Annotated in this window: 43 protein-coding genes and 1 tRNA gene (1 of these 44 running past the window's edge); 30 read left to right on the forward strand and 14 right to left on the reverse strand. The window is 59.6% G+C overall.

The window, feature by feature from the left end; translation table 11 throughout:
• The first annotated feature begins 291 nt into the window (after positions 1-291).
• The 4 genes from JNK74_15915 to JNK74_15930 all read left to right on the forward strand — a co-directional run bounded on the left by JNK74_15915 (position 292) and on the right by JNK74_15930 (position 5,094).
• A complete protein-coding gene (locus JNK74_15915; protein ID MBL7647672.1) occupies positions 292-933 on the forward strand; it encodes a hypothetical protein in 642 nt (213 codons plus the stop codon).
• A gap of 206 nt (positions 934-1,139) precedes the next feature.
• Positions 1,140-1,952, forward strand: coding sequence for a hypothetical protein (locus tag JNK74_15920; GenBank protein ID MBL7647673.1), 813 nt, complete (start codon positions 1,140-1,142; stop codon positions 1,950-1,952).
• Between the two features lie 67 nt (positions 1,953-2,019).
• On the forward strand, positions 2,020-2,823 hold the full coding sequence (locus tag JNK74_15925; protein MBL7647674.1) for a hypothetical protein: 804 nt from the start codon (positions 2,020-2,022) through the stop codon (positions 2,821-2,823).
• A 48-nt stretch (positions 2,824-2,871) separates the two neighbouring features.
• On the forward strand, positions 2,872-5,094 hold the full coding sequence (locus JNK74_15930) for a hypothetical protein (GenBank protein ID MBL7647675.1): 2,223 nt from the start codon (positions 2,872-2,874) through the stop codon (positions 5,092-5,094).
• 20 nt (positions 5,095-5,114) lie between these two features.
• Here JNK74_15930 and JNK74_15935 read toward each other — a convergent pair whose 3' ends face one another.
• Positions 5,115-5,303: a transposase gene (locus JNK74_15935; protein ID MBL7647676.1), complete on the reverse strand. Its 189-nt coding sequence runs from the start codon at positions 5,301-5,303 to the stop codon at positions 5,115-5,117.
• Positions 5,304-6,411: 1,108 nt separating this feature from the next.
• Between JNK74_15935 and JNK74_15940 the strand changes: the two genes are divergently transcribed.
• The 13 genes from JNK74_15940 (at position 6,412) to JNK74_16000 (ending at position 22,780) form a co-directional block, all read left to right on the forward strand.
• Positions 6,412-7,116 carry an RluA family pseudouridine synthase gene (locus tag JNK74_15940; GenBank protein ID MBL7647677.1) on the forward strand — a complete coding sequence of 235 codons (705 nt, stop codon included), beginning with the start codon at positions 6,412-6,414 and terminating at the stop codon, positions 7,114-7,116.
• A 240-nt stretch (positions 7,117-7,356) separates the two neighbouring features.
• Positions 7,357-9,390: a PDZ domain-containing protein gene (locus JNK74_15945; protein ID MBL7647678.1), complete on the forward strand. Its 2,034-nt coding sequence runs from the start codon at positions 7,357-7,359 to the stop codon at positions 9,388-9,390.
• Positions 9,391-9,464: 74 nt separating this feature from the next.
• Positions 9,465-10,259: a trypsin-like peptidase domain-containing protein gene (locus JNK74_15950; GenBank protein ID MBL7647679.1), complete on the forward strand. Its 795-nt coding sequence runs from the start codon at positions 9,465-9,467 to the stop codon at positions 10,257-10,259.
• Between the two features lie 54 nt (positions 10,260-10,313).
• Positions 10,314-11,063, forward strand: a complete 750-nt coding sequence (locus JNK74_15955; GenBank protein ID MBL7647680.1) for an SDR family oxidoreductase — start codon at positions 10,314-10,316, stop codon at positions 11,061-11,063.
• Positions 11,064-11,067: 4 nt separating this feature from the next.
• Positions 11,068-11,433 (forward strand): dihydroneopterin aldolase, encoded by a 366-nt coding sequence (folB, locus tag JNK74_15960; GenBank protein ID MBL7647681.1) that lies wholly within the window; start codon positions 11,068-11,070, stop codon positions 11,431-11,433.
• Positions 11,426-11,962 carry a 2-amino-4-hydroxy-6-hydroxymethyldihydropteridine diphosphokinase gene (gene folK, locus JNK74_15965; GenBank protein ID MBL7647682.1) on the forward strand — a complete coding sequence of 179 codons (537 nt, stop codon included), beginning with the start codon at positions 11,426-11,428 and terminating at the stop codon, positions 11,960-11,962. The genes folB and folK overlap by 8 nt, the downstream gene beginning before the upstream one ends.
• Positions 11,952-12,524 carry a GTP cyclohydrolase I FolE gene (gene folE / locus JNK74_15970; GenBank protein ID MBL7647683.1) on the forward strand — a complete coding sequence of 191 codons (573 nt, stop codon included), beginning with the start codon at positions 11,952-11,954 and terminating at the stop codon, positions 12,522-12,524. The genes folK and folE overlap by 11 nt, the downstream gene beginning before the upstream one ends.
• Before the next feature lie 66 nt (positions 12,525-12,590).
• Positions 12,591-12,666 (forward strand) — tRNA-Ala (locus JNK74_15975).
• A gap of 108 nt (positions 12,667-12,774) precedes the next feature.
• The gene (locus JNK74_15980) at positions 12,775-14,946 is read left to right on the forward strand and encodes a hypothetical protein (GenBank protein ID MBL7647684.1); all 2,172 of its coding nucleotides are present in this window, start codon (positions 12,775-12,777) and stop codon (positions 14,944-14,946) included.
• A 65-nt stretch (positions 14,947-15,011) separates the two neighbouring features.
• Positions 15,012-15,620, forward strand: coding sequence for a hypothetical protein (locus JNK74_15985; protein MBL7647685.1), 609 nt, complete (start codon positions 15,012-15,014; stop codon positions 15,618-15,620).
• A gap of 253 nt (positions 15,621-15,873) precedes the next feature.
• Positions 15,874-18,291: a protein kinase gene (locus JNK74_15990; protein ID MBL7647686.1), complete on the forward strand. Its 2,418-nt coding sequence runs from the start codon at positions 15,874-15,876 to the stop codon at positions 18,289-18,291.
• Between the two features lie 110 nt (positions 18,292-18,401).
• Positions 18,402-19,322 (forward strand): hypothetical protein, encoded by a 921-nt coding sequence (locus tag JNK74_15995; protein MBL7647687.1) that lies wholly within the window; start codon positions 18,402-18,404, stop codon positions 19,320-19,322.
• A 254-nt stretch (positions 19,323-19,576) separates the two neighbouring features.
• Positions 19,577-22,780: a family 78 glycoside hydrolase catalytic domain gene (locus JNK74_16000; protein MBL7647688.1), complete on the forward strand. Its 3,204-nt coding sequence runs from the start codon at positions 19,577-19,579 to the stop codon at positions 22,778-22,780.
• Between the two features lie 48 nt (positions 22,781-22,828).
• Here the strand turns inward: JNK74_16000 and JNK74_16005 are convergent, their stop codons facing one another.
• Both JNK74_16005 and JNK74_16010 read right to left on the reverse strand, forming a co-directional pair.
• Positions 22,829-23,587, reverse strand: a complete 759-nt coding sequence (locus JNK74_16005; protein ID MBL7647689.1) for a class I SAM-dependent methyltransferase — start codon at positions 23,585-23,587, stop codon at positions 22,829-22,831.
• Positions 23,584-24,780: a BtaA family protein gene (locus JNK74_16010; protein MBL7647690.1), complete on the reverse strand. Its 1,197-nt coding sequence runs from the start codon at positions 24,778-24,780 to the stop codon at positions 23,584-23,586. The genes JNK74_16005 and JNK74_16010 overlap by 4 nt, the downstream gene beginning before the upstream one ends.
• A 176-nt stretch (positions 24,781-24,956) precedes the next feature.
• On the opposite strand from JNK74_16010, the gene JNK74_16015 reads away from it, so the two are divergent.
• Positions 24,957-27,308 carry a sigma-70 family RNA polymerase sigma factor gene (locus JNK74_16015; GenBank protein MBL7647691.1) on the forward strand — a complete coding sequence of 784 codons (2,352 nt, stop codon included), beginning with the start codon at positions 24,957-24,959 and terminating at the stop codon, positions 27,306-27,308.
• Between the two features lie 196 nt (positions 27,309-27,504).
• Here the strand turns inward: JNK74_16015 and JNK74_16020 are convergent, their stop codons facing one another.
• From JNK74_16020 to JNK74_16045, 6 genes are all read right to left on the reverse strand, one after another.
• Complete coding sequence (locus JNK74_16020; protein ID MBL7647692.1) at positions 27,505-28,050, reverse strand: nuclear transport factor 2 family protein; 546 nt, start codon at positions 28,048-28,050, stop codon at positions 27,505-27,507.
• Positions 28,047-28,652, reverse strand: coding sequence for a chalcone isomerase family protein (locus JNK74_16025; GenBank protein MBL7647693.1), 606 nt, complete (start codon positions 28,650-28,652; stop codon positions 28,047-28,049). Before JNK74_16025 ends, JNK74_16020 begins: the two co-directional genes overlap by 4 nt.
• Complete coding sequence (locus JNK74_16030) at positions 28,652-29,701, reverse strand: class I SAM-dependent methyltransferase (GenBank protein MBL7647694.1); 1,050 nt, start codon at positions 29,699-29,701, stop codon at positions 28,652-28,654. The genes JNK74_16025 and JNK74_16030 overlap by 1 nt, the downstream gene beginning before the upstream one ends.
• Positions 29,702-29,804: 103 nt before the next feature.
• Positions 29,805-31,067, reverse strand: coding sequence for a class I SAM-dependent methyltransferase (locus tag JNK74_16035; GenBank protein MBL7647695.1), 1,263 nt, complete (start codon positions 31,065-31,067; stop codon positions 29,805-29,807).
• Positions 31,064-31,837, reverse strand: a complete 774-nt coding sequence (locus JNK74_16040; GenBank protein MBL7647696.1) for a DUF1365 domain-containing protein — start codon at positions 31,835-31,837, stop codon at positions 31,064-31,066. Before JNK74_16040 ends, JNK74_16035 begins: the two co-directional genes overlap by 4 nt.
• Positions 31,834-33,084: an FAD-dependent oxidoreductase gene (locus JNK74_16045; protein ID MBL7647697.1), complete on the reverse strand. Its 1,251-nt coding sequence runs from the start codon at positions 33,082-33,084 to the stop codon at positions 31,834-31,836. The genes JNK74_16040 and JNK74_16045 overlap by 4 nt, the downstream gene beginning before the upstream one ends.
• Before the next feature lie 254 nt (positions 33,085-33,338).
• Between JNK74_16045 and JNK74_16050 the strand changes: the two genes are divergently transcribed.
• The gene (locus JNK74_16050) at positions 33,339-33,851 is read left to right on the forward strand and encodes a CIA30 family protein (GenBank protein ID MBL7647698.1); all 513 of its coding nucleotides are present in this window, start codon (positions 33,339-33,341) and stop codon (positions 33,849-33,851) included.
• Positions 33,852-33,936: 85 nt separating this feature from the next.
• Here JNK74_16050 and JNK74_16055 read toward each other — a convergent pair whose 3' ends face one another.
• From JNK74_16055 to JNK74_16065, 3 genes are all read right to left on the reverse strand, one after another.
• Positions 33,937-35,379, reverse strand: a complete 1,443-nt coding sequence (locus JNK74_16055; GenBank protein ID MBL7647699.1) for a DUF1501 domain-containing protein — start codon at positions 35,377-35,379, stop codon at positions 33,937-33,939.
• Between the two features lie 5 nt (positions 35,380-35,384).
• Positions 35,385-39,011, reverse strand: a complete 3,627-nt coding sequence (locus tag JNK74_16060; GenBank protein MBL7647700.1) for a PSD1 domain-containing protein — start codon at positions 39,009-39,011, stop codon at positions 35,385-35,387.
• Between the two features lie 410 nt (positions 39,012-39,421).
• Positions 39,422-39,589 (reverse strand): YqaE/Pmp3 family membrane protein, encoded by a 168-nt coding sequence (locus JNK74_16065; protein MBL7647701.1) that lies wholly within the window; start codon positions 39,587-39,589, stop codon positions 39,422-39,424.
• 162 nt (positions 39,590-39,751) lie between these two features.
• Between JNK74_16065 and JNK74_16070 the strand changes: the two genes are divergently transcribed.
• The 5 genes from JNK74_16070 (at position 39,752) to JNK74_16090 (ending at position 46,943) form a co-directional block, all read left to right on the forward strand.
• The gene (locus JNK74_16070) at positions 39,752-41,080 is read left to right on the forward strand and encodes a glycosyltransferase family 2 protein (protein MBL7647702.1); all 1,329 of its coding nucleotides are present in this window, start codon (positions 39,752-39,754) and stop codon (positions 41,078-41,080) included.
• A 243-nt stretch (positions 41,081-41,323) separates the two neighbouring features.
• Entirely contained in the window at positions 41,324-43,681 is a 2,358-nt protein-coding gene (locus tag JNK74_16075; protein MBL7647703.1) for a hypothetical protein, read from the forward strand.
• Positions 43,682-43,744: 63 nt separating this feature from the next.
• Positions 43,745-45,028, forward strand: a complete 1,284-nt coding sequence (locus tag JNK74_16080; protein ID MBL7647704.1) for an anaerobic sulfatase maturase — start codon at positions 43,745-43,747, stop codon at positions 45,026-45,028.
• 358 nt (positions 45,029-45,386) lie between these two features.
• Positions 45,387-46,004, forward strand: a complete 618-nt coding sequence (locus tag JNK74_16085; GenBank protein MBL7647705.1) for a DUF4126 domain-containing protein — start codon at positions 45,387-45,389, stop codon at positions 46,002-46,004.
• Between the two features lie 39 nt (positions 46,005-46,043).
• The gene (locus JNK74_16090; protein MBL7647706.1) at positions 46,044-46,943 is read left to right on the forward strand and encodes an SRPBCC domain-containing protein; all 900 of its coding nucleotides are present in this window, start codon (positions 46,044-46,046) and stop codon (positions 46,941-46,943) included.
• A 92-nt stretch (positions 46,944-47,035) separates the two neighbouring features.
• Here the strand turns inward: JNK74_16090 and JNK74_16095 are convergent, their stop codons facing one another.
• On the reverse strand, positions 47,036-49,084 hold the full coding sequence (locus JNK74_16095) for an SDR family NAD(P)-dependent oxidoreductase (GenBank protein MBL7647707.1): 2,049 nt from the start codon (positions 49,082-49,084) through the stop codon (positions 47,036-47,038).
• A 182-nt stretch (positions 49,085-49,266) separates the two neighbouring features.
• Positions 49,267-50,535 carry a zinc-binding dehydrogenase gene (locus JNK74_16100; GenBank protein ID MBL7647708.1) on the reverse strand — a complete coding sequence of 423 codons (1,269 nt, stop codon included), beginning with the start codon at positions 50,533-50,535 and terminating at the stop codon, positions 49,267-49,269.
• A 110-nt stretch (positions 50,536-50,645) separates the two neighbouring features.
• On the opposite strand from JNK74_16100, the gene JNK74_16105 reads away from it, so the two are divergent.
• The 6 genes from JNK74_16105 to JNK74_16130 form a co-directional block, all read left to right on the forward strand.
• On the forward strand, positions 50,646-51,440 hold the full coding sequence (locus tag JNK74_16105; GenBank protein ID MBL7647709.1) for a DeoR/GlpR transcriptional regulator: 795 nt from the start codon (positions 50,646-50,648) through the stop codon (positions 51,438-51,440).
• A gap of 129 nt (positions 51,441-51,569) precedes the next feature.
• Positions 51,570-52,907: a 2-oxo acid dehydrogenase subunit E2 gene (locus JNK74_16110; GenBank protein ID MBL7647710.1), complete on the forward strand. Its 1,338-nt coding sequence runs from the start codon at positions 51,570-51,572 to the stop codon at positions 52,905-52,907.
• 227 nt (positions 52,908-53,134) lie between these two features.
• Positions 53,135-55,666, forward strand: a complete 2,532-nt coding sequence (locus JNK74_16115; protein MBL7647711.1) for a dehydrogenase — start codon at positions 53,135-53,137, stop codon at positions 55,664-55,666.
• 706 nt (positions 55,667-56,372) lie between these two features.
• Complete coding sequence (locus JNK74_16120; GenBank protein ID MBL7647712.1) at positions 56,373-56,582, forward strand: type II toxin-antitoxin system VapB family antitoxin; 210 nt, start codon at positions 56,373-56,375, stop codon at positions 56,580-56,582.
• Entirely contained in the window at positions 56,579-57,157 is a 579-nt protein-coding gene (locus tag JNK74_16125; protein MBL7647713.1) for a hypothetical protein, read from the forward strand. The genes JNK74_16120 and JNK74_16125 overlap by 4 nt, the downstream gene beginning before the upstream one ends.
• A 112-nt stretch (positions 57,158-57,269) precedes the next feature.
• A protein-coding gene (locus JNK74_16130) for a DUF4838 domain-containing protein (protein MBL7647714.1) crosses the window boundary here: on the forward strand, positions 57,270-57,671 show its 5' end (the start). 2,160 nt of this gene lie beyond the right edge of the window; the window shows 402 of its 2,562 coding nt (coding positions 1-402); the start codon lies at positions 57,270-57,272; its stop codon lies off the right edge, out of view.

Raw genomic sequence — 57,671 nt, forward strand, 5'->3', positions numbered from 1 at the left:
GCCCACGTGGTTCTGAACTTCTTCCTCCATCAACTCGCGAAGGAACACCTCCGCCAGGGCGTGAAGAAAATCTCCGTCCTCGGAAAGTTGATTCTTAAACTGAGATACGAGAGACTGGGGGTGCGCGGCCATGTTGTTCGAGTCCTATCTTGTTCTTGGTTAGCTACCCAAGATTGGAACGAATGCGTGGTCGCATTTTCAATTTACAGAACATATGCTACGTCATCCGCTATAGTCGAAGCCCTTCAACGTCACCTACCGGATGGACTGTCCGCAGGTCAGAAGTCCGGATTGCTCGCTTCTGTGGGGCTGATGGCCACCGACATTTCCAGGGCCGACTTTCGGCAAGAGGTCGGTTTGTTAGGCATTACCCATAAGGCCGAGTTGTCCGGGGCGGTATTCGCCACCTTGTGTGACCAGGGGCTGGTCGATTCCACGCCGGCTGAAACCAACATGGAAGTCTATAAATCGACACTAGATGAGGCACTTATAGGATTGTATGGTTCTCTTGACAACCTTCCAGCAGAAGTAGCCGAGAATATGGATCCGGATGTACATGCGGAAAGTATCAATTACTTTGAGCCCATGTTCCAGTTTCCGTTGAGTGAAGAGGCCCAATCACGATTGAGTGCAAACCTCCAAACGGTGTTAACGTCCGCACAACAGGAAATCCAACACTACTTGGACTCCCCGGAACTCGCAGATATGACAGCCGACGAGCAGAGCGAGCGGATTTCGCGCCTCTATTCCCGACACGCGCAGCAAATTAGAAATCTGGTGTACGCCGCGTTTCGGGATTCGGTGCCAACCGAATTCTGGGAGCAGGTAGGTTCCAGTCTGTCAGCGGATTTTCATCGCGACAGCGTGAGACTGCAGGAGCTTCGTATGCTTCAGATGCAAGAAATGCGTCCAATTCACGACGCATCGGAATAGGACGCCAACTCATGCGGATTCAAATGGAAGAACTCACAACGTGTAATAAGTGTTTGGATAAGAAACGTCTGAATGTCATGACTGGCCGGATATTATCAGCGTCACTACTCGTATTGATGTTCTGTAGCCATCCTCTGGTAAGCGCCGACCATGAGGGAACGCTTGGCCCAGCGGGACTCGAACCTATACTGGAGGCGAAGTGGCTCTTGTCGAAATCCGATGCTACCTCAGTTGTGCAGTCAATCGAGAGGCAGCTTGATCGCTATTTAACCTCGGGGGATCACACAGAACGGTTGGCTGCGTTAGTTGAAGGGCTTCCTGCTTTGATAAACATGATGCCGCGAATGCCGCTTGACCAGCCCGAACTTGATGCGAGGCGTGAAGTTCTTCATCAATGCGTGAACGCTTTCATGACTGATACTTCGTCGACAAGCGGACAAGCACCCAACCGACGACGTATCTTGGAAGCCGCCGTTAACGGAAAAGTAGATGCGCTCCTATCTTGGAACTCTACCATCAATGTTAACGCCGCCGAATCAGCACGCTCTAGGCTGCTTGGAGAAGTCACGCAGATATCTAAGAACGAGTTTTTGCTTTCGAGTTTAACTTATCGACTTGATAAGGCAGACATAGGTTCCCATGTCGGTGACACTGCGGATCAGGCTAAAGAGTGGGTTTGTACACTCTGGAACGAAGTTTGTGTGAAGTCTAGAACCGGAGATGAACCGATCACGGACATGCTAAGTTTTGAGTTTGTTCACAAAACTACGCAGATCCTCGTGCAAGCAGACGCAGGCTTGGGCACCGTGCTTTCGGCAGCACTGCGGGATTCCATTGTTAAATCATTGAATTCGGACAAACTCGCCTTTTATGAGATCCGAGCCAATCAAACCTCCGAGAGCAAGATTCTCGATTTTTTCGGGCCCCATCTGGAAGAGGCCGAACAATGGAACCTCATCTTGTCTATCATAAATGCGGAATTGAATACCAATCTGCAGAAAGGAGGTCGTCCAGAATAGTAGCTTTGTTGAGTCCAAATTATGATCCGATGACAATCTAACCCATATCTACGTAGGAGGTTCCCTCATGAATAAGTTGCCATTTCGGAGAACAAGAACCGTGACGAAGCTTTACCTCTGCACCCTTGCCATAAGTAGTATTCTTTCGTTCCAGCAGGCAAACGCGTGGATTGTATGGGAGGAGGGCGAACCTGGTACCAACACGGATGCTCCGCCCGAGGATGGTTACGCCGCATATAGTTTCGCTAGCACTATGATCAGCGCATCGTATGCGACCGCGAACGATGGCTATACTTGGTCCGAGGCAGGCGGCACTGAAACGCAGGCGACGACGGGTTATTCAAAGTTATATGTGAAGACCTATAATCCCACGCCTGCCCCAACCTGCTCCGCGCCTGATACAATTTGGGCCGAGGCTGAGGGAGGAGCAGGTGCCTACGTATATTTGGACTCCGAGAGCACAACTTGGTTTACTTACGGAAGCACCTACGGATATGGCTGGGCCACTGTTTCAGTTGATATAGACGACAACTGCTCGGAGAGCACGTCCAGTTACCACTCGGGTTCGCATCCAGCGGAAGCCGAGGGTAACGGTCACGAGAGCAGTGGGTGGAGTGTGAGTGGCGGAATCTCTATCAACGGAGCATCCGTCAGCATCGGAGATAGCGGTGAAGGTACCGTCGGCGGGGATGGCGGAAACAGTTCCGCAACTTGGTCTGGATATCTACGTGCACTTGGTGCGTTCGTGAAGGTTTCCCACTCATCCAAGTCAAAGGCTTGGATAGCGGATGACGCTCTTGATGCTTATGGAAACTCCGGGTCTGGCGTAACTTCTTACGCGCTACACGATTGGGAGTATCCCGAGGACTAGTAGCAGAGTTGAAAGTATAAGCACGACGATAAAAGGAGTTTTGAACTCATGGTAGCATTGCGAAATAGCCTCTGGATCCTTCTGTTATTCTCCGCACGTATGAGTTTTGGAGAGCAGATTAATAACCGAGATGCGCGCGCATGCTACTTTGAGGCGGAACTGCATTCGACTGTCTATGGAAAACGCATCATTGAAGGTGTGGCATATGCGGGCCAAGACGGCTTGACCCGCATATGCAACTATTGGATGGAACCCAGTGGTCAGTACATTCAAATGACTGACGCACTGGCCTATTGCGATATATTGATGGAGGAGAAATCGATCCAAATCTGGCTTCATCACGAACCGCCTCCCGCCGAGGCCAGCTCTGACCGCATGATTCGTCGATTGGATGTCGATACGAGGTACATTGCTCCTTCGAGACCAGACGCTTGGGCATTCTCAGACCAGTTGCGCTTATGTTTTCTTGGTTTAGATTTCGGAGGCAGAGACCGCGACGCGTTACCGCACGGTTGGCCTTCCTCTTTGCTCGCATCTGAGAAGTGGGAAAAGAGTGCTTCGTTAAAGGTCTCGCCAATCTGGGACCATTCATTCTTCAATCCTACGGGCGGAAATCATGAAAGGCCCGCCGTATTAGTTGAAAGGTATCCTCCCTTTGGACGAATAATCAATCCTACAGAGGCGTCCTCGAACATGACGATCTATACCATGACCCGTCTGCTCGACCGTTTGCCCTTGGTAAAGGTAAAGATTACGTTGGTACTGCCGGAAAGGAAAGCTCTTGGTGAGGCTTTCTCTAGCGAGTCCCTAGGAAATTGGGTGGCGGTTCCGATCGAGTATCGAAAATATTGGAATTGCCTGTCCAGATACCGTAGTCTTTGCGCCGACCCAGATTCTGACGATCCCTTATCGCTTTTCGTCGACCTCCAAGCGTTGGGCGATAATATCGAAGAATGGCGTGTTAAAGGCGCGTCCGCTCAGCTAACTATGTTCGTAGCATGCCTTACTAAAGATTCCGATCTGGTGGCAGAAGCAGTCACGGCGTATGCCGAGGTGTTTGCGTCGTTCGCAGAGCGAGAAGATTCGGTGCTTTTCAGCATAGCGGAGTTGGATACAGAATTGAGTAAGATGGGGCTTGAGCCGCCAGCGCTCAAAGAATTCTATGCACGGGCGGCGCAAACGCTTTACAAACTCGACTATTTTGAAAACCGTGAATTCGCAATTAACTGCATTCAAACATTGCGGCGATCCGGCAAGATTTTTTTTGCGGAAGAATTGGCGCGGCTGCCATTGGCAGGTGCCAGCGATAGCGCGATGAGGCACTCTGCCGATAAAATGTCTCAGGGGGAGGCGAGTGTCGCCGCAACGGAAGGAGGCTCGGCAACTGGAAGACTAGATGCGAGTTTTGAGTCGGTCAAGCCCATAGAAATACAACGATTTATTGACTTGCTCGACGGTGCCATTAAACGGGCGTGCGCAGAGGGGGACGGATCTCACTTAGCAGCAAATGTCGTAGCTAGTAATGTCACTAGGGCGTTGGGGAGCGCACCTGGCAATTCCTACGGCGAGGCTATAGCGGTCGCTACGCATGACTTCATACATCGCACGGGTTGCACTGCTACTGTTTCGAATTCGCGATTGCTGGACGATCTCTCGTGGTTAATAGTTTTGATTTCGCACGATCCGTCCCGTAAAGATGATCATGTTCGCTTGCAACAACAGCTTGAAGAATTGATGGGCAAATGGCTTCAAGATTTCTGTAAGAGTCAGGCTACCGAACTGGAAATAAATGAAGTTGAACTCAATTCGTATCTAGAAACAATTTGCAGGAATCAGATCGAGGATACGATTCCGAGGCATGTGGACTCTCCGTTGTATCCCATGCTCAAGCTGCCTTTGAACGACTTCGAGCTGAAGAAAGTTCGGAGCGCACTGTGGAAGCCCAATTTGATATTGCGACAAATGCGGGAGAATGAAAAATTATCTGATGCCAGAGGCGAGAGAGAAGACGGAGCCAGGATCGCAAATAGGACGAAGGCGGTCTGGATGGATGACTTACTGCCTAAAGAGGTGAAGAGGAAATGCCAGATGCTACTATTTGAGGTGGTGTCTGTTCGTCTCCAGTCGGAACCGCTTGATGTGGGAGTAACTTTTGACAGTTCGGGTGAGATCGCAATTGGTCCTATAGGACCCAGTTTTCCAAACGACGAGACGCAAGCGAAGGAGATTGCCCGACAGATGTGTTCATGGTATCAGGCAACGCCAAAGTGATTTATAGAATTGGATCTTCGTCATTTTCCGGGAAGGGCCTGACGTATTCTTAGGAAGAAATACTCGTCATCCCTGAATCCGTAGGCCATCCTCTTGATAATTTTGATTTTGTTGTTGATGCCTTCAAGAATGCTTGTATTGAACGGGTATTGAGAGTGGGAGAATATTCCGTGTAGCCGTTCCTTGAGCTTCCTTGCGAATTTCTTCAAAGGTTCTATTCGGCTGCCTATCCCTCAGACGAACTGGGCGAACTGGGAACAGCCACCGACTAAAGCGCCCAATTCCAACGTGTGAAGAAAACGGGGATAGCCACCTATAAAAGAGGACTTCCTGCCCGCCGCTACGGGCACTCCCTGGAAACCATTTCTAAGGTCGCCCTTTTGAAACTTGCAGTCCACTTTCGGTCGCCTTTCAATTGCGGGGAGCATGTGTGGCGAGGGGGCTGCAGTACATGGCTTCGGCTTCTCGAGTAGCTGGTTCCCACCACCTGCCCGAACCCCATACCCCCCAATCCCTTCCCCTCCCGACACGTCAACGCCCGATCCTAATCTATAGGGTAGGTAGGTCAACCTCCACACAACGGACTCATTTCAGGCAGGGAAAACCCCATGCAGGTGACCCGACGCTACGACCCCGCCAAAGACGCCAGGTTTCACGTTTCCATCGCGACGACCGATGAAGTACGCCGGATATGGGCTGAAAGTCCGCCGCAGGAGGACCACGCCCCTGTCCGAGTGGACGGGGCCCAATGGGACTGTTCCGCCACGGCGCATCGCCGACCAACCTGCAAGCGCGCCCGACGGTAGCATCGCAGCCGAGACGGTAGCGTCAACCCAGGCGCACGCAGCGACTATAGGACTGTCCCCCGCTTTTGAAATCGCGGGACAGTCCCGAACGCGTAGCGTGCCTCGTCTTGTCGTGGATGCGTGCTTGGTGGGAGCGGTGTTTGGTGTCGTGGGGCCTCTGCGTTCAGGACAGTCCCGTCGCCCTGCCCCAAGGGGACGGTTCCGCCACGGCGCATCGATGACAGGAACGCCTGGCGATGATGTCTCTGTCATTCCCGCGAAGGCGGGAATCCAGAGGGGGGCGGCGTAAACTGCGCGAAAGTACTGGATCCCCGCATGCGCGTGGATGGCAATTTCTCGGAATGTCTTAAAATCCAATCGTTATTTGGTGATCCCGCTGCGCGATCAGCAACGCCTTCCGGGGGCAGGACGGTGCCGTCGGCGGGCAAAAATGCCAACGAAGCGGCTCGTCGTGCTACACTATGTCCGTTGAGGGGCAGACCCGCCACAGATCCATCGCCAGGAAGCAATCATGGAAGAACCCAAAAAGAAAAAGAAGGGTGGAAAGCACCAGCCGAAAGGTTTGCTGATCCTCCATGAGGACCGGGATATCCTGGTGGTGGACAAGGCACCGGGCCTTCTGACGATGGGTACGGACCGGGAGAAGGAGGATACGGCGTATTTCCGGATTACGGACTATGTAAAAAAGGGCAACCCGAAGGCGCCCCAGCGGGTCTATATTGTGCACCGGCTGGATCGCGAGGTTTCGGGTATTCTGGTATTTGCCAAGACGCCGGAGGCGAAGAACGCCTTGCAGTCGGATTGGGAAAACTCGGAGAAGCGCTACTACGCCCTGGTCCATGGGATTCCCCGTGAGCCGGAGGGGACTTTCAGCTCCTACCTCATCGAGAATGGCGTCCACAGTGTGCATGCGACGGCGGATACGAAGAAGGGGAAGCTCTCCTACACGGCCTACACGCTTCTGGGCTCCGCCCACGGCGTTTCCCTGCTGGAGATCAACCTGTTGACGGGCCGGAAGCACCAGATCCGCGTTCACCTGGCCGATAATGGCCTCCCGATCGTGGGCGACAAAAAGTATGGCAAGCAGAAATCACCGGCGAAGCGCCTGGCGCTCCACGCGAAGTCGATCCGCTTCAACCACCCCTACACCGGGAAGCCCTGCTTCTTCGAGACGCGCATTCCCCACATGTTTTCCCACTACCTTAAGAAGGAATGACCCGGCGTTTGTGGGCGGATTGCGGGTATGGTAGTATGCGGGGCAGGCTGGCGGTGAGCTTGAGATCAGATCCCCGCCTCGACGGGCTTCGCGCCCGATTTTACACCGAAATTTAGATTGCAGGAATAGAGCACAGGGGGAGACCCCCGTGCCCGCGATAGTGAGCACCATTGCGCCGGCAGGTTGCGCAAGGCAGGGCCCGAATCATCGGATGTGGCAGAGCCACGCTAGGGAAAAGGCATGAGACTTTCCAGAAAACTCTTCGCGATGGCCGCTTTGGGCGCGTCGCTTCTCCTGAGCAACGCCGGATTTGCCGAGACGCCCGCGACCTCCCTTCGCGAGGTGGTGGACCAGGCCCTTTCGGTGGTGAAACCCGCGCTCGTCCAGATCCATGTGGTGGAGTCCTATTTCCGCGACGGTCGCGAGACGAAATACCAGATTTCGGGCAGCGGCGCGGTGATTACGCCCGAGGGCCACGTCATCACGAACCACCACGTGGCGGGTCACGCCACGCGCATCAAATGCATCTTTTCCGACAAGGAAGAGATGGAGGCGGTGCTGGTGGGCAAGGATCCCCTGACCGATCTGGCCATTATCAAGCTCCAGCCGACCGAGCCCCGGACCTTCCCGACGGTTTCCTTCGGCGATTCCAGCGCGGTGCGCGTGGGTGATCAGGTTCTGGCCATGGGCAGCCCCCTGGCCCTGTCCCAGTCGGTGACCCTGGGCATCATCAGCAACACGGAAATGATCATGCCCGAATCCATGCGTCGCTTTGGCGGCATGGAAATGGACGGGGAAGACGTGGGCGCGCTGGTGCGCTGGCTGGGCCACGATGCGGCGATTTACCCCGGCAATTCCGGCGGTCCGCTGGTGAACCTGAAGGGCGAAATCATCGGCATCAACGAGATCGGCATGGGCCTGGGCGGTGCGATTCCGGCCAACCTGGCGAAGCTGGTGGGCGAGGAACTGATCAAGACCGGCAAAATGCAGCGGGCCTGGCTGGGCATTGAAGTGCAGCCCCGGCTGAAGCATGGTGCCCAGGAAAAGGGCGTGCTTGTCAGCGGCGTCCTCGGTGGTTCCCCCGGCGCGCTGGCCGAGGTAAAGTCGGGCGACGTTATCCTGTCGCTCAACGGCGCCCCCGTGGATGTGCAGTTCGCCGAGCAACTTCCGGACTACAACCTTCAGGTGGCGGAGCTTCCCATCGGGCAGCCGGTGGCGCTGGAGGTCCTTCGCGACGGCGCAACGGTGGCCCTGACGGTTACCCCGACCGAGCGGGAAGTACTCCTGCCGGACGAAGAAGAATTGAAAGAGTGGGGGCTCACGGTGCGCAATATCTCCCTGGGTATCGCCAAGGAATTGAAGCGCGAAACGACCGACGGCGTGCTGGTGACCTCGGTGCGCCCTGGTGGCCCGGCGGGCGCGTCCAAGCCCCAGATACAGCGCAACGACGTGCTGGTCTCCGTGGGCGGCGAACCGATCAAGAATATCGAAGCACTGCGCGCGGCCACGGCAAAGACGCTGGGCGAATCCAAGAGCCCCGTGCCCGCATTGACTGGCTTCGAGCGCAAGACCGGCCAGTACCTGACGGTGATCGAAATCGGCTCCAATGAGCTGCAAGATCCCGGCCTGGAAGTGAAGAAAGCCTGGCTCCCGGTGGAGGCCCAGGTCATCACGCGCGACATCGCGAAGCTGCTGGGCGACGAGAACCTGAAGGGTTTCCGCGTGACCCACGTCTATAAGGGTAGCACCGCCGAGACGGCGGGTGTTGTGGTGGGCGACCTCATTTTCGCTGTGGATGAACAGCCGCTTACGGCGACCGCATTGGAGCACTACGAAGAGTTGCCCACCCTGATCCGGCAGTACCGCAGCGGCGCCAGCGTCACCCTCAGCGTCGGCCGCGCCGGGGCGGTGCAGAAGATCCCGGTGGAACTGGTGATGGCGCCGAAGCTGGACCGGGAGATGAAGAAGTACCGGAACGACGATTTCGAATTCACCGTGCGCGATATCACCTTCTTCGACAAAGCGCAGGAAAGCTGGAAGACCGATCAGGCCGGTGTGCTGGTGGACGAGGTCAAGTCCGGCGGCTGGGCGGCCCTGGGCCAGCTTGCCGTGGGCGATTTGCTCCTGTCCATCGATGGGCAACCCGCGGGCGATGTGGAAACGGTGGAGAAGCTGCTCACCGATATCGTGAACGCGAAACCGCGCACCGTGGTGTTCCGGGTGCTGCGCGGTATCCATACCTTCTTCATCGAAATTGAACCCCAGTGGTCCTGAGCCGCGGGCGGGATTAAATTGTGATCTGACGCTGTTCAACGGGTTCCGAAGGAGCCTTAGACGAGGATAATTTCATGAGCATCACAGGCCGTTTCACTTCCCTTGCCGCCGCCTTTTGTCTGATACCCGCGCTGTTTGCGGGCGCGGACGAGGATGCCGCAGCCGGTCGCGAGATCTTGAAGAACAATATGGCGGCTGTGGTTACCGTGCAGATGGTGGTCAAAGTTTCCTCCTCCTTTGGCGGCGGCAATACCCAGGAACAGGAGAGCAAGGAAGAGGCGACAGGAACGATCATCCGGCCCGACGGCCTGACGGTGCTCTCTCTGTCCTCCACGGATCCGAGCAGCATTTTCAAGACCATGTCCGGTGGCGACGCCAACTTCAAGATGGATGCCCAGCTCAGCGACATCAAGCTGCTGCTGCACGACAACACCGAGATTCCGGCCGAAGTGGTCATCCGCGATATCGAGCTGGACCTGGCCTTCCTGCGCCCGCTGACGAAGCCCGCCGCGCCGCTGGCCTTTGTGGACCTCCAGGCCAACCAGGGCACGGTGGAGTTGCTGGATCGCGTGGTCACCTTGAACCGCCTCGGTCGCGTGGCGAATCGCGTGTTCTCGGCGTCCTTCGAGTATATCGACGCGGTGGTGGAAAAGCCCCGCACGTACTATATCCCCGGGAACGATCCCACGAGCACAAGCCAGGGCAGCCCGGTCTTCCGCCTCGACGGCAAGATCGTGGGCGTCTTCGTACTGCGCGCCATCAGCGCCGAAGCCGGTCAGGGCGGCCGCCGCAACAGCGTGATCCCCATCATTCTGCCGGCGGCGGATATTGCCGAGGGCCTCGCACAGATCCCCCCGCAGGAAGGGTGACGCGCTCATGAAGCATTGCCCGCGCGCTGCCGGCGTTACAATGGACATGGCCGCATGACGGGGCTGCTCGAACTCGCGGGGAAGACCGCGCTTATAACCGGAGGCGCAAAGCGCCTGGGCGCCTGCACGGCCCTCGAACTCGCGCGCCGCGGCGTGCACTGTGTCATCCACTATCGGGCTTCCGAGGAAGAGGCGCGGGCGACTGCGGATCAAATCGAAGCGCTCGGCGTCAAAGTCTGGCTTGTGCAGGGCGATCTTTCCGTCGCGGGCACGCCCGATGCCGTGTGGGACCAGGCGGAAAAGGTCAGTGGCGGCATCGATTTCCTCATCAACAGCGCCTCGATCTTTCCCGAAGAGGCACTGGACGAGCTATCCGAAACCACCCTTGAACCGAACATCAACGTGAACACCCTGGCGCCCTTCCGCCTGGCCCGTCGCCTCGCGGCAACCGGACGGGAAGGGGTGGTGGTCAATTTCTTGGATACGATGGTCCGGGACTATGACCGGAAGCACGTACCCTATCACTTGAGTAAGAAAATGCTCCACCACCTCACGCGCATGATGGCGGTGGAATATGCCCCCCGGCTCCGTGTCAATGGCGTGGCGCCGGGCCTCGTATTGCCGCCCGAAGGTAAGGACCTCGCCTACCTGGAGTCCCTGAAGCATTCCAACCCGCTGCAGACGTACGGATGCGGTGAGCAGGTTGCCCACGCTGTAATCTTCCTTCTCGTGAATACATTCGTCACGGGGCAGGTTATCTACATTGACGGGGGACGGAATCTGCGAGGAAATATGTATGAATGACGTGATGGACAAAATCTATATTCGCGATCTGCTGTGCCGCTGCATTGTGGGGATCTACCCCGACGAGCGGGAAAACAAGCAGGACGTAATCATCAACATTGAGATGGCCTGCGACTTGAGTCGGGCCGCGGCTTCGGACAATATCGAAGATACGGTCAACTATAAGTCGGTTAAGAAAGAGATCATCGCTCTGGTGGAGAATTCCGGTTTTCTCCTGATCGAGCGCATGGCCGGCGAAATAGCGTCGCTGTGCCTGGCCCACTCGGGCGTTCAAAAGGTACGCGTTACCGTGGACAAACCGGGCGCCTTGCGCTTCGCGCGCAGTGTCGCGGTGGAAATTGTCCGCTTCCGACCGACCGGGCATGGTTGACGGTATCGCGGAGCGGGCCTATGTGTCCGTTGGAGCGAATATTGAGCCCGAGCGCAATATCATTGCCGGTCTCCGGCTGCTGTCGCGCCGCGTGCCCATCGTGGCCCTGTCCAGCTTTTACAGGACGGCGGCGATTGGTCGGCCGGAGCAGAGCGACTACCTGAATGGTGTGATCGCACTGGATACCGCCCTCGAGCCGATGGTGCTGAAAGAAGAGGTGCTCCGTGAGGTGGAGCATGCCCTGGGCCGGGTCCGATCCGAAGACGCTTATGCCCCGCGACCGCTGGATCTGGATATCCTTCTCCATGGAAACCGGGTCTTTCATGGCAGCGGAATGACAATTCCCGACCCGGATATCGCCGTGCGACCCTTCCTGGCTGCCGGCCTGCTTGAACTGAACCCTTCCCTGGTGCTTCCCGGCGATGGCCGGCGCCTCGCGGATTGTATTGAACCCGGCGTAATTGCCGCCCTCAAGAGGGAGGAGGCATTTACCCGAGCATTGAAGGAGAGCCTGAATCATGAATCATGAACGTATAGCCGAACTCGTCCGCGAGTTGTTGATTGAACTGGGCGAGGATCCGGATCGCGAAGGGTTGCTGAAGACGCCCGAGCGCGTGGCCCGCGCCTGGGATTTTCTTACCTGCGGCTACCGGCAAGATATTGATACGATCATCAACGATGCGGTGTTCGAGGCGGAATCGAATAACATGATCATCAGCCGCGACATCGAGATCTACAGCATGTGCGAGCACCACATGCTGCCCTTCTTCGGCCGTTGCCATGTGGGCTACATCGCCGAGAAGAAAGTGCTGGGCCTGAGCAAACTCGCCCGCATCGTGGATTACTACGGCCGCCGGTTGCAGATTCAGGAACGGCTCACGGCGCAGATAGCCGAAGAGATCATGACCCATACCGGCGCCGAGGGCGTCGGTGTGGTGGTGGAGTGCCAGCACCTGTGCAGCATGATGCGCGGTGTGGAGAAACAAAGCTCCGTAATGACCACCTCTTCGGTGCTCGGAAGTTTTCGGGACGATGCCGCCACCCGGCACGAGTTCTTGACCCTGATCGGGCGGAAAATTCCGGCGCTTTGATGCGCATTGCCGTCGTGAAATGCTTGATTCCCGCCCCGGGCATTTGCTATTCTTTGCGCCACCCATGGGGCTGTAGCTCAGTTGGTAGAGCGCCGCGTTCGCAATGCGGAGGCCAGGGGTTCGATCCCCCTCAGCTCCACCATGATAAAAACCCCGCCGCCCGAGAGCCCAGACCCGCTCTTCGGGCGGTTTTCTGTTTTGGGCACACACCCGGGCCTCTGGCATGGCCACACCTTGAATCGAGGCAAGTATGAAATCGACCCATGTGAAGTCTGCGGCGCTATTCTTTTTCCTCGGGGCGCTGGCGCCGATGGGCGGGGCCCAATCCACGTTTCTCATCGAGGTGGGGACCTTTGAACAGCAGATTCATACCCCTTACACGGTGGCAGAAGGCCTGCCGTCCAATGATGTGCTTCGTATCGCCTGGGTTGGGGGCGAGGTCCAGCAGTTGTCCGTGAGGACCTCGGGCGGCGAGGCGGTGCTGGCGGAAGGCGTCTGGACCTCGGCGGCTGAGCCCGATTCCGATGCCGTAGCGCAAGAGGCGCCACTCTGGCGGGATGCCTGGTCGGCGGTGTTGTCCCAGGGGGCCATTCGTGACACGGCGGATTTGAATGGCGAAGTCGCCGTCGCGGCGGCGGACGGGCTCTACATCGATGGTGGCACGGGCCTCGAGATGGTGCTGCCCCGGGATGGCGCGACGCGCTGGGCCCCGGTGGATGTGCGCGCGGTCGTTTACGATGGCGAGGGGCGCCTGTGGTTTGCGAGTCCCCAGGGCGTGGGGTGCCGGTTGGAATTGGAGAACTGGAAGCTCTACACCGGCAAAGAGGGGCTGCCATTCAACGATTTCACGTGTCTGGCGGCGGGTTCGTCGGGCGTGTGGTTCGGCACAACCAACGGCGCTATTCAGTTTGTGAATGGTGAGTGGCGTTTCCGACAGGGGCGACGCTGGCTGCTGAACAACCAGGTGAATGATATTGCGGTGGGTTCCGACGGCGCGGCGTGGTTTGCCACACCGGGCGGGGTTTCGAAGATTGGGAGCGTGCCCGCGACCCTGGCGGCGAAAGCGGCCCATTTCGAGGAGGAGATCGACCGCTATCACCGCCGCACCGAGTTTGAGTATGTGGCCGACGCTACCCTGCCGACGCCCGGAAAGAAAGAGGGCGGCGCCGCGCGGGACACGGACAACGATGGGCACTTCACGGGGCTCTACCTCGGCTCGGCGAGTCTGGGCTATGCCGCGACGAAGGACCCCGAGCAGAAGCGCAAGGCGCATCGGGCCTTCGAGGCGCTGGCGTTTTTGAGCAAGGTTACAGAGGGTGGGAGTAACCCCGCGCCGAAGGGATTCATCGCCCGGGCGATTCGCTCTACGGACGGCCCCGATCCGAACCTGATCCTCAATCCGGAAACCGACCGCGCGCGCCGCGAGGAGCGGGACAAGCTCTGGAAGATTATGGACCCGCGCTGGCCCGTGGATGAATCGGGCGCGTGGTATTGGAAGTGCGACTCCAGTTCCGATGAACTCGATGGTTACTACTTTGGCTTCGGTCTCTACTACGACCATGTATGCGAAACCGAAGCCGAGCGCGAGGCGCTTCGGGTCGTGGTTCGGCGCATGACGGACCACCTGATGAAGCATGATTTCAGCATGGTGGATCACGATGGCCAGCCCACGCGCTGGGGCCATTTCTCGCCGAAAGACCTGAATCAGAATGAAGACTGGTGGTTCGAGCGGGGCCTGAACTCGCAGAGTATCTTGACCTTCTTGCAGGTGGCCCACCACATCACGGGCGATGACGGCTATCGAAAGGCCTACCGGAAGCTGATCGATGACCATGGTTATGGACTCAACGTGATGACCTCGCCCAAGATCCAGTTCGGGCCGGGGTCGCATGGCCAGGCCGACGACAACATGGCGATCATGAATTACTACCACCTGATTCGCTATGAGACCGATCCCGAGCTGCTCAGCATGTACTACAACTCCTTTTACTGGTACTGGAACATCGAGAAGTACGAGCGGAACCCCTTCTTCAACTTCGTCTACGCCGCCTGCTGCAACGGAAAAGAGTGCACCGACCACTGGGGCACGCGCGATTTGTCGCCGGGCGTGCCGTGGATGGCGATGGCGGTGGACACCTTGAAGCGCTATCCCATGGATTTGATCGTCTGGCCCATGTCCAACGCCCACCGTATCGATCTGGAGTTCCTCGGCGATCACACCCGGAGTCCCGGCGCACCGCTCACGGGCGCGGGGCACCGCAACGATGGTCTCGTCTATCCTATCGATGAGAACCACGCGGTCTACTGGGGTGACGACCCCTGGACCTTGACCAGCGGTGGTGATGGCACGAAACTACGGGACCCGGTTTCCTACTTGTTGGCCTATTACCTGGGCGTGGTGCATGGATTTATCGCGCCGTAGGAGCGATTGACAGATTCCGTCGAAAGGTATAGGCTGGAGGCAGGTCCAACAGAGGGAGTCGAATCATGGCGGCAAGAATGACGGCGGAAATGTGGAAGATCGGGGCGCGAAACGCCCTGATTGCCGGACTGACAATTCTGGTACTGTTGTGGGGCGGAACCCTGGTGGTCTCGCTCCTGTCCGACCAGTCCTTTATGCATACGTTGGGTGTGGTGTTCGATCTCTTCTGGATTGCCGTGTTCACAAACTTCTTCATTTCCTGGTTATGGGGCCGATCCGTCTACGGTACGCTCGTACTTGACTGTGGCCCCGGTCCCAGCCGGGCACTCTACATTTTCAATGCGGCGATGTTTGTAGTGACTGGACTGATCTTTTTAGAGCAATCGAGTGGCGCGCCGCTGGGATACCGTTTCTCTTTTTCCGCCGCGCTGCTCTACACAATTGCGGGGCTCAGCCGCGTGCAGATTCGCGAGAACGGTATCTGGCAAGGCGCCACTCTCATGAAATGGGAGAAGATTCTGGCTTTCGAATGGAACGGCCAGGTTCAGGGGGCGATCAAGGTCCAACTGCGGTCCAAATTCTCCTTCACCGGGCGGGGCGTGCTGCTCATTCCCGATGAGCACAAAGAGGCGTGCTGTCGCGCGCTTGAAGCGCACGGCGTCGCTCGGGTTTGAGCCGGCACCGTTCAGAAACTCCCTGCGCCCTTGGAGTATTGTTCTGGGGCGGTGTGATGGTTCTGTGGTTGTTTGCGCGGCGCGCGTGGGTTTTGATCGGTTTTCTGTTGGTCGGGGGGCTTTGAGCGGACAGCGGGTTTGGGGGTTGGGGCTTGTACTCGCAGTCTATTTTTGTATCAGGCATTCGCATACATTATACTTCAGTGCATGACTGGGTGGTGGGCAATGGGAAGGAAGTTGGAGTTCCGTTCAAATGGAAGTGCCCTCGGGGGGGGAGAAGTACCGCCTTGTTCGAGAAATCGGGAAAGGCGGCATGGGCGTAGTGTACGAGGCTTGGGATCTGCGTCTTGATCGCCGTGTGGCGGTCAAGTATCTGAATCCCAGGTTCACGGCCGACGCGGAGAGTCTTGCCCGCGTGGAGCGGGAAGCGCGGAACGCCGCCCGCGTGGAGCACCCGAATGTGGTCCGGGTGTACGGTATGACTTCCGTCGAGGGCCAGCTTGTTATTGAGATGCAGTACATCGAGGGGGCGCCACTCCATACAATTCTTGCGGCGGGCAAGCTTGCGCCCGCAGTGGCGGCGGATCTGCTGCGCCAGTTTCTGGAAGCGCTGGAAGCCTGCCACGGTCACGGCGTCATTCATTGCGATCTGAAACCCGGCAACTTGCTTGTGACGCCCCAGGGGCAACTTTACCTGACCGATTTCGGCATCTCCCAATCGATTCGATCGGAAGGGGACTGGAGAAGTGCCGAGCGCGGGCCGCTGTGGGGCACACCGCGCTACAGCCCGCCGGAAGCCTGGCGCGGGGAGAAGCCCGATCCTCGATGGGATCTTTATTCGGCCGGCGCGGTGATCCATGAAGTTCTTTCCGGCAAATCTTTTCAGGATACGTGTACGCCGGGCATGACCACCAAGTCCCTTCCGGAGAGTACGTCGCCTTCCCTCGCCGAATTGGCTCCGGATCTTTCGCCGGGGCTCTCAGACCTCATTGCCGACCTGACCGCGCGTGATCCGCAGGAGCGACCCGGAAGTGCCCGGGCGGCGCTGGACCGACTGATCGAGATACCGGAACTGAAGCAGCGCGAGAGCGGCAAGGATACCTTCGCAAAGTTGTTCCTGCGGCTGGATGCCGCGGAGGAAACGACCAAGGTGGTGAGCCAGTCGCAGGTGATGGTTCATCCATTTTGGCGGCGTCTGCGGGTGGCTTTGGTGCTTCTGATGGTTGGCGGTGTACTGGGGGTGGGCTTCTACACGCGCAACGGACGAAGCCCACGCGAGGAGGAAGCGAACCCACGACCGGCGACGAGCTCCACAGCACCGGGAGCGGCGCGGGTGGCCCCGGTCACAACGGCGGGAGCCAAGACGATCAACTCACGTCTGGTGAGCACCAGCGCGGGGGTATGCTTCGCCTATGATGACGGGGTTCACGGGAACGAGCTCTGGTTCTGTGGATTTGGCAACCTTCACATGACCCTGCTGAAGGACATCGTTCCCGGGCCGGGATCCAGTAATCCACGCAACTTCTTGAGTCGCGAGTCGGCCAACTTTCTCTTTGCGGCGAGCACGCCCGAGACCGGCGAAGAATTGTGGTCCGCTCTCCTGGAGTATGACGGTAGCGCCCGTGATATCCGTCAGGTGATGGATATACTTCCGGGCCCCATGGGCAGCGAGCCCCTTCCTCAGGTTTCTCTACAGTCGACAGTGCTCTTCGAGGCCAAGACACTCGCCTTCGGTCACGAACTCTGGTGTACCAACACGAGGCCGGGCCAGACCGCGATTACGGCGGATCTGGCGGAAGGTCCCAGCAACTCGGTTCCGATGCAATCGCGGCTTGCCACGGACGACAGCGGCGCTTATATGATCGCTTACAATCTTGATGGGATGCGACTGTGGCGGTATGACATTGCGAGCAACACGGTGCGCGAGATCGCGCCGGTAGATTTGGATTCAAATATAGCGGCCGTGGATGGGCACCGCGCCATCATTTCGAACCGGGACGCCGAGCACGGCATGGAGCTATGGTACTACGAGCCCGGAAAAGCCGGGTTCCACTTGCTTGGAGACCTCTGGCCCGGTGCGGAGTCGTCGGGTCCAGGCTACTTTTACAGTTGGAAGAAAGGGGTCATTTTCCGGGCGAAGACGCAAGCGCACGGTACGGAGCTCTGGTGCACGGACGGCACGGAGGAAGGTACTCGGGAGCTCTCGGACATCAATCCGGGGGAGGCCGATGGCGAGCCCTACGGTTATGTCGCTGCTGGGGAGTATCTATTCTTCCGCGCCCACGACAGCGAGCACGGTCACGAACTCTGGATGACGGATGGGACACCCGAGGGGACGCGTCTCGCTGCGGATATCTGGAAGGGGCCCGAGTCATCGGACCCATACAATATCGTTGCACATGGGAGAAATCTCTACTTCAGTGCGCGCGACGGTGTGCACGGCGAGGAACTGTGGATGCTCAGCATCGATGACCCAGCCAATACGGTGCATCTCCTTGGAGACCTCTGGCCCGGTCCGACCGGGTCTGAACCAATCAGTCTGAACTGGTCCACCGGTCGATTTGGAATCTTCGTGGCGAAAACCGGCCCGGAAGTGTCCCAGCTTATCCAGATCGAGCCGTTGGACGCCGAGGGACAAAAGGTGCAACTCACGCCTGTGCCGCTGCCCTAGTCGTTCATTCGATTGGGGGACATTTCTCGGGCGCGGAGTTTTTCAGTGCCGCCGCCGCGTGTTACACTCTTCCGATTAGCGTCCCCCCAGTCAATCGGAGAGCACTCAGCATGGAAATTGGAAGCGGAAGCCATCGTTACAGCGTCATTGATCGGTGGGGCAACTTCCCCGATTCTCTGGTAATTGGCACGACCCACGGCGTGGTGGAAGATCGGTCGGGGCGCATTTTCATACATCACACCGGGCCGGTGTGCACGGTGATCTGCGATCCCGAGGGGAATGTGCTGGGTTCCTGGGGGGCACCGTGGCACGAGGGCGCTCACGGCATGATTCTCAATGAAGAAGCGGATGGAGAATATCTCTATTGCTCCGCCACCTCCGAGGGCATTGTGGTCAAGATGACGCTCGACGGCGAAGAGGTACTGCGCATTGCCACGCCTCCCCGCAAGGATATCTACGACGAGGAAAAGCGCTTTGTTCCCACGGAGAGCGCCGTCGCGTCCAACGGCGACATCTACATCGCCGACGGGTATGGCCAGAGCTGGATTCATCGCTACTCGAAGGGGGGCAAGTACATCGATTCCTTTGGCGGGCCGGGCAAGGCGCTGGGGCAACTGGATGGTCCCCACGGCATCAAAGTCGACCGTCGGAGCGGCGTGGAGCGGCTGCTCGTGGCGGATCGGCGCAACGTCCGGTTGGAGTACTTCACCCTCGACGGCGCCTGCCTTTCCGAATTGACGGCGGAACTGCGCTTTCCCTGCACAGTGAATCCGTGGAACGACGAAAACTACATCCCCGATCTCCATTCCCGGATTTCCATCTTTGATAAAGACGACAAGCTCATCCTGCACCTCGGGGATCGTCCCGATTGCTGGAAAAAAGAAGGCTGGCCCAACCTTCCAGAATCGGACTGGGTGGAAGGGGCCTTCTCTTCACCCCATGACCTGCACGTGGATAAAGCAGGCAACATCTACGTGGTGGAATGGCTCTCGAATGGGACAGGGAAGATTACGAAGCTGGTGAGGCTGTAGGCTGTAGGCTGTAGGCTGTAGGCTGTAGGCTGTAGGCTGTAGGCTGTAGGCTGTAGGCTGTAGGCTGTAGGCTTCAGGCTTCAGGCTTCAGGCTTCAGGCTTCAGGCTTCAGGATGCTCCAGGCCATCAGGTAAATCGTGAGTTGTCAACTATCAACTATCAACTATCAACTCATAAGACTCATAAGACCCATAAGACCCATGCGCCCTGTCCGACGGCAAGGCGCTTAGCATAGACCATAAAGGACTACCCCAATGCCACTCAGACTGGCCACCTTGCTATTGACAGGATTACTCGGAACGATGAACGCCATGGCCGCCATTCAGCCCACCAATCTTCGCTGCGAATACAAAACCAATCCCCTGGGACTCGACTTGACCGCGCCCCGACTGGGCTGGACGCTGGCGTCGGAGTCCTCCGCGCAGGTGCAGTCGGGTTATCAGATCCTGGTGGCGAGTTCGCTCAAGGTGCTTCAGGCGGATCAGGGGGACCTGTGGGATTCGGGCAAGGTGGCCTCCGATGACACCACGTTTATTGCGTACGCGGGCAAGGCCCTCACGTCGCGACAGATGAGCTATTGGAAGGTGCGGGTTTGGGATGGGGCGGACACGCCCTCGCCGTGGAGCGCGCCCGCCTTGTGGAGCATGGGGCTGCTGAAGCCGGACGACTGGACGGCGGCGTGGATCGGCTATGACGCCGTCGTGGAAGCGCCCGCTGCGGAAGAGGCCCCCGTGCTCGACATGGGTGGCGCCAACTGGATTTGGTTTGGCGAGGGAAAACCGGGCGAGTCCGCTCCGCTGGGCGATGTGTATTTCCGCAAGGCCTTCACCGTGGCGCCTGATCGCCTGCTGGACTCGGCGAAGATCTATATCACGGCGGATAATGCCGCCCGGGCCTTTGTGAATGGGGTGGAGCTTCAGGCGACCATCACGACCTTCAATCAGATCTACGAAATAGACATGACCCCGCTGGTCAAGGACGGTGAGAACATCATCGGCGTCATCGGTAAGAACGCGGGAGATGCGCCGAACCCGGCGGGCATGGTCGCGCGGATCGTGCTGGACTATGGCGAAGGGCCTTCGACCTTTATTGAAAGCGGGGCCGACTGGAAAGCCGTGCGCGACGCGGCACCCGATGGCTGGGACAAAGCGAGCTTCGACGACAGTGCGTGGCCCGGCGCGGGCGTCATCGGCACCGTGGGCACGCCGCCCTGGCCGGTGCCCGCGTTCCCCAAGGCGCTTGAACTGCCGCCGCCGCCGCAGCTCCGCAAGGACTTTTCGGCCGGAGAGGGGATCAAGCGTGCCACGCTTTACGCAACGGCCCTGGGTGTATATGACGCCTTCATCAACGGCGAACGGGTGGGTGATTTCATCTTCGCGCCCGGGTTTACGGACTACAACAAGCGCGTCTATTACCAGACTTACGATGTGACCCGGATGCTCAAGCCCGGCGCGGAGAATACCTTCGCCGCGCTGCTGGGCGATGGCTGGTATGCGGGCTACCTCGGCTTCCTGCCGCAATTGCCCGTGGACAGCCCGCGGGATCACTATGGCAAGGAACCGCGTTTCCGGGGTCAGCTCGAAATTGAGTACGCCGACGGACGCAAAGAGACGATCGCCACGGACGCTTCGTGGAAGGCGAGCTACGGCCACATTCGCGAGTCCGACATGCTCATGGGCGAGACCCACGACTATGCCCACGCGACTCCGGGATGGCTGCAGCCGGGCTTTGACGACAGCGCGTGGGATGGGGTGGCCACCGGCACGACCAGCACGGCCCCGGTGCAGGCCCACCCTGGTACACCGGTGACGCGTCACGAACGCATCGTCGCCGAATCGGTGACGGCGGTGGAGCCGGGCGTGCACATTTACAACCTGGGTCAGAACCTGGCGGGCTGGGCGGCCATTACCCTCGACGGCAAGGCCGGTCAGCGGGTCCGCGTGCGCTTTGGCGAGCGCCTGGATGCCGAGGGCAAGCTCTACACCACCAACCTGCGCAAGGCGCGCTGCATCGACACCTTCACGCTTTCGGCGGACGGCCCGATTACGCTGGAGCCCCACTTCACCTTTCACGGCTTCCAGTATGTGGAGATCGCGGGTGTGGACGAGGCCCTGCCGCTGGAGAACGTGGTCGGAGTGGTGCTTCAATCGGTCATCGAGCCTTCCGGGCATTTCGAATGTTCCGAGCCGCTGTTGAATCAGCTTTTCCACAACATCACCTGGGGCCAGAAAGGTAACTACCTCGAAATTCCCACGGACTGCCCGCAGCGCGACGAACGCATGGGATGGACGGGCGATGCCCAGTTTTTCATCCCCACCGCGCTGTACAATGCGGACGCGGGCGCCTTCTTCACGAAGTGGCTCGTGGATCTTGTGCAGGACTCCCAGGCGGAAGACGGATCCTTCGGCGATGTGGCGCCCCGCGTGGCACTGGGCAGCGGCGCCGTGGCCTGGGGCGATGCGGCCATGATCTGCACCTACCAGATTTATCGCTATTACGGCGACACGGCCATCATCGCGCGACACTTCCCCAACCTCGTGCGCGGGATGGAGTTTCTCGAGAAGACCAGCGAGAACGGCATCCGCAAGAAAATGGGGTACGGCGACTGGCTCAACAAGGGCGGCGGCGCGAAGGATGAGGTTATCTGCACGGCCTATTTCGCCTACCTCGCCGGCTTGATGCGCGAAATGGCCGAGGTCATCGGGGAGACGGAGAAGGCCCAGCACTATGCGTCGCTGGAAAATACGGTGAAGAATGCCTTCGTGAAAAACTTCCTCGCGGAGGACGGCAAGATCTTGGAGAGCAGCCAGACGGGCTATGCCCTCGCCTTCACCATGGATCTCGTGCCGGCGGAATTGAAGGAGAAGGCCGCCGCGCAGTTCGAGGCCGAAGTCGCGCGCTTCGACAACCACCTTGCCACCGGGTTCATCGGCACGCCGCGCCTCCTGCCTGGTCTGGCGGAAGCCGGGAAGATCGATCTGGCCTATCAGCTTCTCATGAACAAGGATTACCCCTCCTGGCTCTTCCAGGTAACCCAGGGCGCCACGACGATGTGGGAACGCTGGGACGGTTGGACCCCGGACAAAGGCTTCCAGGATCCGGGGATGAACTCCTTCAACCACTACGCCTTCGGCGCCGTGGGTGAATGGCTCTACAGCACGGTGGGCGGCATCGCGCCGCTGACGCCTGGCTTCAAGACCTTCGAAATCGCCCCGAAGCCCGGCGGCGGACTGACCTGGGCCACGACGCACTATCGCTCAATTCATGGGTTGATTCGCTCGGAGTGGGAGATTGTCGGCGTCGAGTTCAAACTCGAGGTGGAGGTGCCCGTGAATACGAAAGCGAGCGTGGTGCTGCCTGAGGCCTATCGAGGCAAGGTGCTGTTGAATGGCGAGCCCGCCGACGGGACGCTGGAGTTGGCTTCGGGGATTTATGTGATCTCGGGTAGCCGCGGCTGAGATTTTTTGGACGGAATGGACCGAGTGGACGGAGTGGACCTGAATCTATCAGGCCACTGAGTTCACTTGGTCCATTCTCCTTTTGCGCCCCACGAATCCGTAGTGTGGCACCTTCGCCAGCGGCACAAAGGGCAATCCGCCCCGACATTCCGCGAGGTGAATGGTCTCAAAGGCATGCGCCAGCCAAGGCAGGTGATCAGCATTCAGAAAGACGTTGTCGTTGGCGAACCAGGCGGGCCAGAAGTGGCGCGTAAATGCGCTGTGGCGGCGATGGCCTTCCGCGACATACTTGCGCGATACGTAGAAGTCCACCACGCCGATGTGGCCGCCCGGCTTGAGGAGGCGCAGGGCGTGCTCCAGTGCGGCGAACCAATTGGGGATCATGGTGAGCGAGTAGCTGAAGGTTACCAGGTCGACCGGGCCGCCGTCGGGCACAAAGGTGGTAACGTCGGCCTCGTGCAGGGCGACGTTGGTGAGACCGAGGGTGCTGACGCGTTTTCGCGCAATGTTCAACAGGCTGGGGGACAGGTCCACGATGTGGATGCGCTCAAGGGCGGCGGCGCGTTCGCCCATGAAGCCGATGGAGGCGCCGGTCGCGCCGCCCATGTCGATCCAGGTCTGTCCCGCTTCGAGTGGAAGCGATCTGAAAAGGGCTTCGCGCCCGTGCAGCAGGCGCTGGCGGAAGTCGTCGTAGCCTTCGGCCTGGGGGCCGTAGAACGACTCCAGCCGCTGGGCGTGGGTGCCGCCGCGGACCGGCCGGACCATCAAATGGTATAGCGTCGCGAGGTCGCGCATCGCGGCGTTCATGCGGGCAGTAGATCGGCGATATAAAAGCTGCCGTAGGTGTGCACCCGGTCGCGCTCGTGCAGTGCGGCCGCCTTGTTCCGGTCGTATTGGAGTGCTTCCGCCAGCCGGATCGCGCGTCCTCCGCGGACGACTTCAACGTCGTCAACAAAGGTGGTGTTCAGACCGCCGCTCCGCCAGATGATACGGGCATCCTCGGAGGCGCGATTGACGATGGCCTGCCATTCTTTCGTAAGCTCGCGGTTGGGGTCCTGGCAGAGCCAGTCCATGTGGTCGAGGAGCACGAAGCGGGAGATGGTTCCCTCGTAGCCTTCCAGGAATTGCCTTACCGTGCCCGTGTTCACGGAGACGGCCTCCGCCGCGCCCGCTTTCAGGCGCTGGAAACCTTCGGGCTTGAGATACTCGGGACAACAATCGGGGGTGTAGGCTCCGGTTAGATAAACGCGCCAGAAGTAGTTGTCGTGCAGGGGCAGGTGGCCGAAGACGGCGTCGACGCAGTCTTCCACGAAACCCACAACCCCACCGGGATGGAAGCGCTCCACGGTCTCGCGCTGTCGCAGCGGGACGCCGAGCATGCTGAGGGTCATGTCGCGATCCATGAGCCAGCGGACGTATCGCGTCCAGAAGGCTTCCCGAATTTCGGCATAGTACAGGGCGCGCTGCGATTCAAGGTCGGGCGCGGAAAGCAGTGCGTCCACGCCCTCACGCAGGGCCGGTCGGCAGCCGAGGTAGGCATTGATAAGCCACGCGAAAGCGCCGGAGGTGCCCCGAAAATAGAAGCTTCGCCGGGATTGCGCCGGGTCAAAGAAGTCGGCGTTGCGGTCCCAGTAGGCCCGGGCGCTTTCGCCCAGCCGAGGCCGCAGGGCGCTGCGATAGATGCGATGAAACTCCGGCAGGCGGCCTCTGCCGAAAAGTGCGAAGAAGTCCTCGTAGTCCAGTTCGTGGAGGCCGGCCAACTTGAGCTCTAAAAGGGCATTCTGCCGGTGATTCATATCCACCGTGTGGACCTGGCCCGCGCCCGCCAGCGCGTAGTCCAACGCGTTGCACCCGGCCGACGTGATGACGAGAACCGCGTCGCGCGGCGTAAGCTCCAGCGCCTCCCGGTCGATTCGGGGGTCCTCCCAGCAGGTGTTGTAGACCAGGTTGCGGGAGTGAACAAGGCGGAATCCAGCCTGACTGAGGAAATTGCCTATCATGGTGTCGCGCGGTCCTGTGTTTCGGGTAAAGTGCTTAGCGATACGGCAGAGTACTGCAGGTTTGTATGGCAAAAATGAGGCCGAGGTTATGGCCGCGTGAAAAACGATAGTCCCCACTTGGTCCCGTGCGGGTACAGAATAGGCAAATCGTTATACTACACAACGAGGAGCCAGCGATGTTTAATCTATTGAAGCGGTCCGACACGCGGCAAGTGCGTCAGGTTTTGTCGGGGCAATCGGAGGCCTTCGGGCCGCTGGTGGATCGCTATTTGCCCGCGGTGTATGCCGTGTCCTACGCGTATCTCGGCAATCATGCCGACGCGGAGGACGTCACGCAGGAGGCTTTTGTCTCCGCCTATACGAGTCTGCACACGCTGAAAGAACCGAAGAAGTTTGAGGGATGGGTAGTCAGCATCGCACGGCAGACGGCCTCCAAGCTGCGACGCAAGCAGCGACGGGAGGAGACTGTCTCCGCCGCGCTCCCAACCGATGCAATCCATCAGCCCGATCCGGCGCGCGAGGAATTGCGCCGCCTCTTGCGCGCCGAGATCGAGCGCATGGACGACGAGCCGCGTGAGGTGTTGCTGTTGCATTACCACGCGGGAATGAACGCCCGGGAGATCGCGGCGGCACTCGACATCAACCGGGAGGCGGTGAAGAAGCGCCTGCAGCGGGCGCGGCAGACGTTGAGCGAGAACCTGCTCGCGGTGATCGGCGAGGAGTCGAGGCCGAAGACCGACTACGTGCGGCAACGAAGTGCGATCATGGGGCTTGTGGCTGCGGCGGGCATTGGGTGGACGGCAAGTGCGGTGGCCGGTGCAGGGGACTTAGGCCGAGCGTCATCCATGGCGCTGCCAATGAAACTTGGCGGAGCTGCGCTTGCTATCGTGGTGATACTCGGAGCGACCTATGTGGCGACGAGGAACATGCCGCCTCGCGTGCCTACGGAAGGGGTGTTGGCTAATGCTCTGAATACCGTCGATGTGCGACCAGTTCATGCGGAAATCGTTGCTGTCCCCAGTGAGGTGAGCGTAGAGGAAGACGCAGTAGAGCCTGGGGAGTCCCTGGAAGAAGGCACCGCGGCGGGCTCCCTGACCGGCTATTGGAGGGCCTGCAATCTGGTCACAAATACGGGATTCTTTTCGAGTTGGAATGGGAAAAGCGACATTGTCTTCCTGGAGCAAGTCAACGACGATGTAACCCTCTATGCGATGTCGAGTGGCGAAACGAAGTTTGTAGCCGGGCATGGCGCTATAGAAGGCAATCAACTTCGCATCGCGCTTCCCATGTCCGATGGTCCGATGATTGGCAAACAGGCGAGCATAAAATCGGACTCATCGACTCCAACGGCGGATGAATCAGTACCTGCCAAGCCCGATATCACGTTTGCCCAAGTGCCCGGCTCGCAGATCATAGAGGTTTATGATACGACAGTCAGGGAGGAGGCGAGAGATGATGATGCTCCCCGTTCGACGCAGGAATTGGTGTGTACGGGGACTCTCTCGGATGGCAACTCCATGATGCTGAGCTGTATAGTAGAGGGAGGTAGCAAGCAGACTCCATTCACTCAGGACGCCGAATTTACCCGTCTTGCAGAGCGGGATGTGGCGGAACTGAAAATAATGGGTCAGCGAATTCACGAGATGGAAATCTTGGCGACTGCGTTGAAGGCGTTCCACACGGCTTACCCATCAACTTTTCCCGAGGAACTAAGTGGGTTGAGCGATGGCTTTCTTGATTCGCCTCAACTTGTCGTATCTAGCGGAAGTCGAATATTGGAATACTCGCCCAATGCACCTTGGAATCAGGGCTATTCCGAGAGACCCGAGGAAATGACAAGCCAAAACTATCTGCTGCAACGTGAAAAAGATGCCTTGGCTCCCTGGCCGGACTTTCCCAACGCGCCTCCACTGTTACGCGCCCGGTATTCTACGCCACCCATGATTCTAGAAATTCGAGAGGCAAATCCGTCCAGCGTAGAGCGAGTAGATCCGGGGAACCGGTTGCGCTGTTTCAGTTTCGGCACGTCCCCCTGGACGCCTGAAATCCAGGAAAGATGCATAGAATCGTGCCAGAAAAATATGAAGCAACTTGGCCTGGTGCTCAAAATGTTCGCCAATGAGGCTGAAGAGGGTCGATTTCCCGCAGGCTGGGCGACGACCGTTCCCGAATACTTGGCCAATACGAATGTGCTCACCTGTCCCAGCGTCAGCGGGGAGGAGGGCTCCACCCGCTCGGTAAGCTACGAATTGCTATTTCCCGCCATCAATGAGGAAGAACTCGTTATCCTTGCGGAAGAAATGGGATTGGATACTGGCGATATAAAAGCGCTGAAACACAAGGTTCCTGTGATCATCGAAAACCACCCCTGCGCCGATGGGAAGTCTCGGAATGTTGTCTTTTTGGACGGTGATGCCGAGCGAATCGAGGACAGTGATTGGGCAAGGGTTGTGGCTCCGTTCATCGCGGCTTCGGAAGCGTATCGGACGGATGTCTTTTCAAACGGGGAGGCTGTAATGGGTGGGTAGCCTTCCAGACTGATCTGTCGTGATGTAGCTACCCGCAGCGTTCGTCTGATAGACGGGAAGCCCAGGAACCCTTATCCTGAATCGGGAGATCTGTCCAGGGCAAGGGGCTTTTCCGGCCACCGCATACCTTTGCCTCAGCCTGGAAGGCCAAGCCACGTTGGCTGCCTCTGATTGCGTTGAGTGATTCGGTTAAGGCTCAGGGTTTATTCTTCCGTTCCTTCTCGATCTTCTCACGCGCTTCTTCCACGGCCTCGTGGAGCCGCTTCTTGACCTTGTTCACGAACCATTTCACCACGGGCACGCGCTCGTAGATGTACTCGCCCATGTCGAAGTAGTCGCGGTGGTAGATGATCTTGTTGCTCTCGCCGAATTTGAGGTGAGAGACGCCGTCGATGCTGAAGGGTTGGCCCTTGTTCAGGCCCTTGGTGGTTAGCGTCATGGTCCAGACCAGCACGTGGGTGTCGCCGTCGATGACTTCGTCGTGGTAGGTCCACTTTATGTCGGTAACGTATTGATACATGGCCTCCATGTAGATCTTGAACTCGCCGAGGCCCTCGGTGCGGTCGAGGGGATCCTGAAAGACCATGTTCTCGTCGTAGAGTTCGTCGAGAAGGTAGAGGTTGTGCACGCGGACGTCGTCGTAGGCGCTGCGGATGCGGGCGGAACGTTCTTCGGACAGGGTAAGGGGCATGCTGTTCTCCGCGGCCATCAGGAGGCCCAGGGTGAGTGCGATGGTGGTCATGGGCGTTGGGTTTCCTTCTCGGTTTCGCGCGCCGCGATTTCTTCGGTTGCCGGGTTCAGCGAGGCGAGCTTAGTACGGTCCACGATTTCGGTGGTGGGGCCGAGGCACATGGCCCAGAGGGCGCGCACGAGGGCGGGGTCTTCCCACTGACCGATTATGGTGTCGTCGTGGCGCACTTGCAGGCGTCCATCCGGGCTTGCGATGAAGAACAGGCGCTCTCCGCGGGCGAACGGCGCCTGAAAGGCGTCAACGAAATCCTCGCGCGGTTTCATATCGAGATCCTTGAAGTGCTTCTTCCAGGAATGGCGGATGCCATGGGCCGGCACGCTCTTGTAGACCCCATGGAAGATGAGCACCTTGTGCGCGGGGGTGTCGATGTACTGGCTAAGTCGCGCGTCGGGGTGCTGAGCCTCCTCGGGCATGCCGGCAATGTAATGGGCCACGGCATAGGCATCGCGACCGAGGGCTCTGCGCCGATCCACGCCGGTGAGTTGCAGGGTCTGATCCCCTATCATCATCGTGGCGTCGAAGGTTACTTGCGTATTCGGCTCGATCACGGTGGCCGCCGAGGCGAGGACTATCGAGAGCAGCGCGTGGAGCATCAGGTGGCTACCGCCATTGCGGGAAGGGGTTCTTCTATGGCAGACGTCGTGGGCGCCATCAGGTAATGCCCCACGTACCATTCCTTGCCACCGTTCCAGGCGAAAAGCTCTTCACAGGCCATGAAGAAAATGCGCCAGCGCTGGGCCTGGAGGGCGGCCTCCACAGGGGAGAGATCCTTGCGCAGCACGGCCTCGACCGAACCGCGCCGCTCGTCGAGGCGGCGGAGCCAGTCCCGGCAGGTGCGGGCGTAGTGTGTGCCGTTCACGGGCCAGGCCTGCTCCACGGTGAAGGGAACGGGCAGTGATTTGAAGTAGTTGAAGGAGGGCATCATGCCGCCGCTGAAGAAGTGGCGGGTCATCCAGTCGCTTTCGCCCTGATCTTCATAGGTGTAGGTATATTGATTGTGACAGAAGATGTGCACGAAGAGCTTTCCCTCGGGCTTGAGCCACTGGGCGATGCGCTCCAGGAGGACCACATGATTGCGGACGTGCTCGAACATCTCCACAGACACGACGCGGTCGAAACGGTTGTCAGGACGGAATCGGTTGATGTCGGCGGTTTTCACGGTGACGTTGGTCAGTCCCCGTTCGCGCGCGAGGGCCTCGATCGTTTCGCGCTGAGGTTTGGAGTTCGAAATGGCGGTGATGTGGCTGCCGGGGTAGCGCTCCGCCATCCACAGGGTGAGGGAACCCCAACCGCAGCCGAGTTCCAGAATGTCCATCCCGTCTTCCAGGCCCGCATGCTCACAGGTCTGGCGCAGCATGGCTTCTTCGGCGACCCCAAGGGGCGTCTCGGGCGTGGTGTACCAGCAACAACTGTATTTGCGTCGCGGTCCCAGCACGAGCTCAAAAAAAGCGGGATCGACTTCGTAATGCTGCTCGTTGGCCTGGTCCGTGGCCACGGCAATGGGCCTCTGGTGGTCCGTCAACAGGGGCTGGGGCGCGCGGCGGCACTGTTTGAGCCGCTGGGCGAGAAGGCGGCGAATGCCGAAGCGGATTACGCTGTCGGGGAGGCAGCCCCGCTCGGCAAGTCGGATGGGGAGTGACATGATTTGAAATTCCTTATGTCGGAAAGCTTGGACGGACAAAGAAGTCAAAGTTCACAAAGGTTTATGTTTTGAATTCTTCGTGGCTGACCAATCCTTAAATGGCTCACATCGGTGCGCGATAGCCGGGACGGGCGTAGACCAGCTGGGAGACGCCGGTGAGGTGCTCTTCGAATCCGGACTGGCAATAGCACAAGTAAAAGCACCACATGCGCCGGAATGATTCGGAGTAGCCCAGAGCCGCGATACTCGCTTCATTCTCCAGGAAGCGTTCGCGCCATTTCGCGAGGGTTTTCGCGTAGTGGGGGGTCATGTCATCCAGGCAGACCAGTGCCAGGTCGGTGTGTTTCGTGGCGACATTGCACAGGGTCGTGTGGGAGGGCAGGCAACCACCGGGGAAGATGTAGCGCTTGATAAAGTCCACATTGCGCCGGGCGAGGTTGTACTGCTGGTCGCGAATGGTGATGGCTTGCAGCCCCAGAAGTCCGTCCCGGGTGAGCAAACGCATGCATTGCTTGAAGAAAGTGGGGTAATACTGGTGGCCCACCGCCTCGATCATTTCTATGGAGGCGATCTTCGTGTAGGTGCCCGTGATATCGCGGTAATCGGAGAACTTCGCGGTCACCCGATCCTCCAGGCCTTCTTCACGGATGCGATCCCGCGTGATTGCCAATTGCTCCTTGCTGATGGTAATGGTGGTTACCTTGCATCCGTAGGTCGTCGCGGCGTGACACGCGAAGCCGCCCCAGCCGCTTCCGATTTCCAGCAGGTGGTCGTTCTCATTGAGATTCAACTTGCGGCAGAGGCGGTCGAACTTATTGGTGCTCGCCTGGGCCAGCGAATCATGTTCGCTTTCGAAGTAAGCGCTGGAATAGGCCATGGTCTCGTCGAGAAAGGTCTTGAAGAAGTCATTGCCCAGATCATAGTGGGCGGCAATGTTCTTGCGGCTGCCGCTGCGGCTGTTCTTGTTGAACCAGTGATAGGCCTTCAAGAAGGGGGCCTGAATGTCGCTGAGACGACGATCCATCGCGTCCAGTGTGGCGCTGTTGCGCGCGAGAATGCGGCAAAGGCTCGGCAGGTCGTCGGTGGCCCAGTCGCCGTCCATGTAGGACTCCGCCGCGCCGATGGAGCCGCCCAGGGCGATGCGCGAGTAGAAGCGCGGCTGGTACACGCGTACGGATGCCGTCACGGGAAAGGCGTCGGAATAGGAGCCGAAGGTGTGCTTCTCTCTCGGGTCGCTGAGGTGGAGCACACCTTCTTCGAGACCGGTGAGGCGCTTCAAGACCATGCGCCGACAGAGGGAATCGCACTTCGCGGGCTCTGCGGAAAGGCCCTCAAGCCGGGTGGTGTCAAAGGCGGAGTGTTTCATGGGGCTTTGCTCTCCTCCAGAGGGTCAATTCGCTTTGGGTACGGTTGAAAAGGCACGCCCTTGAGCCAAAGGCGCAATGCCTGCCAATAGATTGCGATAAAAATCCGCAGGGTCATGAATGGGTAGCCCACCAGGGTCCATGCCAGGCGGGGCGTGGACCAGGACCGGCGGAACATGGTCATTCCGGCCTCGAAGATCTCCGCGCCGTTCTGAATATTCTGAAGTTGGACGTCCAGAATATCGCCGGGCTCGTTCAGGCGACATCGGTACTCATGGTTCATTTCCATGAAGGGCGACACGTGAAAGGCCTTTGCGCAGCGGTAGGGGCTTTGAGGATCGCGACATACCTCGCCGGGCCAGATGTAGAGATGGCGTTCATTCCAGGGGGTGTTGTGTACTTCGGCGACGACGGTTTCCACCCGTGAATCGCTTTCGTCATAGCAATAGTAGAGGGATATGGGATTCATGTAGAACCCGAAGTAGCGAAGCTGGGTCAACAGTCGTACGGGGCCGGCCGGGCGTGTGCCGGTGGCTTCGGCCACCGCGCCGCGGATGGTTTCCCCCAGCGGCACGGCCGGTGCGCCCACGTGGTCTTTTCGCCGAAACCACGCCAGCGTAGGGAATCGGTGGGACCAGCAGAGGCGTCCGGAGAAGGCCTCATCGAGGTGATCCAAGTCCAGCCAGGTCATAAAGAGACGGTAGCGGAAGGCGTGGGACTTTGGTGCGTGGCGCGCGTGCCAGACGGTACCGGTGTAGAGCGCGGCGTTCACTGGATTTGCCCCGCGCCGAAGAATTCACAGGCTTTCAGGGCGCTCTTCACGCCGTCTTCGTGGAAACCATAGCCCCAGTATGCACCGCAATAGTGGGTCCGGTTTGCGCCACTGATTTCGCCATGACGCGCTTGAGCCGTAACGGAGTTCCGACTGTAGGATGGATGGCTGTAGTTATAGCGTCCGAGTTGCTTTGCGATGTAGAGCTCGCTGGTTTGATTCAGGGACACAAGATAGTCGGTCCTGGAGTCCAGCGACTGAAGGCGATTCATGTGGTAGGTCAGGTGCGCGCGATTTCCAGCGCCGGGCGCCATCCGGTAATTCCAACTCGCCCAGGCGTCCCGGTTTTTCGGGAGGATGGCCGTGTCCGTGTGGAGCACGACATCGTTGTCCTGATACGGTATCGCGCCGAGAATCTCCCGTTCGGCATCGGTGGGCTGGGCCAGCATGCGCAGGGCCTGGTTGCTGTGAACGGCGAGTACCACATGGTCGAAGTGGAGCTGCTCCGCGTTGGGCATTTCCAGCGACACCCCCTCGGCGTTGCGGGTGATCCTGCTTACGGGCGAGAGGGTGTGGACCCGATCCTTGAAGCCCCGAATCAACGGGGGGATGTAGTTGCGGGAGCCTCCGGCAATAACGCGCCATTGGGGCCGCACTTTGAGGTTCATCAGCCCGTGATTCTCGAAAAAGTGCAGGAAATAGCTCGCGGGGAGATCCGCGACCGAATCGCAACCCGCCGACCAGATGGCGGAAATCATGGGAACGAGATAGTGATCCAGGAAGGCCCTGGAGTAGCGCCCATGGGCAAAGAACTCGGACAGTGGAGCGTCTCCCCGACAGGTCTTGAGAAATGCGGGGCCGTGTTTGCTGAAGCGCGCGATGTCCCAGAGCATCCGGTAAAACGACGGACTGATCAGATTGGCCTTGTGAGCAAAGAGTCCGCGCAATTCCGGCGCCGCGTAGGCAAAGCCGCTTCTGGGATCGGAAAGAGCGAAGGACATGTCGCTCGCCTGGGTGGCCACCTTGAGCTTGTCGAGCAGTCGTATGAAATTGGGGTAGGTCCAATCGTTGTACACGATAAACCCCGTATCCACCGCATGGGTCCGGTCACCATCCTTCACGTCCACAGTATGGGTATGCCCGCCGATGTAGTCGTTGGCCTCGAAAAGCGACACTTCAGCTACATGTTGAAGCTGGTAGGCCGCTACCAGACCCGATATCCCCCCGCCTACGACGGCAATCCGCATGCTGACTTCCTTTTGCAATGTAATGAACTTGAATCCGACTAGAGGGTACCATTTTGTCTAGCTTTTGTCAATCTAGAGATAAACAAAAATAAACGCCCTGTGATACAATAAGCACAACCTCCAGAACGCCCACGGGCGGAAGACAGGGCTCGAACATGAATACGTTGTCCAAAATCAGACGAAACGCCTGGGTGATACTGGCGTTCGGACTTTTGCAAACGGTCCGCGCGACCCCGCCGGAGGAGACCCCTCAGATGCAAATACTCTTTGGATTTGACGAGCCGACCAGGGCTTGGGATGTCATCGACGATGGCGTGATGGGGGGCCTTTCCCGGGGGAGTTGGAAGGTGGAAGAGGGTAAAGGCATCTTTCAGGGGCAACTGTCCCTGGAAAACAACGGAGGTTTCTCTTCGGTGCGTTCTGCTCCGCTGGATAGTGCCCCATCCGGCGCGACGGCCTTTCGCCTTCGTGTAAAAGGAGACGGCCGCCGCTATCAGTTCCGGGTTCGCACGGACGGGAATTTTGATGGTGTCAGTTATCGCGCGGAGTTTGAGACAACGAAGGATGAGTGGCAGGAGGTGGCGCTGGAACTGAAGGCGTTCGCGGCCGTGTTTCGGGGCAATGTACTCAATGACTATCCGCCATTGAGCGCGGAGCGCGTGGTTACCGTGGGCTTCCTGCTGGCCGACAAGACGCAGGGCGCCTTTCGCCTCGAGGTGGAATGGATCGGCGCATTGATGCCCGATTCGCCGTCAGTGGCCAGGTAACGGTACCGGGGCGCTCGCGACCTCGAATCTCGATCACCGTACTGAGGGACCAACCTGACTCGTTGACGAGGAATCCTCAATCCGGTCACGCAATTAGTTCCGGCACCAGATTGCCAAATACGTCGGTCAGTCGGAAGTCGCGGCCCTGATAGTGATACGTCAGTCGGGTGTGATCCATGCCCATCAGGTGGAGAATCGTCGCCTGCATGTCGTGCACGTGGACCGGGCGCTCCGCAATGTGGAAACCCAGTTCGTCCGTTGCGCCGAGGGTGTGGCCCGCGCGCACGCCGCCGCCGGCCATCCACATCGTGAAGGCCTGGGGGTGGTGGTCCCGGCCCATGCTGCGCCCGAGGGCGGCGATGGATTCGACCATGGGCGTGCGACCGAATTCGCCGCCCCAGATGACGAGGGTCTCGTCGAGCAATCCGCGGCGCTTCAGATCTTTGATAAGAGCGGCGCAGGCCTGATCGGTCTCTTTGCACTTGGCCTTCAGGCCGCCCGCCACATCGCTGTGGTGATCCCAGCTTCCATGGTAGATATTGACGAAGCGCACTCCGCGCTCGACCATGCGGCGGGCAAGCAGGCAGTTGTTGGCGAAGGAAGGTTTACCGATTTCCGCGCCATAGAGGGCGAGGGTTTCGGGTGTTTCCTGCGAGAGATCGATAAGGTCGGGCGCGCTGCTCTGCATCTTGTAGGCCATTTCATAGGCGTTGATGCGCGCCGTGATCTCGGGATCGCCGAAGCTGTTGAAGCGGTGCTGGTTGAGCTGGTTGATGAGGTCGATGCTGTTCCGCTGTAGGGCGGGGTCTATGCCTTTCGGGCTATTCACGTTCAGGATGGGGCTGCCCTGGCTGCGGAAGGGCACGCCCTGATATTCCGTGGGCAGAAAGCCGCAGCCCCAGTTGTGGGCGCCCGCACTTGTGCCCGATCCCGATTGCAGCACGACGAAGCCGGGCAGGTCGTCGGCCAGGCTACCGAGGCCATAGCTCGCCCAGGCGCCCAGGCAGGGCCTACCCTGGAGGGGCGAGCCGGTGTTCATAAACAATTGCGCCGGCGCATGATTAAACTGGTCGGTGTGCACCGAGCGCACGATGGCGAGTTCATCGGCCACCGTGGCCAGGTGGGGGAGCAGTTCGGATAGTTCCGCACCGGACTGACCATGCTTCGCAAATGCGAAGCGGCTGGACATGAGGTTGGCGTCGGGCTGGATGAAGGCGTAGCGCTGATCCTTGACCACTTCGGCGGGGATGGGCTTGCCGTCATATTTCGCCAGGACCGGTTTGTAGTCGAACATGTCCAACTGGCTCGGCGCGCCTTCCATGAAGAGGTAGATCACGTGCTTGACGCGGGTGTTGAAGTGGGAGGGTTTCGCGGCAAGGGGATTGGCGGGTGCGGCCGCTGTGGCCGTGCGCGAGCACAGGAGGGAGGCGAGGGCGATCTTACCGAGGCCCACGCCGCATTCCCGGAAGAAATGGCGGCGGGTCGTGCTGTGCAGCGGGTGAATCCGTTCTTCGTCGTTATGCATCATGGGTACTACCCTCGTGTTATCGTTTCGTCGAGATTCAACACCGCGCGGCAGAGGAGGGTCCATGCCGCCTCCTCGACACCGCCTTGCCCATTGACCAGCGCTAGAACTTGATCCGCAGGCTGCTGACGCAACAGGGTCCGCTGTCCATCCAGGTAGTCCAACAGCGCCTGGGCTTCCATCGCATCCGGTTCGCGGGCCACGCAGCGCAGGAAGAGGACTCGAAGTCGTGCCGCCGGGTCGGCGGGTACTTCCGCAATCAGGGAGCGCGCCATGCTGCGTGCGGCCTCCATGAACACTTCGTCGTTCAGCAGTGTGAGGGCCTGCATGGGGGTGTTGGTGCGCAATCGCCGTACGCAGGTCATATCCCGTGCGGGCGCATCGAAAACAGCCGCCGTGGGATAGGTCAGCATGCGCTTCCAGTACGTATACATGCCGCGGCGCAATCGGGCTTCGCCTTCATCAGCCTTCCACGACGTGCCGCCGTAGACCATGTCCAGCAAGCCTTCGGGCAGGGGCGGGAAGACGCTGGGGCCGCCCACGCTTTTGTTGAGCGAGCCGCTTGCCGCCAGGGCTATATCGCGCACGAACTCGGCATCCACCCGGAAGCGGGGTGCGCGGGCGAGATAGATATTCTGCGGATCGATCTGCTGCTGCTCCGGTGTTACCTTCGCCGACTGACGGTAGGTGGCCGATGTGACCATGAGTCGGGCCATATCCTTGATGGCCCACTGGCGCCGCATAAACTCCACGGCGAGCCAGTCGAGCAATTCCGGATGGCTCGGGGCTTCGCCCTGAACGCCAAAGTCTTCCGTGGTACGAACGAGCCCGCGCCCGAAGAACTGCTGCCACATCCGGTTCATGGTGACCCGTGCGGTAAGCGGATTCTCTTCACTCATGATCCAGCGTGCGAGGGTCAGGCGATTTCGCGGTGCGAACTCGGGCAGGCGCGGCAAGACTTCAGGCACATCAGGCAGCACTGCCGCCCGGGGCTGGAGGAATTCGCCCCGATGGTGAATATTGGAAACCCGGACCTCCTCCCGCTCTTCCAGCGCCAATGTGGTGGGGTTCTTTGGAAGGCTTCTCTCAAGCTTCGCCATCTCGGCCTGGGCCTCGGCCAGCAGCGGCGTGTGCTCCAGGAAGTACTGGTGAAGCCGGGCCTGGTCCGAATCGGCGAGCTGGTCCTCCAGCATCAGCGCTTCAATCTCCGCGGGTACACCGGCGGCTTCGGGGGCGGGGCCGCCCGTGGTCATGATCCGGAATCGTCCGATGGTGTGCTGGTGGATATACTTCTGTTCCAGTGTAACGTAGAAGATTGTGCCACCGGGGAATCCCGCAGGCTTGTCGAAGGCGAAGACGGCCTCGTGGGCCTTGCCTTCACCGCCCTTGATGGACCAGCCGGTGTCGGCGCGCCCGTCGAGGGTCTTCGCGGCAGTTTTGTCGCCATCGGCATGGCTTTCCGTGGCGCGGGCGATGCTAAGGGGGACCTTGGCCTCGGGGTCGTTCCAGGGGGCCGCGCTGACCTTTACTTCCGTCAAAAGGAAATCGCCTTCCGAGAGAATCACGCCCCGTCCAGGTCCACCACCGGGCAGGCTTTCGTGGGGCAGCACTTCGAGGCGCAGTCCGGTCACATGGGACTCGTCGGTGCGCAGGGCCAAGTCGTAGACGTCGTTGTTCGGAAGGTCGCCCTTCGCGAGGATGGAATTGTCTTCCAGCCGCTTCAGGGTCGTAAATTTCTGAGTCTTCATTTCGATGGGCGTCAGGTTGGCCCAGGGACGGGCCCTGGACTTCACGCCATCGGCCCACTCGGTGTATTTCTTCGCAAAGAAGGCGGCGCGCCGTTCATCGTCGCTCTGATTGACCACGGCAGGGTCATTGAGGATGCTTTCGAGACGAAAATCGCCAAGGGTGTGGAACTGGCCGTGCTCCTGCGTGAGGTGTACCTCGATTTGCAGGGGGGCAGTCAGATCGAGGGGCTCTGGGAAGAAGAAGCGGGCGATCTGTGCCTGACTGACGCCGCGAGGATCACCGCCGACGGCCCATCCACTCTCGGGTTTGCCGTCAATGGCGGCCTCAATGGCGTAACTCGGCTGGGCGTAGTCCGCCTCGGCCCTGGCAAAGACGAGACTCGTGCGCGTGTCCGGTGCGGCGGGGTCAAACTGCCAGGCGGTGAACTCGCTGAGTACAAAGTTACCGTTGTCGGCCCGACCGGGGCCTTTTTCACCCGGCAGCACCGACAGCCGGAGCCCCTCGACGCGGCCAGGTCCGATTTCGGCTTTGACGATGTAGGTGTTCCTATCCCGGCCGGCATTGGCTACGCGCACGGTCCGGTCGGGTTCGATCATCAGCGCGCCGCCATCGCGGGCTTCGGCCGTGGCCGAGGCGAAGGGTACGTACTTGTCGCTTTCATCGCTCAGGGGGAACTTGCCGCAGAGCGCGCCCTTCAGGTCCGCGATCTTAGTGAGTTGCTCTTGCCGATTCTTCTCCACTTCTGGCGAGGGCACTTCGAGGGTGACATCGTCGGTGTTGTTGAGAAAGGCGAAGAGCTGGAAGTACTCCCGCTGGGAGATGGGATCATACTTGTGGGAGTGACACTGGGCGCAACTCATGGTGAGTCCCAGCAGGGCGGTGGCGACGGTATTGGTTCGGTCGACCACATTCTTGTAGCGAAATTCGGCCACGTCGATGCCGCCTTCTTCGTTCAGCATTTCATTTCGGAAGAAGCCGGTGGCGATGCGCTGCTCGAGGGTGGGGGAGGGCAGCAGGTCGCCCGCGATCTGCTCTATGACAAAGCGGTCGAAGGGCATGTCGCTGTTGAAGGCGTTGATGACCCAATCCCGGTAGGGCCAGATGCTGCGGGGGCGATCCTTCTCATAGCCATTGGTATCGGCATAGCGGGCCACATCGAGCCAGTCGATGGCCATGCGTTCGCCGAAATGGGGCGAGCGCAGAAACTCTTCCACCAGCGCTTCATAGGCATTCGGACGCTTGTCGGCCACGAAACGCTCCACTTCCGCCGGTGTGGGGGGCAGCCCACGCAGATCGAGGCTCAGCCGTCGAATGAGGGTGTTGCGGTCGGCTTCGGGCGAGGGGGAGAGGCCCCTGGTCTTCATGGTCTGGAGTATAAAGGCGTCGATGGCGTTGCGGCCCCAGGTGGCGGCGTCCATCGCGGGCGGTGCGGGCTGTACCGGCGCCTTGAAGGACCAGATATCCGTCTTCGCGGAGGAGGTGTCGGCGGTCGCTTCGCCGCCAAAGGGTGCGCCAGCCTCCAACCAGGTTCTTAGAATTGCGGCGTCCTCCTCCGATACCCGGTCGCCTTTCGGCGGCATCCGCACGTCTTCCTCTTCCGATAGGATCCGCTGCAGCAGCGGGTAGCTGCCATCTTCCGCCGGGGCCAGGGGGGAGGCGTGGGAGTCGCCGCCGAGCCGCGCATCGGCCTCGTTGCTCAGGCGGAGTCCACCTTTTCGCGCTTCCGGGCCATGACATTCGTAGCAGTATTTCTGCAGAATGGGTGCTACGTCCTCGCCGGAGACGGGTGTGTCCTCCGCGCGCGAATTGGCGAAGGGCAAAGCGAAGAAGCATGCAAGGATGGCCACACGGCTCGCACGATGCGCTTGAAAGAATCTGGTCTTCACTGCAACGACTCCAGACGGGGGAATGGGGTCCCGGTTACACTCAAAGCTCGACGCCAGAATATCAGATTCCCCATGGCCGGTCCCAATTGAAGAATCTCCGCCCCAAAAAAGACAAACCCGCCCTCCAGCGACGCCGGACAGCGGATTGCTGATGTTCTTGTAATCGGGATTAGAGGGTAATGCCGAAGAAGCCGAGGAAAACGAGGATGGCTTCGAAGAGGTCTACATACTGGGTGATTTCGGCGATGAAGGCCAGCAGTTGGTCGAGTACAGTCATGTGAACGCAATGCTCCTGTGTAAAGTGTGTCGCAACCTGGTACCCGGACATAATGCAGGGTTCCCACATACTGTATGTACGAGTCTGCTTTATGTTACCAGCACACCGGGGGCATTTTCATCCATCCGGCGGCTCAACTCTCGTTGTTTTCGACCCGGGTGCAGAAAATCATGGCGGCGATCACCCCGGGGATCCAGCCCGCAAGCCAGAGAACGAAGGTCAAGATGATAGGGCCGCAACCTTTGTCATAGACCGCGGCGGGGGGAAGGAGGATGCAAACAAGGGTGCGCAGGAGGCTCATGGCGATTTTTCCTTTCATCGACCGAAATGATGGTGGTCCATACTATACGACCGTCCAGACAGCAGTACAACCGGAATCCGAAGTTATTCGCGGATTCCGGAGTCGAACGCTTCGATCCCGGGCGCATCGCGCTGCTCGCGGTCTGCTATACTTCGCGTCACCATGCGCCCACCCCTTGTCTACGTTATTGTCATTAACTGGAATGGCCGAGAACACCTCGACGCCTGCTTCTCGTCGCTGCTTGCTTCGACCTGCGAGAATGTAGTCTTTCTTCTGGTGGACAACGCGAGCACGGATGGCTCGGCAGGGTACATCCGGGAGCATTTTGGCAACGACCCGCGGGTGGAAATTCTTTCGCTTTCGTCGAATCTGGGCTGGTCCGGCGGAAACAACGCGGGGATTCGTCTGGCGCTGAAGGCCGCCGCGGACTACATTTTCCTTTTGAATAATGACACGGCGACGGAGTCCGGGGCGCTTTCGGCCATGTTGGCGGCGATGGAGACGGATAGCAGCCTCGGGGCTCTTGCGCCGCGCATGGTGCTTTTCGACCAACCCGAGCTGCTCAATTCCGTTGGCTTGAATTTGTCGGTCATTGGCGCAGCGTGGGACCGGGGGATTGGCCGCCTGGACGGTCCGCGCTGGCACGAGCCGATACCGGTTGTCGGCGTTTGTGGCGGCGCCCTGTTTCTGCGGGCCGCCCTGCTGGAACGAACCGGCCTGCTGCCGGAGGATTTTGAGATTTACCTGGATGACCTCGACCTGTGCCTGCGCGTGTGGACGGCGGGTTACACAATTCGGAGCTGCCCCGGAGCGGTTATCCGGCACAAGTTCAGCGCCACCATGGGGCAGGGGGCACGGGCGCGCCACAAGTATTACCTCAACACGCGAAACCGATTTCGGATTGTGCAGCGTCACTTCCCGATGGCGCTCCGCGTCCGCGCCTTCCCGCTCTTGCTGCTGGGTGAGTTGCGCGCCATGGGTCGCGCGGTGCTTTCGGGCGAGGTTTGGCGTGTTCCCGCACATATCAAGGCATGGCGCTCGGCGTTGGCCTATTTACCCGAGGCGCGTCGCTTCCGGCGGACCCGGCAAGCTGCCGGCACGGCACCCTGCTGGCGTCTGGTACTCGATTCGCCGTTATTCTGTCCTCGGATTGTGTTTCCGGAACAGGGATGGTATCCGCCGGTCACGGTCCGTGGGCTGCGACTTCGACCCATGGCCCGCTGCGCAACCCTTGCGTTGGGGCCGGGGCCGTTGCAGGTGTGTCTGGTGAATTGTTATCCTGCACAAGGTCTGGCCCGGCTTTCCCTCTATTCGGAGGATCGTTGCCTGGCGACGCTGGAAACGGCGGACGCGGCGGAGCTGCATATGGATTTTTCAGGCGGGCTGCTGACCTTCCGGACCGAGTCCTCATTCTACTTGGAAGACACGGGCGCCGCACATGATGCGGGGGCCTGGCTTCAGGTGACGCGGGACGGTATTCACCTGGTTTAGTTCGAACGGAAGGTGTTGACCACGGAAGGCCCCGTTGCGTGCATTGGTATAGAGGAAGAGCTTCCCGCAGAACAGCACAGATACCAGGTCGAGATTTCTTAACAGGCCGTTCAGGAGATTCGGTCCAAATCTGTGCGGATCCGGGTGAGTCTGCGGGAAGTTCTTTGATTGCTGTCGGTGACTCGGCCAGTCGTGGTCAACACGATTGCCGTAGTCACGGATAGATGACTAAAGAGTGAATAGATGTCCCAAGATAAAGAACTGACGCGATTCGCCATCGCACTGCGCATTGCCGGCGCTGCCGCGATTGTCGTGGTCGCCGGCCTGCTGGGCTTGGTGGCGGGTCGTCTGAGCGCGCCCGATCTGTTGCCGACACCGTTGCCCGAGGAGGGAGGAGAAAAAACAGCGGAAGGCGCAGCGCCGGGTGCGCCCGTTCCCGGCGAGCCGCCCGCGCCGCTGGAAACGCCGCCCATATTCCTGCAATTGGGCATTGGTCCCGACGCCCTTTGGGATGTGATCGAGGCGGAGGCGGCGTATGCCAGCGGAATCGGCCTCCATCGGTTCATGATTCCCGCGGTCCTGCCCTGGAACGATGGGGAAGCAACAACGGCAACGCTGGACGCCATGAAGCGCCTGCTGGCCATTGACTCCGAGGCGGAGTTCTTATTGCAGGTGGACTTCAATCCGCCGGCGCCCTGGTTCGATACCCACGGGGACGACCGGATGGCCGGCACCGTGGGCGATGTGCCCCTGCCGAGTCCGGCATCGACGCCGTGGCTGGAAGCGTCGCGCGCCGCGTTTGACCGGCTCCGGCAGGCGCTGATCCAGGCGGAACTGGAGTCCTCGGTGAGCGGCTACGCGCTTCAGGGGTTGTTGAACGGCGGCTGGCAGCGGGGGCCGAGTGCGGATACCTCCCCCGCGAACCTGGCGGGATTCCGCGCCTGGCTCGCCCGGACCTATGCCGATGACGCCGCGCTCCAGAAGGCCTGGAAGAATCCCGAGGCCACCCGGGCTGCCGCCGAGATTCCCGTGGAACCGGAAGGCGCGGAATCTCCGGAAATTTTTCATGCATTGGACACGGAGCAGCATTTCGTGGACTACCATCGCTATGCCGCAGAGTCCGTGGCGGATGCGATCGGGGCGCTGGCCGCGCACATCCGGGGCACGGCGGGCGCGGTTCCCGAAATCTGGGCGAACTATGGGCATACTTTTGAGAAGGCCGGGAGCAGCGATGGCCATCTGGCGCTGATCGCGCTGCTGGACAGCGATGTGGACGGATTCGTATCGCCCGTAAGCATGTTGAATCGGGGCATCGGCGCCACGGGCGGCTACATGGGCCCTGTGGACAGCGCCAGGGCCCATGGCAAGACGTGGGTCATTGTGGATGATACGCGGACCGGCATCGCGTGGAACAAGGAGACGGGTCAGATCGAGCAGATACGCGGCCTGCGCGCCGAGGATGTGCACGACGTGCAGCGCCGTAATTTCGCGTTGGCGGCGATGCACGGCCTGACCCTGGTCTGGTCGGACCCCGGTGGTGAGGGTTTCTTTCACGACGATGAGCAGTGGAAGGTCTTCGGCCAGCTTTTCGACGTGTATCAAAAGAATATACTCGCGGGCAGCGCCACGGAGGTGGTCGAGGCCCCGGCGCCTGCGGGTGAAGAAGAGACGGCGACCGAGGAAGGCGCCCCCGAAGAGTCGGCGCCGGTGGAGCCCGTCGATGGAGAAGTAGTGCCCCTTCCGGTTCCCGGTGGGGAAGTGGTTCACCCGACAATCGTCGCGCTCGTCGATGAGGAGTCGCAGTTTCTTACGAAAGATGCAACCGGCATTGACGGTATGGTCATGGCCAATCGTGATGCCATTCTGCAATCGGGGGCGAGTGCCGAATTTTATTTGCTGGATGACCTGCTGGACGAACGAATCTCGCCCGCGCCGGTTTACATTTTCCTCAACGCCTATCACCTCTCGTCCGCGGAAGTGAAAAAGCTTCACGAGCGATTCGCGGCCGAACGCGCGACCGCGATCTGGATTTATGCGCCGGGCTATCTGGACGTGACGATGAACCGGACTAACGTCCGCGATACGGTCGGCATGGAAGTAAAGGTGTTCGGTGAGCCGACGCCGACCGGATCGAAATATGCGCTGGGCGGCGGCCATTGGATTGATGCGCAACAGCCCATCGGTGAGGCACGGCTTCTCAAACCTCTGTTCTATATTGATGATCCGGAAGCGGACGTGCTTGCGAACTTCCAGAAGGACGACAAACCCAGTGTGGCGGTCCGGACCATGGAGGCCGGTTGGACTTCCGTGTTTATCGCGGAGCCGGTCGTTTCGTCGGGGCTGCTTCGGGAGCTGCTGCGAATTCTGGAGCAACCCCTGTTCTTTCGTCCGGGCAAACAGCGTTTTTTCGATACGTCGGTTATCAATGACGGGCTGATCGCCATACACGCGGAACAGTCGGGCGAGCGGATTGTCAATCTTGGACGGTTTTACGACGTTAAAGACCTCTTTGATCCTGAAATCGGTTGGCCCCAGCGCGAGAGCTTTGTACTGGAAATGAGCAAGGGTGAGACCCGACTGCTCCAGTTGAGTCCGCTCTAGTTGAGCGAAAGGCAGCATCTCTTGAGCAGTACTGAATCAGGCCGCCCTGTCGGCTTTCACGTGATGACCAAGCCCTCGGGGCCGCTGTGCAATATCGACTGCAAGTATTGCTTTTACCTCGAAAAGTCCAAGCTTTTTCCGGATGAAAAGCATTGGCGCATGCCCGACGATGTACTGGAGAGCTACATTCGCCAGTATATCGAAGCGCAGGAGACGCCCGAGGTCCAGTTTGCCTGGCAGGGCGGCGAGCCCACCGTGCTGGGCGTTGGCTACTTCGAGAAGGTGGTAGCGTTGCAGGCGAAATACGCCAACGGCAAGTCCATTGCCAACGCGTTCCAGACGAACGGCACGCTGCTGAACGACGCCTGGGGCGAATTCCTCCATCAGCACAATTTCCTCGTGGGCCTTTCCATCGACGGGCCGCAGGCCATCCACGATGCCTACCGCGTGGACAAACAGGGCAAGCCGACCTTCCACAAGGTCATGCGCGGCATGGAGATTCTGAAGAAGCACAAGGTGGAGTTCAACACCCTTACGTGCGTTAACCGAAAGAACGCCACCCAGGCCCTCGAAGTCTATCGCTTTCTCCGCAAAGAGGGCAGCGGTCACATGCAGTTCATCCCGATTGTGGAGCGCCGCGCGGAGGGATGCGGAAACAATGAACTGGAGTTGGTACTGCCGAGCGCGCCGATGGAGGCGAAAGTAACCGCGTGGTCCGTGCGCCCCGACGAATTCGGCCAGTTCATGAGCAACATCTTCGACGAATGGGTGCGCCACGACGTGGGCAAAGTCTTCGTCCAGACTTTTGAAGTATCACTCATGGCGTGGATGGGGATGGAGCCGAATCTGTGCATCTTCCAGAAGGAATGCGGCCTCGGATTGGCCCTGGAGCACAACGGCGATCTGTATTCCTGCGATCACTTCGTTTACCCGGAGCACCAGCTCGGCAATATCATGGAAAAGACCATCGCCGAAATGGTTTCTTCGTCCCAACAGCAGCAGTTCGGCAAGGACAAACTGGAGACATTGCCGAAGTACTGCCTCAATTGCGACGTGCGCTTCATCTGCAACGGCGACTGCCCGAAACACCGCTTCACCACGACCCCGGATGGCGAAGAGGGCCTGAGCTACCTCTGTGCGGGTTACAAGGCCTTCTTTCATCACATCGACCCCTACATGAAAATCATGGCGAAAGAACTCCGAGCCGGACGCCCCGCCACATCCATCATGGCCTACGCCCGCCAGCAGGATTTGGCGGCGGCGGGCCAGAAGACGCCGGGGCCGAACGATCTTTGCATCTGCGGCAGCAGCAGGAAGTATAAGAAGTGCTGCGGCCGCGGGCGGTGAATTGCAGAATCTCTTCGCGTGTCAGGTTTCACGATTTTCGCGTGAACATACAAGAAAGCGCGCAAGCTGGGAGCGCCGGCATCCCTGCCGGCACGTGCCCGACGGGCACGATCCTTTTTGACTTTGTTTGCCTTCGGCACACGTGCCGGCAGGGATGCCGGCGCTCCCAGCTTGCGCATCTTTGTTGATGACTTGTAGTCAGTTGTGGTGGCTCCATTCAACCGCCTCACCATCCTTACGAATAAAAACACCTTTCCGACGGTACCCCATTCGACGCCATTCAACCATTGCAACCCGGCGAGCTTCGCGCTATCATCGAGTCATCGGTCCAGGCAGCAAAACCACAGGTAACCTTCCCATGGAAGCAATCACCCTCATCGGAACCATCTTCGGACTCGGCTTCGTCTCCGGATTGAATCTTTACGCCACCGTGCTCACCGTCGGCCTGATCGTTCGGCTGAATCTCATGACCCTGCCGGAATCCATGCAGGACCTCGCGATCCTCGGCCACCCCACGGTCATGATCGTCGCGGGCGTGCTCTTCGCGATTGAGTTCGTGGCCGACAAGATCCCGTGGGTAGATTCCTCGTGGGACAGCGTACACACCCTGATTCGTCCCGTGGGCGCCGCAGTCGTGGGCGGCTACGCCCTCACGGGAGCCGACCCCGCCACGGAGACCGCCCTGGCCCTCGCCTGCGGCGGCGTGGCGCTGACGAGCCACACGGCCAAAGCGGGGACGCGCGTCATGGCCAACGCCAGCCCCGAGCCATTCTCCAATACTTTCCTGAGTCTCTTTGAAGACGTGATCGTGGTGGTGGGCGTTGGTCTGACCTTCATGCTGCCGCTGATCATGCTCGCGATGGTGATCTTGTTCATCATGGTGTTTATCTGGCTTTCGCCCAAGTTCTACAGGGTAATCAAGGGCGGTGCGGGCAGAGTGCGTGGGGTGTTGGGCAAGCGTGGCGGTCCCGCCTGAGGGCAATAGTCGTGCCCCGTACAATGAAGGAATGCGAATGTGGATCTAGGGGAATATAGTTCGACACAGGTGATCCGACGCTTTAACGTTTCTCCCGAAAAGGTATTTGATGCCTGGCTTGACAAAAGCCTGTTGGGGAAATGGCAACTCGTGGCGCTATATCCAGATACAGCACGATTGGACGTGGACGCACGTGTCGGAGGCGGATATCGATTCAGCGAATGGATCTGGGGAGAGGAATATGTGCAACTGGGAACATACGTTGAGATTGAACGACCCAAGCGCTTGATCATTGACGAATCCTTCCCAAAACACGGTGGAAACACGGGGCGCGTGATGGTGGAGATAGCCCCCAGACAGGAAGGCTGTGATCTAACTGTGACCGTGGGAACACCTTCAAGCGAGGGGAGTCAGTATTCGATTCGGTACGGCTGGGCGATCATGCTGGAGAAACTCGCATCAACCCTGACTTCCATCGAAGCTGCCGATACAAGTGCGAACCCAGACCCTCGTATCGCCCGCGCCACGCGCCACATTAAGGCTGCCCCTGAACACGTTTTCGATGCCTGGCTCGATCCCGATCTCCTGGGCCAGTGGATGTTCGGTCCGGATGTGCGGGACGAGGAAATCCTGCACCTCAAGGTGAATCCGAAGGTTGGGGGATCGTTCTCGTTTCTGGTGCGGCGCGGGGATATGGAAATCGACCACATCGGCGAGTACCTGGAGATTGACCGTCCTCTATGGCTGGTCTTTACCTGGGGCGTGCGTCAGGACGAAGGCACGGAGTTCAGCCGCGTGGAGGTTGAGGTGGCGCCGATCGAGGGGGGAAGTGAGCTGAAAATCAGCCAGGTACTGACTCCCAAGTGGGCTGACTTCGTTGATCAAGCCCAGGGCGCCTGGCAGCGCATGGCCGATGCGCTGGCGCGGCTGGTGGAGTAGAACAAGATAGTTTTCGCCGCGAATGAACGCAAAGAGCGCAAAGATATCTAATCTTTGCGCTCTCTGCATGCTGTTTGGTTAATCTCTTTGTTTTACGACAGCATCGTTTGCCCGCCGGTGACGGGCAGGGCCTGGCCGGTTTCGTATTGCTGCTGGACGAGGTAGACGATGGCGCGCAGAACGTCCGGGCCGGTGCAGCCGCGACGCATGGGGACTTTCGCTTCGTAGAAGTGCTTCACGTCGTCGATGGTTTTGGCGCCGGGCACTTTACCCGAGTTCAGGTACTGCACGAAGAGGCCCTTCTCCGGGTCGGACCAGAGGGGGCCGTCGAAGAAGTTGCCGGGGCACACGCTGTTGACCTTGATGCCGTCTTCCACGAGCTCCAGCGCGAAGGATTGGGTCAGGCCGATGCCGCCGAACTTGCTGCCCGCGTAGGCGCCATTCTTGTTGGATCCTTCGAGGCCGGACTTGGAGTTAATCTGGACGATGTCGCTCAGGTAGCTCGGTTTCGCGCGGTGCTGGCGGGCCATGATGGGCGCGGCGTTCTGCACGCAGAGGAAATAGCCCTTGTAGTTCACATTGGTGACGAAATCGAAATCGGCTTCGGGGAGCACTTTTACGCTGCCCGCCTTGAGCACGCCCGCGTTGGCCACGAAGAGATCGAAGCCGCCGTAGTTTCGCACCACCTGATGCAGGGCCTCGGCGATGCTTGCCCCATCGGTGACGTTCATGGCGAAACCCAGCGCACGGCCCGCGCCAAACTCTTTCGCCACACCCTCCGCAGCCGTCTGCGTTCCAGCGGCATTGATATCCGCCAGGACCACATGGGCGCCTTCCGCCGCGAGTCCCTTGGCGATCTCCAGGCCGAAGCCCTGCGCCGCACCCGTGACCACGGCGATCTTGCCTTCCACCTGGCCCTTCGCGCGGCCGGCGGAGGCCACCTTCCGGCGGTAGTTCTCCACTTCCCAGTTTTCGATGAAGTCGCGGTCAACCTTGGTCATGTATTCCACCGCGCTGAACTGGCGTGCACCCGCCATGATCTTGATATCGTCGATATAGATATCACGCACGGTGGCGGCGTCTTTATACGTGTCTCCCACGGTGAACATCCCGAGACCCTGCACCAGAATAACCAGTGGCGCGAAGTGGGTCTGCTCGGTGTGCGTGGCGACGGCGTTGCGCAGGTAGGTCGCGGTTTCCGCTTCGCTCGCCGTGGGGTCGCAGGCCACCCAGAGGGGAAAGGACTTGCAGTACACGATCTGGTCCGGAATCATGGGGCCGCCCGCTGCGGTTTCCTGGCCGTTGACGCCACCGACGAAGGCTTTCACAATCTCGGAGTCGTCGAAGGTCACGACCTTGAGCGCCGGGCTGTCGGAGAGGAGGCCGCGCAGTGTGGGCCCGATGATGTTGATGAGATTGCGCGCGTGTTCGTCTTTCAGCATGGAGATTACGCCGAAGGGCACGGGGGAGAGCTCGCCCAGGGCAGTTTCAATCGTCGCGATGACGCGGTCCGTCTTTTCCTTGATCTCTGCCGGGGTCTCGCCGCTGATGATCAGTCCATGGTTGCCCATGAAGACCGCTTCCGGCTCAGCCTTGCCCGTGCGAGAGGTGTATTCCGCCATGGCGTCGAAAAGGGCCTTGGAGAGGATGAAGCCGGGCGTCACATAGGGCAGCCAGAGCACGCGATCACCGAACAACTTCGCGGCGATATCCTGTCCGCCCTTGGCGCACGTAATCATGTTCACAATGGTGGAGTGGGTGTGGACCACGAAGGTGCCGGGCATGAGATTGTGGAGCACGCACTCGACCGAAGGGCGCTGGCCCAGCTCCGGGTGGAGGCGGGCCGCCATGACGGCATCCTTGAACTGGGCCTCGCGCGTGTCGATGTCGCTGCTCAGTTCCGACTTGAGGAGCGCATCCAGCGCGTCGCGATCCATTTCGACGAAGCCCTTCTCGGTGATATCGGCCAGGGAGGAGCCGCTGCCCTTGACCTGTAGGCGGTTGCCGATTTTGACGGAGGTGTTGCCGCCGCCCGCGATGACAAAGCTCGGGTCGGTGCCGTAGTACCGGGAAAGGGCGACGAGCTGGTCCATGGGCGTCGTGAGTGCGGAAAAATCGGGCCAGGCGAGGGGGGAGGACATGGTGTTGGGGGCTCCGAAGAATGGTTAGAATAAGGGGATTGGACATAGCGCGGTTTCTAGCCGCAGCGAAGAATTCTATCAAGCGTGCCACGCGATCCGGCGTTGCCGGATCGCGTGGCACGACCGAGGATTATTTGAAACGGGGAGCGACTCACTTGCACAGGTCGCTCCCCTGGAAAAAATTACCCAATAACCGGCGCATTCGCCATCAGATACGCTTCCGCTTCAAGCGACCAGAGGCCATTGTTGGCCGCGGTGATCTCCGCCAGCTTCGCGTAGAAGGGGTCGTTCTTGCCGAGTTCCGGCAGGTCCCACAGGGCGAAGAGGGGCAGGTTCTTCGTGGTGTAGATGAGCTTCTTGCCGCCGGGGATCTTCGGCAGGTTTTCGGTCGTCTCGGCGGAGGCGTTCAGGCCACCGATGTGGGTCACCATCACCGCCGGCTTCAGCTTGCCTTCGCTCATGTACTTCAGCGCGATGCGCATGTCGTTCGTGTCGCCGCCGCTGTTCGCCGCCACGTGGTGGGCCGCATAGTGCACGTCGTAGAAGTTGATCGTCGCCTTGAACTCCGTGTCCGTCGGACCCGCGAAGAAATTGAGGCAGCCGTTCACGCCCATGATGGCGCTCGCCTGCTCAATCAATCCGGCCACGGGCGCGAAGACGAACACGTCCGCATAGCCCTTGCCGCCGGTGATGTCTTTCATGTCCTGCACGGGGTTGCCGCCACCGGTGTTTACATAGTGCAACTCCACGCCGTTCGCCTTGGCATCCGCCACGGTGAAGAGAGACGCCGCCCGATCCAGGCGGGCCTGATCAATATCCGTCACCACGAGAATCTTCGGCTTGTTCGGGCCGTGAAGCGCATAGTCGATTGCGCCCAGGCCCATGGGGCCCGTGCCGCCGAGGAGGGCCATGTTGCCGTTGGTGTCGATGCCCATCTGGTGGACGTAGGACCCGTGCTCGAAGTGGTACTGCACATTGAAGCCACCCACGATGCAGGAAACGGGCTCGGCCAGGGATGCCTGGAAGTAGCCTTCACCGTCATAGGAAAGCAGACAATCCTGCTCCATAACCTCACGGGGGATGATCACGTGGGTTGCGTGCCCGCCCAGGTAGGGGAAGGAGTAGCCCGGCGCGTCGAATTCGCGGCCGGGAATGTTCAGCGCGGGCTGAAGGCTGTACTTCGCGCCGACCTTCACCAGGTCCTTGTGCTTAGCACCCACTTCCACAATCTCGCCGCACATCTCGTGGCCCAGGATTATGGGCTTTTCCTTCAGGTTGTTCGGAACGCGCTTGTGATCCGAGCCCTGCTGCACGATCTTATAGTCCGACATGCAGATGCTGTTCGTCTTGACGGTGGCCAGGATCTCGTCGTCCTTAAGAGCAGGCAAATCAAACACTTCCAGCCGAAGATCGTGTTTGTCATAGAGGCGGAGTGCGCGGGTCTGGGTCATGATGTGTTAGCTTCCTGTTGTTTTTATGTGAAGGAGTTTGATTATTTGTGATTGATTTCTTCCGAAAATATAGTATAAACTCTCACTAAGTTTCAAGGACTATCTTTTGTATGCCTACTGCCCAGATTCATAAGACACGGGAAATCGCTGCGGAGCGCGTGGACAGGCTGCGTGCTATTCTACGCGAAAACGCGATTGTCCGGGTAGATGAACTCTGCGCGACGCTTCAGGTTTCTCCTGCCACGGTCCGGCGCGATCTGGAAGAGCTGGAGCGCCTCGGTGAGGCCCGTCGCGTTCATGGCGGCGCGGTTTCGGTGGGGGAGAAGCGCTATGAAGAGCCCTTCTTCGACGACAAGGCCGCCTTCGCCAAATCGGAGAAGCAGCGGATCGCCCGTAAGGCCCTGGAATTGATTGCGCCCCGCGACACGATCTATCTCGACGGCGGCAGCACGGCGTTGGAACTCGCGCGACTGCTGCGCGACTACGGCGGCGCGATCACCATCGTGACGAATTCTCTGCGCGCGGCCACCGAACTCGCGGGCAGCGGACCTCAGTTGATCCTCATTGGCGGCGAGTTGCGCCGCTTGAGCCAGACGATGGTCGGGCCGCTAACGCGCCTGATGTTGGAACCGATGCATATCGACAAGGCCTTTATGGGCACCATCGGCCTCTCGCTGAAAGCGGGCCTTACCACGACCGATGCGGGCGAAGCCTACACCAAAGAATTGGTGATGGAGCGGGCGAGCGAGGTCATTCTTCTCGCCGACAGCAATAAAGTAGGCGTGGTGACCTTCGCCCAGGCGGGCAAGTTGTCTCAGTTAGATGTGCTGGTGACGGATGCGCCCCTGCCGCGTGATTATGAAGAGTATTGTGAAGCGAATGACGTTCGGGTGATGGTGGCGTAGTAAAGCGGGAGCGCGGGTTTTCCTACCCGCGTATCGTGTGCCAAAGGCACACGATGTACACGGACAAGAAAGTCCGTGCTCCCGGGCGTCGCTTTTGAATGAGTCTAGAACAGGAAGACAGGAAACCCAATGCACGAAATTAAACTCCCCCAACTGGGACAGAGCGTGGAAGAGGCCGAAATCACGCAGTGGCTGAAGAAGGAAGGCGACACCATCGCATTGGGCGAGCCGATCTTCACCATCCAGACCGACAAGGCCGAAATCGAATGTGAATCCACCGCCGCCGGCGTACTTCGCAAGATCATCATCGCCGAGGGGATCGAAGTGCCCGTGCTGACCGTGGTCGCGCTGGTGGGCGATGCGAACGAAGCCCTGCCGGATCTCCCCGGTGCCCCGGCAGCCGCCCCTGCGCCTGCGGCCGCGCCAGTTGCCGCGCCGGCTCCCGTGGCTGCTCCTGCTCCAGTTGCCGCGTCCACGCCGGTGGCCGAAGTGCCCGCGGCCAACGCCGGTGGCGCCATCTCGCCACGCGCGCGCTCCGCGGCGGATCGCCTCCATATCGATTCCTCTTTCGTCGCCGGTACGGGCCCCGAAGGTCGCATCATCGAAGAAGACGTGCTGGCTTACAGCGAAAAGCGAGACGCGGTACGCTCCACCCCAACCGCCCGCAAGATCGCCCGCGAGCATGGCATCGACATCACCACGGTGGCCCCCGGCGGCGCGACGGGCCGAGTGGAAAAGGACGATGTACTCGCTGCGGCCTCTGCTGCACCCGCAGTCCCGGCGGCCCCAGTGTCCCTGCCCGCGACGACCGGCGAGCGCGTACCCCTTACGCCCATGCGCAAGATCATTGCCCAGCGCATGGTGGAGAGCAAGTTTGGCGCGCCCCATTTCTACATCACCGTGGAAGTGGACATGAAGGAGGCCGTGGCCTTCCGTGGCGCTCTGCCGAACTTCAAGCCCTCCTTCAACGACCTCGTCATGCGCGCCACGACCCGGGCCATCCAGGCCTTTCCCGTGGTGAACGCCAAGTGGCTCGGCGACGCCATTGAAATGCGCAGCACCATCAACCTGGGCTTCGCTGTGGCGCTGCCCGCCGGACTCATTGTGCCGGTAGTGAAGGGGATCGAGACGAAGTCCCTGCAGGACATCAGCCGCGACTGCAAGGCCCTGGTGGAGAAGGCCAAGACCGGCAAACTCACGCCGGATGATTACCAGGGCAACACCTTCACGGTGTCGAACCTCGGTGCTTTCGGTGTGGACCACTTCACGGCCATCATCAACCAGCCCGACAGCGCAATCCTGGCCATCGGCCAGATCAAGGACCGCCCGGTGGTTATCGACGGCGGCATCCAGGTGCGCCCGATCATGAAGCTGACCCTGAGCAGCGATCACCGTGTTATCGACGGGGCCGTCGCGGCGCAGTTCATGGGCCACCTGAAGACCCTGCTGGAGACGGCGGATTTTTGAGAAAGAGTTTAACCGCAAATTAACGCAAATTTGTTGGTTTCTTAGCCCCGCAGGGGCGACATAGCGTAGTCCGCCGCAGGCGGATGAAGCGAGGTACGAGCGGAACCCTGGGGACACAAGTTAAAAAGTTTGTTTGAGCCCTGAAAGGGCGGCACAGAGATTTTCATCCGCGCACCAAACCGCGCGAAAACGATATTGCAACGTTAAACCAAAACAAGGAACCACCCATGCCCAAGCCCCTCATGGTCGTGCCGGAAGTAGTCCGGAAATCCGACTACGTCAAGATCGGCGACATCCCCGTCAACGCCTACAAGAAATCCGTCAAAGACGAGCTGAAGAGCAACAAGGCCATCACGCCCGAGCGTCTGCTCCGCGCCTACCGCGACATGGTGGTCATCCGCGAATTCGAGAACATGCTCGACAGCATCAAAAAGACCCAGAGCTACCAGGGCATCAACTACAACCACGCCGGCCCCGCCCACCTTTCCACCGGGCAGGAAGCCGCCGCCGTGGGCGAGTGCTTCCACCTCGCGGTGAACGACCACATCTTCGGCAGCCACCGCAGCCACGGCGAAGTGATCGCCAAGGGCATGCGCGCCATCGACGAGCTGCGCGACACCGGCCTCCAGGGCATCATGGAAAGCTTCTGGGATGGGCGCATCCTTCGCATCGTCGAGAAGAACGAGCCCGACTGGACGGGCCTCAAGGCGGGGAAGAAAGACGCCCTCAGCACCGTCGACAAGGAGGAACTCGGCATCGACTTCTTGCTCTACGGCCTACTCGCCGAGATCTTCGGTCGCGAGACCGGCTTCAACAAGGGCATGGGCGGTTCCATGCACGTGTTCTTTACACCCTTTGGCATCTATCCGAACAACGCCCTCGTGGGTGGCAGTGCCGACATCGCCACGGGCTCTGCGCTCTTCAAGAAGGTGCAGCAGGCCGGCGGCATCACCATTGCCAACATCGGTGACGCCTCCATGGGCTGCGGCCCGGTGTGGGAAGCCCTCGGCTTTGCCTCCATGGGCCAGTTCACCCGCCTGTGGGAGAAGGACTTCCGCGGCGGCCTGCCCATCGTCTTCAATTTCATGAACAACTTCTACGGCATGGGCGGCCAGCCCATCGGCGAGACCATGGGCTTTGATCGACTGGCCCGCGTGGGCGCGGCGGTGAATCCCGATTGCATGCACGCGGAATGCGTGGACGGCAACAACCCCCTCAGCGTGGCGGATGCCTACCAGCGCAAGCTGGAATTGCTCCATGCGGGCAAAGGGCCGGTCCTGCTCGATGTGCAGTGCTACCGCCAGACCGGCCACTCCCCGAGCGACCAGTCTTCCTACCGCGAGCGTGAAGAGATCGAGATGTGGCGCAAGGTCGACCCCATTGTCGAGTTCGGCGGCAAGCTGGTAGATGCCGGCGTCGCCACCCAGGCCGATCTGGACGCGGTCCAGGCCTATGCCACTCGCAAATGCACCAAGGCCTGCCGCCTCGCGGTGGACTGCGATCACTCGCCGCGCCTGGCCCTCGGTGTTCGCACTGGGATCGCCCCGATCATGTTCAGCAATGAAATCGATGCCGCCCTGCCCGGCCTGCGCCGCAAGGACGACGTGAACATTCCCATGGAAGAGATTCCCCGAGTCAAGTCCATCGCGAAGAAGTCCCGCAAGGGTATCGACGAGACCGGCGCGGTGCTCAAGGGCACCAAGGCCGTAACCTACGGCGAAGCCATCTTCGAAGCCGTCGTGCACCACTTCTACAACGACCACCGTCTGGTGGCCTATGGTGAAGAAAACCGCGACTGGGGCGGCGCCTTCGCCGTGTACCAGGGTCTCACCGAAGCCCTGCCCTATCACCGTCTCTTCAACTCGCCCATCTCCGAAGCGGCCATCGTGGGTACCGGCGTGGGCTATGCCCTCGAAGGCGGCAAGGCCCTGGTGGAGCTGATGTATTGCGATTTCCTCGGCCGGGCCGGTGATGAAGTATTCAATCAGATGTCCAAATGGCAGGCCATGTCCGGCGGCTACTGCAAGATGCCCATCGTACTGCGCGTGTCCGTCGGCAACAAGTATGGCGCCCAGCACTCCCAGGACTGGACCGCCCTCTGCGCCCACATCCCCGGCCTGAAAGTTGTGTTCCCCGCCACGCCCTACGACGCCAAGGGCATGATGGCCACCGCCCTCAGTGGGAATGATCCGGTGGTGTTCTTCGAGAGCCAGCGCCTCTACAGCAGCCAGACCGAGACGGTCCACCCCGAAGGCGTGCCTGCGGAATACTACCGCGTGCCCATCGGCGAACCCTTCGTGGCGAAGGAAGGCAAGGACCTCACCATTCTCACCTTCGGCGCGACCCTCTACCGCGCGCTGGACGCCGCGAAGCAGCTCGAAGAGCAGCACGGTATCTCCACCGAAGTCATCGACGGACGCAGCCTGGTACCCTTCGACTACTCCACGCTCTACCAGTCCGTGAAGAAGACCGGCCGCCTCATCCTCGCGAGCGACGCCTGCGAACGCGGCAGCTTCATGCACACTATCGCTTCGCAGATCAGCACCATGGCCTTCGACCACCTCGACGCGCCCCCGGTCGTCCTCGGCGCCTACAACTGGATCGTGCCTCCGGCGGAAATGGAAGACGAATACTTCCCGCAGCCCTTCTGGTTTCTGGACGCCTTCCACACCCACATCAAGCCCCTGCCCGGCTACACGCCCACGCTGAACTTGAGCGCGGGCGAGATGATCAGCCTGTCCAAGATGGATGTGTGCTGAAGGTAGCGCGCGATAGCTGAAGATTAGAACGGGCCGCCCGACTGGACGGCCCGTTTTTATAATGTCGGGGTCACGGGCGGCTCAGACCAATCAGAAGCAAGCATCCGATCGGTCCTGTCCGTCCTATCCGTCCAATTCGTGACTTGGCCTCCTTGACAGAATACTCCGCCTCGGCTAGGATGAAGTTGCTGGCAACGAATACAAGTGATCACGATGGCCGACTACGACGTACGCGGAAGATGCGGCGGAGTTGTATAGTGGCTTAAAGCGATTAAATCAGCCCAAAGAAAGGGGGCCAAACCATGACCTATCAAGGCCACATTGAATCAGGCAAGGTCGTGTTCGACGAGCCCGTCCAATTGGTCGAGGGTGCCCGGGTTCGCGTCGAATTATTTCCGGTAGATCATGACACAGTGCCTCCCTCCACCGGAAAGACGCTGGCGGAGGAACTCGCCAGCGTAATCGGCAGGGCGAGTGGACTTCCCGGGGATAGTTCCGAGAACCACGACAGATACCTTCGGGACGAACACTCGGCGTGAAAGCCGTCTTCGTGGACACGTCATTCTACCTCGCGCTGCTGGATCCGGGAGACCAATGGCACAAATAGGCGCCAAGACCCTCCAAGGCGGAAACTGACGCGCAAGAGCTTGCGGACTTACCGATGCTGGGTAACATTCGGGGGCTCGCTTGTCTGAGATAGAAATTCATGAGAATTGCTCTCGAAATAGATGACAAACTCTTCCAAAGCGCGGCGCAACTTCTGGGCACGGACGACCACTCGACGGTGATTAATGCCGCGCTCCAGGTCCTCGTGGAACGCGAAAGCGCGCGACGGCTTGTGAATCTCGGCGGGAGCGATCCTGATATGAGCGTAATTCCTCGTCGGCGCACGCCAAAGGGGCCACCGAGCACATGATTGTCCTCACCATCGTTCTGGTCGTTTTTGGTGTATTTATCCAAGTTATTAGCGCCCTCTCAGGGCTCATCTGCCGGAAACGGCCTACGGACGTGAGCGAGAGCTTCTCGCCCATCCTTGTCCCGCTGCTTGGGCCTCTGTCGCTTACACTCGCGATAATCCTGAACAAATGGCCGTGGTGGCTGATACTGATCGCCTGTATGACCGATCTCGGAACACTGGTTCTTCTCTGGTATCTCCCGGCAATCATCAGGGAAGAGTCGAAAACATCCCGCTTCACTTGCGTAATGCGACTTAAAGGCAGGTTTGACAATGCGCATACCGTCTTGACCTTCCATACTTCTGGAAAATACAGCCTGCAAAAGCGATGGAGTCGCCCCTTAAAAGAGGGCGATGCCATTGAGACGGGAGAATTGGGCACGTTTGCGGAAACCACCGATGGCTATGCCTTGACTTCGGATGAGGGGATTAAGCGAGATTTGGTTCGCGATGGAAAGGCATACCGCGTGAAACTCGAATCCGAATTGCCGGAGCGGTGTCCATATCTTTCGATTGCAGGTTGGATACTTGTTTGAGAATGATAGGTAGCATCTGAGCGAGGCCGTTCTCTGCAAATGAGCCAGTTCGCATCATCGCATTTTACCGCGATGCCCTGCTAAGATGCTCCCGCTATAAGGAGAGCTCCCCATGACCAAGTTGTACCCCCTCATCACCCTTTCCCTCACCCTGCTCGCGGCCATGAGCGTCCCCGCCGCGGAGCCATCCTCCACCTACCTCCGGGACTGGCTGCTGCTTGGTCCCATTGCCACGGAAGGAAAACTGCCCGAAGCGGGCGATCTTTTTCATCTCCAGGGCTTTGACCGGAATTACTTCGAGGCCCAGGGCGAGGAAGGGGCCGTGAAGCCTGTCGCCGGGCAGAAGGTGGTTTTTCCCGGAGGGGAGGCCGTGTGGACGGCCCATAATTCGTCCACGGATGATGTCAATTTGAGCGCCATCTTCGGCAAGATCGACCTGAATCTCGCCTATGCCTTCACGGAGATTAAGTCCGACGCCGATACGGCGGCGGTACTCTCGCTGGGGAGCAATGAT

The sequence above is a fragment of the Candidatus Hydrogenedentota bacterium genome (genome assembly GCA_016791475.1).
Classification (GTDB): Bacteria; Hydrogenedentota; Hydrogenedentia; order Hydrogenedentales; family JAEUWI01; genus JAEUWI01.

What these genes read in the sequence shown, in the direction of transcription:
- JNK74_16035 (MBL7647695.1), bottom strand. Translation starts at nt 31,067, where the DNA reads ATGAAACACTCCGCCTTTGACACCACCCGGCTTGAGGGCCTTTCCGCA.
- JNK74_16105 (MBL7647709.1), top strand. Translation starts at nt 50,646, where the DNA reads ATGCCTACTGCCCAGATTCATAAGACACGGGAAATCGCTGCGGAGCGC.
- JNK74_16100 (MBL7647708.1), bottom strand. Translation starts at nt 50,535, where the DNA reads ATGACCCAGACCCGCGCACTCCGCCTCTATGACAAACACGATCTTCGG.
- JNK74_16070 (MBL7647702.1), top strand. Translation starts at nt 39,752, where the DNA reads ATGCGCCCACCCCTTGTCTACGTTATTGTCATTAACTGGAATGGCCGA.
- JNK74_16015 (MBL7647691.1), top strand. Translation starts at nt 24,957, where the DNA reads ATGTTTAATCTATTGAAGCGGTCCGACACGCGGCAAGTGCGTCAGGTT.
- JNK74_16020 (MBL7647692.1), bottom strand. Translation starts at nt 28,050, where the DNA reads ATGACCACCATCGCACTCACCCTGGGCCTCCTGATGGCCGCGGAGAAC.
- JNK74_16030 (MBL7647694.1), bottom strand. Translation starts at nt 29,701, where the DNA reads ATGTCACTCCCCATCCGACTTGCCGAGCGGGGCTGCCTCCCCGACAGC.
- folB (MBL7647681.1), top strand. Translation starts at nt 11,068, where the DNA reads ATGGACAAAATCTATATTCGCGATCTGCTGTGCCGCTGCATTGTGGGG.
- JNK74_15950 (MBL7647679.1), top strand. Translation starts at nt 9,465, where the DNA reads ATGAGCATCACAGGCCGTTTCACTTCCCTTGCCGCCGCCTTTTGTCTG.
- JNK74_16065 (MBL7647701.1), bottom strand. Translation starts at nt 39,589, where the DNA reads ATGAGCCTCCTGCGCACCCTTGTTTGCATCCTCCTTCCCCCCGCCGCG.
- JNK74_16110 (MBL7647710.1), top strand. Translation starts at nt 51,570, where the DNA reads ATGCACGAAATTAAACTCCCCCAACTGGGACAGAGCGTGGAAGAGGCC.
- JNK74_15985 (MBL7647685.1), top strand. Translation starts at nt 15,012, where the DNA reads ATGGCGGCAAGAATGACGGCGGAAATGTGGAAGATCGGGGCGCGAAAC.
- JNK74_16050 (MBL7647698.1), top strand. Translation starts at nt 33,339, where the DNA reads ATGCAAATACTCTTTGGATTTGACGAGCCGACCAGGGCTTGGGATGTC.
- JNK74_15925 (MBL7647674.1), top strand. Translation starts at nt 2,020, where the DNA reads ATGAATAAGTTGCCATTTCGGAGAACAAGAACCGTGACGAAGCTTTAC.
- JNK74_16115 (MBL7647711.1), top strand. Translation starts at nt 53,135, where the DNA reads ATGCCCAAGCCCCTCATGGTCGTGCCGGAAGTAGTCCGGAAATCCGAC.
- folE (MBL7647683.1), top strand. Translation starts at nt 11,952, where the DNA reads ATGAATCATGAACGTATAGCCGAACTCGTCCGCGAGTTGTTGATTGAA.
- JNK74_16120 (MBL7647712.1), top strand. Translation starts at nt 56,373, where the DNA reads ATGAGAATTGCTCTCGAAATAGATGACAAACTCTTCCAAAGCGCGGCG.
- JNK74_16085 (MBL7647705.1), top strand. Translation starts at nt 45,387, where the DNA reads ATGGAAGCAATCACCCTCATCGGAACCATCTTCGGACTCGGCTTCGTC.
- JNK74_16000 (MBL7647688.1), top strand. Translation starts at nt 19,577, where the DNA reads ATGCCACTCAGACTGGCCACCTTGCTATTGACAGGATTACTCGGAACG.
- JNK74_16080 (MBL7647704.1), top strand. Translation starts at nt 43,745, where the DNA reads ATGACCAAGCCCTCGGGGCCGCTGTGCAATATCGACTGCAAGTATTGC.
- JNK74_15980 (MBL7647684.1), top strand. Translation starts at nt 12,775, where the DNA reads ATGAAATCGACCCATGTGAAGTCTGCGGCGCTATTCTTTTTCCTCGGG.
- JNK74_16055 (MBL7647699.1), bottom strand. Translation starts at nt 35,379, where the DNA reads ATGATGCATAACGACGAAGAACGGATTCACCCGCTGCACAGCACGACC.
- JNK74_15995 (MBL7647687.1), top strand. Translation starts at nt 18,402, where the DNA reads ATGGAAATTGGAAGCGGAAGCCATCGTTACAGCGTCATTGATCGGTGG.
- JNK74_16005 (MBL7647689.1), bottom strand. Translation starts at nt 23,587, where the DNA reads ATGAACGCCGCGATGCGCGACCTCGCGACGCTATACCATTTGATGGTC.
- JNK74_16095 (MBL7647707.1), bottom strand. Translation starts at nt 49,084, where the DNA reads ATGTCCTCCCCCCTCGCCTGGCCCGATTTTTCCGCACTCACGACGCCC.
- JNK74_16075 (MBL7647703.1), top strand. Translation starts at nt 41,324, where the DNA reads ATGTCCCAAGATAAAGAACTGACGCGATTCGCCATCGCACTGCGCATT.
- JNK74_15990 (MBL7647686.1), top strand. Translation starts at nt 15,874, where the DNA reads ATGGAAGTGCCCTCGGGGGGGGAGAAGTACCGCCTTGTTCGAGAAATC.
- JNK74_16125 (MBL7647713.1), top strand. Translation starts at nt 56,579, where the DNA reads ATGATTGTCCTCACCATCGTTCTGGTCGTTTTTGGTGTATTTATCCAA.
- JNK74_15940 (MBL7647677.1), top strand. Translation starts at nt 6,412, where the DNA reads ATGGAAGAACCCAAAAAGAAAAAGAAGGGTGGAAAGCACCAGCCGAAA.
- JNK74_16025 (MBL7647693.1), bottom strand. Translation starts at nt 28,652, where the DNA reads ATGCTCCACGCGCTGCTCTCGATAGTCCTCGCCTCGGCGGCCACCGTG.
- JNK74_16045 (MBL7647697.1), bottom strand. Translation starts at nt 33,084, where the DNA reads ATGCGGATTGCCGTCGTAGGCGGGGGGATATCGGGTCTGGTAGCGGCC.
- JNK74_15930 (MBL7647675.1), top strand. Translation starts at nt 2,872, where the DNA reads ATGGTAGCATTGCGAAATAGCCTCTGGATCCTTCTGTTATTCTCCGCA.
- JNK74_15945 (MBL7647678.1), top strand. Translation starts at nt 7,357, where the DNA reads ATGAGACTTTCCAGAAAACTCTTCGCGATGGCCGCTTTGGGCGCGTCG.
- folK (MBL7647682.1), top strand. Translation starts at nt 11,426, where the DNA reads ATGGTTGACGGTATCGCGGAGCGGGCCTATGTGTCCGTTGGAGCGAAT.
- JNK74_15955 (MBL7647680.1), top strand. Translation starts at nt 10,314, where the DNA reads ATGACGGGGCTGCTCGAACTCGCGGGGAAGACCGCGCTTATAACCGGA.
- JNK74_16010 (MBL7647690.1), bottom strand. Translation starts at nt 24,780, where the DNA reads ATGATAGGCAATTTCCTCAGTCAGGCTGGATTCCGCCTTGTTCACTCC.